Here is a 54637-nt window from a genome sequence, read left to right on the forward strand (position 1 = left end):
GCGCCACGACGCCCGCGGCGACCACGAGGAACAGTACGGTCACCACGGACGCGGCCACAGCGGGAGGCCACCCGCGCCGGCGGAGGTAGGCGACCAGGGGCCACGTCAGTGTGGTGAGCAGCAGGGCCACGACCAGCGGCCAGAGCACCGACCACATCCGCCCCAGGAGCCACAACGTCACGGCAGCCATGACGAAGACCAGCAGCAACTCGGCGCAGACCCGTGCGGACGCCCGCAGCGCGGACGCGGTCCTTCTCGAACTCAGGGTGTCAGACATGGGCTCACCCTATGGAACGCCCCCACGCCTACTTTCCCGGCCCCGGGGGTGCGGCTCGCGCCGGTGAGGCACCGGCGGACCAAGCAACTCCCGCGCCGCTCCTGCGGCTTCGGTCATCCCCACGAGCAAGGGTGCGGGGTGCCGGCAGCCCCGGACCGCACACCCGTGCCCGTGGCCCACCGGGCCGGGCATGGTACGGGGAATGCCGGGTATTCGCGGGGCATGACGGTTGACGGAGCGGTACGCGAGGGTGTGGAGACCGCATCGAGCGGCGGCAGGGCGCGGGGGGTGCTGGCCCGGTGTGGTCTGGCGACCCGGGGGCTGCTGTACGTGCTCATCGGTGTACTCGCGGTGCGCGTGGGCTTCGGTGTGAGCGACGGCGGGGAGGCGGACCGGACGGGCGCACTGCAGGAGCTCGCGGAGAAACCCTTCGGCGGTGTCCTCGTATGGGCCGTCGGCATCGGCCTGGTCTGCATGACGCTGTGGCGGCTTTCGGAGGCGGCGCTGGGTGCGGCCGGGCCCGGCGGGGACAAGCCCGGCAAGCGGCTGGCCGCGTTGGCCCGGGCCGTGTTCTACGGAGTCGTCGCGTTCTCCGTGCTCTCCTTCGCGGCCGGTACCGGCGGTGGCCGGTCCGGCGACGAGCAGTCGCGTGACGTGACGGCCCGGGCGCTCGATGTGCCCGGTGGTCCGTGGTGGGTGGCGGCCGTGGGGCTGGGGATAGCCATCGGTGGTGTCGTGATCGCCGTGCAGGCGGTGCGGCGTACCTTCCGCAAGCATTTGGCGATGGGCCGGCAGCCCGAGGGGGTCCGCAAGGCGGTCGAGTTCCTCGGGGTGGTGGGCGGTGTGGCGCGAGGCGCCGTCTTCGCCGCGGCCGGCTCCTTCGCCGTGCACGCCGCCCTGAGCTACGACCCGGCGAAGGCGAAGGGGGTCGACGACACTCTCCGTACGTTCGCCCAAACCCCCGCGGGCCCCTGGCTCCTCGTGCTGGTCGCCGTCGGGCTCGTGCTGTTCGGGTTGTTCTCCTGGGCCATGGCCTGTTGGCGCCGGGTCTGAGCACGCCGGCGGGGGAGCGGAGCCGGGTGGCTGCCGCCACCGCCGGGACGAGACGACAGCCCCCGTCCTGCGATCTCAGGACCTGGTGCCGACCGCTTCCACCAGCGTGACCATGACGTGGACCGCCTCGCCGTCCGTGAGCCGGGAGGAGAGCGCCGCGGCATGTCCGATCGCCGCGATGGTCGTCCACGCGGGGCCCGCGGTGCCGTGCAGATGCACCGCGGAGTACACCAAGCCGCGCGGGGACCTTCACGCGATGGACGATGGTGCCGCCCGGTGCTCTGGCGCTGCCGCCCCGCGTCCGGGCGATCTGACGGACGCGGGGCCGGGCCGGGAAGGGTTAGCCCTGGGCCAGGGTCCACTTCGTGAGGCGATCCACGATGTCGAGGAGGGAGCGGCGCGGTCCGTCCGCGATGAAGGCGAACACGAAGAAGGAGGGGATGAGGGCGATCACGACGAACAGGGCGGGGATGATGCGCACGACGATCGTCAGGAAGTCGACGACGGCGCGGAGCGTCTTGGCCTGGGCGAGTACGTCAACAAGGCGGTCGAACAAGGTGTCTCCTCAGCTGCGAGTCGGGGCGAGCAACCTGGCTTCCGCTCCGAGGGCAGAGTTCTCCCTCGGTTCGGGGTTCCGCCGTCTCCGGCAAAACGTCCAAGTTCACAACCGCCCCGCTGACCCGAACTGCGTGAGTCAGCGGCGGGGTAGGTATCGCCGCACCTGTTCCGCCTTTCCGGCCAACGAAGGCCCGAGGTCTGTTCGTTCACCAGACATGCGTCTGGCGGCCCCGGAATTTTATCGGGCCGCCAACCGGCCACACAAGAGGTCGATCAAGCCACTGGCTGGACGGGGCCTGCCGAGTCACTGGAAGGTGCGCTGCGGAGCTGCCTCCCGTCTGGCATGGGCGCGGGACCCCGAACTCCGGCCGCCTTCCGACAACCAGGAGCCCGCATGACGATCGAACTCGACTTCCCGGAATTTCCCTTCGAGGAGCCCCCCGGCTGGATCAAATGCGCGCAGAAGCCCTGGAACGGCGTCCTCGTCGTGGTGGACCACATACGGTTCACGGCCGGCGACACAGTCACCTTCGACGTCACGGTCCGCAGCGACCCCGACGGGCAGACCTTGGCCGCGCAGACCCAGGGCGTCGTGACCGTCACCGCTGACACCACCTCCGTCAGCTGCACCATCCCCTGGGACGGAGTCCTGGACGCCGTCACCGAAGGCTCGATCATCGTCTTCTACACCCGCACCCCCGCCGACGGCAGCGCGCCATCGACCTCGCAGGAAGCCATCGCCCAGTACTCCCGCCGGCAGCCCGGTGGGACCGTCGACGCGTCCACGAGCAGACTGTTCGGCCACCCGCATCCGGGCACCCTCAGCTTCCTGGCCACCGAGGACGGGCAACCCGTCATCTCCGCTTGGAACGTCCCGTAGGGCAAAAGGCCGCCGCGTCACATCCGACGGTGCGGACGCGGAGCCATCGTCCCCGGCGACCGAGGGAGCCGGACGTCAACACCCGTCAGCCGCGCGCCCGCCCGCGGCGCAGGAGGATGCCGACGGCAGCACCGGTCAAGGCCGTTGCCGCCACTCCCGCCGTTGTCCACCAGACGGCGGGTCCCCGGCCGGGTTCCGCCTGGGTCTTGGAGGCCGTCGCAGATGTCGGTGTCGGTGTAGGCGTCGGCGTCAGGGGCTGCGTCGTGGCCGGTGCGTGTGACGGGGTGCCGGTGGACGGGGCCGGATCCACCACCGGTACGCCGACTTCGAGCGCGCCGTGCCCGAGGGCGGGGAAGCCCACGTCCACGCTGACCTTCCAGGTACCGGGCGGCAGGGACTCGGCCGTGGTCCAGCCGGCCGGCGTCGCGGCTGGATCGCGCACCAGCCGCCAGGGCCCCTGCGTGCGGGCACCGTCGGGGCTGACCGCGTTCACGGTGGCGGCGACCGCCTCTTCGACGGCGTCGCCGTCGTTCTCCCAGGTGACGTCCGCGGTGACGTGGCCCTCCCGCTGCCCGGTGACCACCACCTTCACGGTGTCGCCGTGGGCGTGCGCCACGGCAGGGGACAGCAGGATCAGGCCGACGGCGGTCAGGACGGCCTGGAAAGCGATTCGTATGCGCATCGTGGCGTGCTCCGGGGGGCGTGAGGGCCGGCGGCCGGCCGCGCGACGCGGCCGGCCGCCGGAGGGGACTCAGGGGCTGTCGGGGGTCAGCCGACCTTCTGCACGGTCCATACCTGCGGGGCCCGGCCGGCCGCGGGCTGGAGGTCGAGCAGCCAGTTCCCGTAGTAGGGGCGGCTGCTCACGGTCAGCGCGAAGCGGCCGCTCGGGTCGGTGACGCTCACCGCGCCACCGCGGGTGGTCAGCTTCCAGCTCTGCGCACCGGCGCGGCCGCAGGGCTGTTGGGCGATCCACATGCCCGCGGCGGGAGTACCGCCCGGCTGCAGGCATTTGCCGGATACCGCGGAGCGGATGCGGACCAGTCCGCTGCCGGCGTCGTCGAAGTACCACTGCTGCTGCGCGTACCCGTTGGAGCGCGCCCCGACGAGCACGGTGCCGTCGGCGCCGCGCCCGCCCCACACCTCGGCGGCCATGCCGGTGCTGCCGTTCCCGAGCAGGTAGCGGGTCCCGGGGGTCGTCGTCCCGCCGCCCGTGCCCTTCGTCCGGAAGGACGCGGCCTTGCCGGCTCCGCTGTCCCGGCCGGCGCCGTCGCGGACGGAGACGGCGACCGTATAGGAGGTGTCGGGGCGCAGGTTGTAGACGCGCAGCACCGGGGACTGGACCCAGCCCAGGTGCTTGCCGTTCAGCAGGACCTGGTACCAGAGCGCTCCCTCGACCTTGGGCCAGCTCGCGACCGCGGAGTCCGACTGGATCTGGCCCACGGTCACGGGCGGTCCGCCCGTGGGCTTCTTGGTCGGGCCGGGCGTCGGCTTCTTGGTCGGCGAGGGGCTCGGGTTCGGGCCGGGGTCGGTGCCCCCGCCCTTGTTCTTCATCAGGAACTGGTTGTCGGCGATGTTCCAGTGCGTGGCCAGGTAGCTGCCGGCTCTGGGGCTGGTGTGGAAGTAGTCGTCGTGGTTGCAGTCCAGGATGTTCTCGGCGGCCTGGTTGGTGCAGATGTTGCGCATCTGCGGGTAGTACGGGGTGTCCGAGTAGCACATGACGTCGAACTCGTCGGTGCAGTGCGCGCCGCGGCTGGTGTTCGGTGCGCTGTTGTTGACCGCGCCCAGGTTGTGGCCGAGTTCGTGCGCCGCGGTGTGGCCGCCCCAGCAGCCGGAGTCCGTACGCCCGTAGGAGGGGCCGAAGTTGCTCAGGTTGGCCTGGCCGGGCCGCTCGTCGCCGTTGAACGTTCCTATGCCGCAGTAGACCTTGGCGTCCGCGAAGATCATGTACTTGCGGTCGCGGCGGTCGAGTCCCTTTCCGGCGAGGGCGGCGTTGGCCGCGCTGAATTCCGCGAGCGCGGAGTCGGGGAGCTCGATGTCGAGCACGGTCGGGGTGCAGTCGGCGGCCGTCACGTAGCGGATGTGCCGGACGCCTCCGGTCTCCTGGGCGCTGGCGGAGTAGATGAGGTCGGCGTCGGCCGCCCATTTGCGGAACGAGGCCACGTACTCGGAGTAGCGGTCACGGCCGGGGCCGTGGACGTACACGACCTGGACACGGTTGCCCGTGCTGCCGTCTCCGTCGCACTGGACGGTCTGGCCCGCGGGACCGGCGGCGACGGCGGTGACGCTCTGGCCGGCGGCGGAGGGCGCGGGCGCGGCGGACTTGTCGGCCGTGCGCTCGGCGTCGGCCGCGGGCGCGTCCTGAGGGCGCCCGCCGCCTTCGCCGGCCGCCGGGTCGCCGGCGGGGCGGGCCGGGTCGGCCGCCGGCGCCGAGGCCTTGACGGCGGGCGCGATGTCCTTCGTGATGTCGACGCCCTTGGGCGGGGCGTCGGGGCCGTGGGTACACAGGCCCGCGCCGGTCCGGTAGACGCCGGCGCACCGGTCGCCCTTCGGGGCGGGGGCGAGGCCGTCGTAGACCATGCCGCGCGCGCTCTCGTTGGCGGGCTTGGCCGCGAGGGGTTCGGGCTCCTGGTCCCGGGCGGGGGCGGCGGCCGGTGCGGCGGCCTCCGTACCGGCTCGTACGGACACGGCCTGGGCATTTTCGCCCAGTCCGGAGTAGGCGATGCCGGCGGCGATCACCGCCGCCGAAGCCGTGGCGGCGGTGAGGAGCATCAACCGCCGCGGCTTGCGGCGGTGTTCAGGCCGTCTGCTCGTCCTGTCATGGGCACCTCAAGTGAACATCGGATGAGTGGGTGCGCGGAAGCCTGCCAGACGAATGCGGCGGAGAATTCGGGCATAGAGGAGTACGGTCCGAGAAATCGTTCCGTTACCTGTCCGTCAAATCTGATGAACACTCAACATGCAGTAAAACAAGGGGAGTTACGCGCGTCACGCGCTATTGGTCCAGGCCTTATCGGGGGTAGTCGTTATCGAATCGAGATAACAAGTGGAGTCCTATTGACGAGAATTCAGTCAAGGATTCACCTAATTACTACCTGTCGAATTCCCTTGGTCACGACCCGTGAGGAAGGCGCCGCCCGGTCGGCCGGGCGGAACACACGTGGGCCCGTTCCGCGGCCCCCTGACGGAACGTCCGGGCTCGCGACAGCCCGAGCCGGGTCGGGGGCGGGCCCGGAGAGGCCGCGGGGAGCGCTCCCCGCCGGCCCTCTCCAGCGGCCCCCTCCGGCGGACCCCGTCAGCCGGAGGCGGAGTCGGGGAGTTGCTGTGCCGCGGCGAAGGCCCCGTCGTGGTGGACCAGCGCGGTCTCGTCCCGGTCGACCGACCCGGACTCCACCTCGCCGACGACCAGCAGGTGGTCGCCGATGTGCTGGCGCAGGGTGATGCGGGCCGTCAGCCAGGCGGGAACACCCTCCAGCAGCGGAAGGCCGTCCTCGGTCCGGGTCCACGCCACGCCGTCGAAGCGGTCTATGCCGCTGCGCGCGAACTGCCGTGCCAGATCGGTGTTTCCGGTGCCGAGCAGATGGACGGCGAACCGGTCCGCGGCGTGCACGGCGGGTGCGGTGGAGGCGCCCTCGCCCAAGTAGAACGCCACCAGGGGCGGCCGGAGGGACACGGAGGTGAAGGAGGTGGCGGTGAAGCCCGCCGGCCCGGGGACGGTGATGACGGTGACCCCGGCCGCGTGACGGCGCAGGGTGCGGCGGAGCACCTCGTCGGCGGAGAGTGCGGCGGGCTGGGGTACGGATGCGGTGGAGATGGTCATGCCGGTTCCCTTCGGCTGGTGGTGCGGAGTGTGCGGGGGCAGGTGGTGAACGGCGTCACCAGGCGCTCGACTCCACGGTGATCAGCGGTACCAGGCCGTCCCGCAGGGTTTCCAGGAAGGCGACGACCTCGGCCGCCACGGAGCGGTGCTGCAGGTCGTTGAGGACGTCGTGGTGGGCGCCGCGGACCACCGACAACCGGGCCCGGGGCAGTGACTTGGCGGTCCGTGCGAGACCCTCGCGGTCGGCGAGCGGGTCGGCGTCACCGACGAGGAGCAGGGCCGGGACGCCCGAGGCGCTCTCGTACGCGGCGTCCAGGACCGCGTCCGGCACCGGGTCGCTCAGTGAACCCCGCCGGACCTCGGCGTCGTTGGTGAGGACGCCCCGGTGGGTGGGGCAGGAGGTGCGTGCGTCGAGCTCCTCGTCCCAGGTCTCCACCGCCCCGGCGGCGGTCCCGGGAAGCCCCGCGAGGACGACGCCGTCCGGTCGTACGGGGTCGTCCTGTTCCCGGGCGAGGAGCGCCGCGACCGCGGCGGCGCCGGCGTCGGACCCCACCACTACGAGCGGCCGGGCCACGCCGTCCGGGCCCGAGGTACCCTCGACCGCCTCCTCCAGCCGGGCGGCGAAGGCGTCCAGCGAGGCGGCGGAGCCGGCTTCGGCTTCGTCACCGCTCCGCGGCAGGTCCACGACCCGGACGCGGTAGGCGTCGGCGGCGAGCCGCCTGCCGAAGCGGGCGTAGGTCGCCGGCGTCTCGCCCCGCCCGGGCACCACGATGACCGTGCCGCGCGTGAGCAGGCCCTCCGGGGCGAAGTGGTCGGCGTGGTCCGGGTGGAGGGTGGTTGTGGTCATCTCATACTCCTGCGGTCGTGGTGTGCTCGAGGGAACGGAGCCCGGAATCCCGGGCGCCGTGACCCAGTACGCGGTCCAGGACGGCGGCGGCGCCGCCTTCGGGAAGGGACTCCGCGCGCCAGGCGACGTGCTGGTCGGGCCGTACGAGGACGTGGGCGGTGCCGTACACGGCGCGAACCCCGGGGTCGGTCAGGTGGATCACCGTGAAGGGCAGCGCCCGGGCCGCGGCCTCCGCGACGAAGGCGTGCTCGACGGTGCGGTCCGCGGTGAGGACGAGCAGGGCGAAGGAGTTGCCGACGCGGTCGTGCAGCGTGCTGCCGTACGGGTCGATGGCTCCGTCGGGCGCGCGGTGGCCCGGCCGCGGGTCGTCCTCGTAGACGTCCGCGCGCCAGCGGGGCTCCGAGTCGAGCTGGTCCGTCTCGTACCAGATCACCGACGAGGCGTCGTAGCGCTCGTCGAAGGCCACGCCCGCCGCGTCGAGGTGGTCCCGGCGCAGCCGTTCGCCGATCTCCGCGCGCCGCCGGTCGGCTTCGGTGCCGTGGTCCGCGTCCTCGGGGATGCCGCCCCGGCGGATCTCGGCGAGCGCGCTCTGCGAGCGCCTCGAGCGCTCCAGGGCGTGGTCGGCCACGCGCCAGTTGTGCGGGCGCCGCTCCTCGTCATAGGAGTCCAGGAGGGACTCCGGGGCGTGCCCGGCCAGTACCGCGGCCAGCTTCCAGCCGAGGTTGGCCACGTCCCCGACGCCCTCGCCGAGGTTGCCGCCGGGCGTGCGGACGTGCGCGGCGTCACCGGCGAGCAGGATCCGGCCGCGGCGGAACGATGCGGCGATCCGGGTGGCGTGGTAGAAGGTCGTCGCGGAGACGAGTTCGAGCTCGAGGTCGAACCCGAAGGCGGCCCGGCCGATCTCCAGGAGTTCTTCCTCCCCGGGCTCGTACGCGAGCGGGTACGGCCCGGCGTACACCCGCCACTCGCGGGTGCTCACCGCGGCCAGGAACCCGGACGCCTTCTGGTTGACCACGATGCTGCTGCCGTTGGGCGCGGCACCGACCCGCTCGGATATGTCGCCGGTGCGCACGATCAGGCGCAGCCGCTTCTCGGTGGCGTGCTCCCCCTCGCGTCCGATGCCGGCCAGTCGGCGGGTGGTGCTGGAGCCCCCGTCGGCGCCCAGGGCGTACGCCGCCCGGACGGTGCGGTGCTCGCCCGAGTCGACGTCGGCGACCTCGGCGCGGACTCCGTCGCCGTCCTCGTGCAGTGCCCGCAGTTCCCAGCCGCCGCAGACGCCCACCCCGCGCTCCCCGAGGTGGTCGAGGAAGACCTGCTGGAGCACCGTCTGGGGCCGGCGCAGCGCCTCCTGCGTCCTCGGCCGGGAGCCGCCGGGACCGGTGGAGGCCCCCGTGAACGACGGGCCCGGCGCGGGCAGCAGCTCGTGGCCGGCGAGCGAGGTGACCAGCCTGGTGCCCCGGTTCCACTCCGGGGGATAGGTCCAGGCGTCCCGGATGCGCCGGAGCAGGCCCCAGCGCCGGAAGTGCTCCACCGTGCGCGCGGTGTGGCCCATGGCCCCGGCCCGGACCAGGGTCGCGGTGCGGGCGCGGTCGACGACGGCGACCCGGATGCCGCGCGCCGTCAGTTCCACGGCCGCGGCGAGGCCGACGGGGCCCGCGCCGACGATCAGTACGTCCGCCTCCGCCGGCGGGGTGGCGACGGGGAACCGGACGGTGTGGACGTCGCGCCCGCCCGTCACCGGAAAATCGCTCATGACCCCGCCCTCAGCCGTTGAGGAGCTGCGGTACGCGGGTGTGGCGGTTGGCCGGGACCGGCAGGCCGAGGTTCCCGCGCAGGGTGTCGGCCTCGTACTCGGTGCGGAACAGCCCGCGCTTCCGCAGCAGGGGGACGACTCCGTCGACGAAGAGGTTCAGGTCGTCAGCGGTGCGGAAGGCGAGGTTGATGCCGTCGAAGGTGCCGGCGCGGAACCAGGTCTCGATGGTGTCGGCGACGGTGTCCGGCGCGCCGACGAACGGGGACCGGTGGAACTCGTTGACCAGCTCGCCGACCTGGCGGAGCGTCAGGTTCTCGGTCCGGGCCCGCTCGATGAGTTTGGCCGCACCCGTCCGGCCGCCCTTCTCGGCGAGATGGGCGACGTCGGGGAAGGGCGCGTCCAGGTCGTGCACGCTGAAGTCGTACGCACCGAAGGCGCGCCCGAGGAGTGCCAGGTTGCGGTCGAAGTCGTTGTCCTCCTCGAAGATCTCCCGCTCGCGGCGGCGGGCGGCGTCATCGGTGGCACCGACGACGGGGCTGCCGTGGATGAAGATCTTGATGTGCTCGGGGTCGCGGCCGTACGCGGCGGTGCGCGTCTTGATGTCGGCGTAGTAGTCCTGCGCCTGCTGGAGCGAACCGCCCGGCGCGTAGATGCCCTCGGCCACCTGGGCGGCGAGGTCGCGGCCCTCCTCCGAGACCCCGGCCTGGAAGATCACCGGCTGGCCCTGCGGGGAACGGGAGAGGTTCAGCGGTCCGGCCACCTTGAAGTGCTCGCCCTGGTGGTCCAGCGCGTGCAGCCTGGCCGGGTCGAGGAAGACGCCCCGCTCCACGTCGGCGGGGAACGCGTCGTCCTCGTAGGAGTCCCACAGCCCCCGGGCGACCTTGACGAACTCCAGGGCGCGGCCGTAGCGGGTCGTGTAGTCGAGGTGCTCGTCGAGCCCGAAGTTCTTGGACGTGCCGGTGTCGAAGCTGGTGACGACGTTCCAGCCGGCCCGCCCCCCGCTGATGTGGTCGAGGGAGGCGAAGCGTCGGGCGAGGTTGAACGGCGAGTTGTACGTCGAACTAGCCGTGCCGACCAGCCCGATGTGCCGCGTGTGGGTGGCGACCGCCGACAACAGGGTGAGCGGCTCGAGGCGGTTGAGGTAGTGCGCCGGGTAGGTGGCGTTGATGAACTGGCTGTCCACGATGAACAGGGCGTCGAAGAGGGCGTGTTCGGCTGCCTGGGCCTGATGGATGTAGTAGTTGATGTCGATGCTCGCGTTCTTCGCGACGCGCGGGTCCTTCCACAGGCCGTGCTGGCCCGGACCTCCGACGCCGTACGGGTGCAGTGCGAGGTGGATCGTGCGGGACATCTTTGTTCCTGTCTGTAGCGATGGGGGAGGAGGGATGCGGGAGGAGGGATGGGGGAGGAGCGGTGAGCGGTGACCGGTGAGGCAGAAGACTCAGGCGTGCAGGAGACCGCGCAGGGCCTCCCGTTCGGCCCGGTCGGCCGGCGCGGTGTGCAGGGTGGGCGCGGAGCCCAGGAGGAGGCGGGTGTAGGGGTGGCGCGGGTGGCCGACGAGGTCGCGGGTGGCGCCGGTTTCGACGAGCTCGCCCCGGTAGAGCACCGCGATGCGGTCGGCGGTCCCGGCGACGGAGCCGAGGTCGTGGGAGATGAGTACGAGGGCGACCCCCGAGGCGCGGAGCTCCTTGAGGATCTCCAGGACCTGGACCCGGTTGGCGGAGTCCAGGGCGCTGACCGGTTCGTCGAGGATGACCAACCGCGGTTCGGTGACCAGGGCGCGGGCCACCGCCACGCGCTGGCGCTGTCCGCCGGACAGCTCCCCGGGCAGTCGGTCGAGCAGTTCCTCGTCGAGGTGGACGCGGGCGAGGAACGAGCGGACGCGCTCGGCGGCCTCCTCGGGCGCGACGCCCTGGATCAGGAGCGGTTCGGCCAGGGACCGTGCGACGGTGAGGTCCGGGTCGAGGCTGCGCAGCGGATCCTGGAAGACGTACTGGACGATGCCGCGGCGGCGCAGCGCGCGCCACTGGCGTCGGTTGTACGCGGTCACCTCCTCGCCGCCGACCAGGATCGAGCCCGCGGAGGCGCGGACCAGGCCCAGCACGGCGCGGGCCAGGGTGGATTTGCCCGAGCCCGTCTCGCCGATGATGCCGAGGGTCTCGCCGGGGGCGACGCTGAGCGACACCCCGCGCAGGGCGCCGCGGCGTCGGCGGCGCGAGCCGTAGTGGACGTCGAGGCCGGTGACCTCGAGGACCGGTCCGGGCGCCGGCGCGGAGCCGGTGTCCGTGGCCGTCTCCCGTACGGGACGAGCGGTGGTCACGATGCCTCCTGCGGTACGAGGAACTTGTCGAGGCCGTACTGCTCGTGCTCGGCGATGAGCAGCCGGGTGTATTCGTGCCGCGGCCGGCGCAGGACCGTGCGCGTCGGACCCTGCTCGACCACCTCGCCCTGCCGCATCACCAGGACCTCGTCGCACAACTGGGCGACCACGGCCAGGTCGTGGGAGACGATCAGCAGGGCCAGGCCCGCGCGCACGCGCAGGTCGGCGAGCAGGTCGAGGATCTCGGCCTGGACGGTGACGTCGAGGGCGGTGGTGGCCTCGTCCGCGATGAGGATCCGCGGATCGGCGCAGATCGCCGCGGCGATCAGCACCCGCTGGAGCATCCCGCCGGACAGCTCGTGGGTGTACTGGCGGTAGACCAGCTCGGGGTCCCGCAGGTGCACGGCCCGCAGCAGCTCGAGGGCCCGGTGGCGTGCTTCGCGACGCTTCAGCCCCTTCTTGACCCGCAGGACCTCCGCGATCTGCGGGCCCACGCGGATCGAGGGGTTGAGGTAGGAGGCGGGGTCCTGGAAGACCGCGCTGATCGTGGTGGCGCGCAGGGCGGTCCACTGGCCGGGCGTCAGGCCGGCTATGTCGGTCCCCGCGATCTCGACCGAACCGCCGGTGATCTCGAAGTGGGCGGGGAGGATGCCCAGCGCGGCGCGGCAGGTGAGGGTCTTGCCGCTGCCGGACTCGCCGACGATGCCCACCGTCCTGCCGGGGGTGAGCTCGAAGCTCACCCCGTGGACGATCTCGCGCCCGGTGACGTGGTCGCTGACGCGTACGTCGCGGACCGACAGGACCGGCGGGCTCGTCGGCGCGGCCGGGGCGGCGGGCGGCTCATTGTCGCGGCCGGTGCTCCGGAGGTGTCCGGGAGCGGTCTGTGGGGACAGGGTCGTCATCGCTTGCCTCCGGCGGAGAGGGGGTCGGGCCGCGCGCTCCGGTTGGCGCGCGCCCTGCGGGCGTTGACCAGGGCGCGGCCCGCCTCACCGGAGACGTCGCGGATCGCGTCGGCGAGCAGGTTGCTCGCCCAGACGGTGACCATGATCAGCAGCGCGGGTGCGAGGGGTGCCCAGGGCCGTTGGCCGAGGTAGCTCAGGTCCGAGGCGAGCAGGCCGCCCCAGGTGGGCGCGGGCGGCTGGATGCCGATGCCGAGGAAGGTCAGGCTGGAGACGATGATGAAGCCGACGCCGATGGTCTGCGCGAGCGCCACCGCGACCGGCGGGAGCACCTTGGCCCACACGTGGCGGCGTACGACCCAGCCGGTTGAGGCGCCGGAGACGATCGCGGCCTCCACGTACGGCGAGCGGGCCACGGCGAGCGTGGCGGCGCGGGCCACCCGGTAGAAGAGGGGCGAGACGAGCGTCCCGGTGACGAGCATGGCCTGAGTGAGGCCGTTGCCGAGCAGGGCGATCACGGCGACGGCGAACAGCAGGAACGGCAGCGCGACGAGGGTGTCGGTCAGCCGGAGCGTGATCCACTCGAAGCCCCGGCCGAGGTGCACGGACAGGATCCCGGGGACGGTGCCGACGGCCAGTGCGGTCAGCGCCACTTCGAGCGAGCCCAGGACGCTGACCCGTGAGCCGTCGAGGAGACGGCTGAGCACGTCCCGGCCGAGGTAGTCCGTGCCCAGCCAGTGGCTGCCCGAGGCCGCCGCGAGCAGGTGCTCGCTGGTGGCCAGCGGATCCTGCGGGGCGATCAGCGGGCCGAGGAGCGCGAGCAGGCCGATCAGGGCGAGTACGGCGACGGAGATCCGTCCGGACGGCAGTGCGAGAACGCGGCGCACCATGGTCACACCCCCCGCTGGGAGGCCGGCGTCACGCGTGCCAGCACCAGGTTGACGATCAGGTTGAAGGAGACGACCAGGGCGATCGACACCACGAGGACCCCTTGGACGGCCGGTACGTCGCCGGCCTGGGCGGCGTCGTTGGCGAACCGGCCGAAGCCCTGCAGACCGAAGATCCACTCCGTCACCACGGAGGCCCCGACCAGGGCCGGGAACTTCAGGCCCAGGGTGGCGAGCGCCGGTCCGAGGCCGTTGCGGAGCACGTGCCCGAAGAAGATCCGGCGCGGGCTCAGCCCCCGGACCAGTGCGCCCGTCACGTAGTTCTCCCGGTAGGCGGCGACGAGGCTGCCGCGCAGCTGGCGGGCGACGTCCGCGATGACGTCGAAGCTCAGGGCCACCGCGGGGAGGGTGATGTGGGAGAGCCAGGGACCGAATCCCTGCTCCGCGGGCACGTACCCGGCGGAGGGGAACAGGTGCAGTCCGACCGCGAAGACCGCGACCAGCACGATGCCGACGACGAAGGCGGGCATCACCGAGATCAGGGTGACGAAGCCCGTGATCGCGCGGTCGATCCACGTGGTGCGGCGCAGCGCCGCCACGGTGCCGAGCAGGAAGCCGGCGGTGACGCCGATCAGGAGCGCGAACGTCGCGATGGACAGGCTCACCCCCAGGCCCAGACCGATGAGCGTGGAGATGTCCGCGCCGTTGCTCCAGCTGGTGCCGAGCCGGCCGTGCAGGACTCCGCTGAACCAGTCCCAGTACTGGACCAGGAAGGGCTTGTCGAGGCCCCATTGGACTTCCACCCGATGGATGGCCTCGGGTGTGGCGTCCTCGCCCAGCTGGATCCGTGCCGGGCTCAGCCCGCTCATCGAGCGCAGCGAGAACGTCACGAAGGTCGCCACCAGGAAGACGGGCACGAAGATCGCGACCGACCGGGCGAGGGTGGCCAGGACGTGGCCCACCGTGTGCCGGACCCTGGTCGCGGCGACCCCGGGACGGCGGGCAGCCGCGGTGGGGAGCGCGGTCGTTGCCATGGGGTTGCCCCCTCTCTGTGGTGGGCGGGTGTCAGCTGCCGGAGATGGTGACGCCGGTCCAGTCGATGTGGGCCGGGTTCTTGGGCAGGCCGGAGATGGACTTGTTCTTGGCGATGAGGTTCGGCGAGGAGTACGTGAAGACCAGGGCCTTGCTCTCCAGGCCGGCCCGGGTCGCCGCCTGGAGGACCTTGGCGTAGTCGGGGGAGTCCAGCGGGGTCTGGCGGACCTTGGCGATGGCCGCCTCGAAGCCGGCGGGCTGGGACGGGGAGCTGAGGTTGAGCGGGCCGTTGGGGCCGAAGTGGGCGGTGAGGGTCTGCGCCGCGGAGTCCCGGCCGGTGGTCCCGTACAGCGAGAAGGCCAGGTCCTTGGCGAAGAAGGGGGTGGACCAGTTCTTGTCGATCTTGATGGTGACGGTGATGCCGACCTTGGCCAGCTGCGACTGGACGATCTCGGACTGCGGGTCCTCGGCGGGGATGACCAGGTTGAGCTTCAGGTCCCCCGCCTTGTAGCCCGCTTCGGCGAGGAGCTGCTGCGACTTGGCCGGGTCGTAGGGGTAGTTGTCCTCCGACTCCGGGTCGAAGGCCACGTACCCCTTGGGGAAGGGCTGGTTGGTCACCGAACCGAAGCCGAAGGTCAGCTTGTCGACGAACTCCTGGCGGTTGACCGCGTGCCGGACGGCGTCGACGACCTTGTCGTTGTCGAAGGGGGCCTTGTTGGTGTTCAGGCTGATGTTGGCGGCGTTGAACCCCGGCTGTACGAAGACGTCCAGGCCGGCCTTCTTGGCGGCCTCCGCCTGACTGGGCTTGATGTCCGCGAAGTTGTAGACGCCGGTCTGCAGGCCGGAGACCACCGTGGAGGAGTCGGGGGCCGAGGTCAGCTCCACGTTGTCGATGTGGATGTTCTTCGCGTCCCAGTAGGCGGGGTTCTTCTTCAGGACCGCCTTGGTGCCCGGCACCAGCTGCGTGATGGTGAACGGCCCGGCGCCCACCGGGTTCTGGTCCAGCTTCTCGGGGGCGGCGGCCGCCTTGGGGCTGGCGATCTGGAGGACCCGCTGACCGAGGAGCTGCGGGATCTGGTAGTCGACCTGGGTGAGGTGGACGACCGCGTCCAGACCGTTGGCGTCCACCGAAGCGATGGAGGTCAGGTCCCCGAAGAGCGCGGAGTTCTTCTGCTTCTTGGCCCGCTCGACGGCCGCCTTGACGGCCGCGGCGTCGAGCGGCTCGCCGTCGCTGAACTTCAGGCCGGAGCGCAGGTGGAAGGTGACCTGGTCGCCCTTGTCGTTGTACTCCCAGCTCTCGGCGAGATCCGGCACGGCCTTGCCGCTCTCGTCGGTACGGGTCAACGATGCGTAGACCAGGGCGAGTTCGCGGAACTGGGCGCCACTGCCGGAGACGACCGGGTCCCAGTGGGCCGGGAAGTACGAAGAGGTCCACTTCAGGGTGGAGTTGCCGCCGGCGCCGACGGAGGAGGCATCACCGGCGCAGGCGCCGAGGGCGGGCGTCAGTACGGCGATGAGGGCGGCGGCGAGCGCGGCGGGGCGCGGGCGTCCGGAGCGGCGCGTCTGCGGAAGGTCCGTACCGGGTCTACGGGTCACGAGGCGTGCGGACATGTCTGATTTTCCTTGGACTTGGTCCAGGCCCGTCAGGGCAGGAGGGGCGGGGGCGCGGAGCGGTCCGGTGCCGCGCACGACCGCAGGCGGGTATGCCGACGGGCGGGGGCAGCGGACGGGCGCAGCAGATGGGGGGTGAAGGCTCCGGGACGCGGCCGGGCCGCCTCGCGCTGGCGGCGCGGATCGCCGGCAGGGTCACGGAGGGCGGGCCGGGATCGGACCCGGGAAACGCGGGGGAGAGGGAGGGAGGGGAGGGGTGCGACGGAGCGCGGAGCCGGATCGCCCGGGCGGTGCGGCGCGGGCGCCTCGGCTCAGTGGGAGCGCAGCCGGCCGGAACCACCGCAGGTGGTACGGCTATTGGCGGGCTCGGGCCGGCGCCTGTGGGCCGGGGTCGGCTGGTAGGTCAGCGACAGAGAGCGCTGGACGTGCGCCGCAGGTCCACGTAGCGGCACACCACACCGGGGTGCGTCGTAAGCATGTGCCACATCCTGGGGGTAGTGGCCGGAGGCTGTCAATGGACACCAATTGGTGTCTCATTCGGCGGGACGGTACGAGCCGCTGGTCAGGGGCCCGACAGTGGCCAATCGGAGCCTCGTCAGGAGGCTGTGGGAATCCCGCGTCCGACAGCCGGATGCGCCGCGGCCTCCTCGGGATGCAGCCACAGCGGGCCGTTCCCGGTCTCCACCCGTACCGCGTGCGGCGGCGGCCACGGGCCCTCCGCGAGCATCGGCCGGTCCGGCTCGCTCAGGCTCCGGTAGCGCTCCAGCGCCCGCGCCGGGGACGGCCCGGCGCCGGTCACCGGCAGATCCGGGACCAACTCCCGCACCGCTGCCGCACATTCCTCGAACGTGCGCCAGCCGGGCACCGCACGGTGGCCCGCGGAGGTGCGCAGCAGCAGCGTCGGCAGGGCGTACCGGTGCCCCTCGCCGGTCTCCTTGGCGGTACCGGGATGCGGCGAACCGCCCCGCGCGGACAGTACGTCGGCCACCGGTCGGCGCGCCTCCGCGCGGTCCGCGCGCACCAGCCCCAGGACCGCGGCGCCGCCCGCGTCCGCGGCCAGCCGCTCCGGATCCAGGCCGGGCACGCCCCGGACCGCGGACAGGGCCAGAGCGGCCGTGTCCGCCGGCTCGCCGAGCACGAAGACGCTCTCGCGCAGCCGGCGCAGCACCCGCTCGGCCACCTCGGGGCCCTGCGCTTCCGCGGCCTTGGCGACGAGCGAGGCGGGCCACGAACTGGCCGCCACGCGGCTGAGCCGCACCGCGCGGGGCGCCAGGGTGTGTGCGGTGATGCCCTCGACGTAGCGCGCGTACCAGGCGGTCTCCGCCGCCGGGTCGGGGGCCGGGTCCTCGTCCTCGTCGAAGAGGATGCAGAACACCCGGCGCCAGCGGACCCGGCCGTCCAGCGCGGCCCGCAGACGCCGGAACACCGGCTCCGACCCCCAGGCCCAGGGGCACAACGGGTCGGTGTACTCGACGACTTCGAGTGCCGGCGGCTCCGTCCCGGGCGGCGGAGCGGCGTCGGCCCCGGGCCCAGCCCCGGCCCCGGCCCCGGCTCCGGCCCCGGCTCCAGCCCCGGCCCCGGCCCCGGCTCCAGCTCCGGCCCCAGCCCCGGCCCGCGAGCCCGTCACGCGGCACCGTCGCGGGGCGGCCGGCCGGCCGCTCCCGCGAGGGCGTCGGCGGGCAGCAGCGAGGCCAGCGTCGCCCCGCCCAGGACCGCCGCCGCCTCCGCCTCGATCCGCTGCCACACCCCGGGCAGTCCGACCGCGGCGCCGGGATAGCCCAGCCCGGCCAGCGGCTCGCCGCGCAGCGAGATCAGCTCGCCGTCCACGGCGCGCGCCACGTCCAGCAGGGTGATCTCCTCGGCGGGCCGGCCGAGCCAGTACCCCCCCTCGCAGCCGCGCTGGCTGCGCACCAGACCGGCTTTCCGCAATTCGCCCACCACGGACTTCAGGAAGCGGAACGGGATCTGCTGCGAGGAGGCGATGGCCTCGCAGGTCAGGGGGCGGGAGGGCTCACAGGCGAGCTCCAGGAGGGCGCGCGCGGCGTAGTCCGCCTTCGCGGAGATATGCATGCGCCCATCATGCCCGACACCCCGCCCCCAGGAGGGGGCCGAGAGGCTTCCCGGTCCGCGTTGCGGGAACATTGCCGCAGGTGAACGGCAAAGGACACCTCTTGACATCCTTTCTGGCGCCCCTCTAGCGTCCCCGCCATGAGCGAGCCGCTGACTGCCCCCGGTGAGGGCTTCCACCCGCACCTCCACGACGCCCCGGCCCGTCCGACGGCCCCCCTGCGCACCCGCCTGCACCACGTCCGTGCCGACTCCCTGGACGGCGACACGGCCCAGAGCGGCGGCATGCGCAGGTTCGCCGCCGTCAGCGGGAAGAACGTGGGCTCCGAGAAGCTCTGGATGGGGCAGACCCACGTGGCACCCTCGACGGCCTCCTCCGACCACCACCACGGAGAGTCCGAGACCGCCATCTACGTCGTGAGCGGACACCCCGAGTTCGTCTTCCTCGACGGCTCGGGCGAACACCCCGAGGAAGTACGGCTGGTCACGTCCCCCGGCGACTACATCTTCGTCCCCCCGTTCGTACCCCACCGCGAGGAGAACCCGGACCCCGCCGAGGAGGCCGTGGTCGTGATCGCCCGCAGCACCCAGGAGGCGATCGTCGTCAACCTCCCCCAGCTGTACGCCATCCCGGCGGCTGACGGCTGAGCGACCCCGAGCCCCGAAGCGGACCCTTGTGACGCGTGAGTACTGCACACCCGACCGGTGACAGCCGTGACTGTCGGCGCCCGCGCCGCACGTGACACGGTCAGTCCTGCAACCGACCGAGGGAGCAGGCGTGAACAAGGGGTACGCAGCCTTCTGCGACGCGGACCGATGGTTCTACGACGCGCCGTACCGGCGGGCCGGGGAGAGCTATCGGGCCGCCCTCGCCCCCGTCCCCCGGGGATGGCGCTCGCATCGGAGCGGCGACTGGCTCGCGCTGCGCCCCACGGATGCCCAACTGCCCGCCCAGGGCTGGAAGATCCACGTCTCGGCCACCCTCGACAACGCCGAATCACTGCTGACGACGGTGTACGAGTACTGCACGGCGCGCGGCATAGCCTTCAAGTTCGTACCGAGCCGCTACCTGCTGCACCTGCGCAACGCCAAGTACGCCGACCGCGCCGCGAGCGGGAAGTTCATCACCGTGTACCCCGCGGACGAACGGCAGTGCCACAGGATCGCGGAGGACCTCGACGCCGCCCTGGCGGGGGCGGCCGGCCCGTACATCCTCAGCGATCTGCGCTGGGGCGCCGGACCGGTCCACCTGCGCTACGGCAGCTTCACCCTGCGGCACTGCTACGACGAGCACGGCGCGCTGGTCCCGGCGATCGAGAACCCGGAAGGGCGGCTCGTACCGGACCGCCGCGGCCCGGTCTTCCAGCCGCCCGAGTGGCTCGAGCTGCCCGGCTTCCTGAAGCCGCACCTGGAAGCGCGCTCCGCGCTCACCCTGGCCGGGGTTCCCTTCACGGTGGAGCGGGCGCTGCACTTCTCCAACGGCGGCGGCGTGTACGTCGGCAAGGACACCCGCACCGGAGGGTCCGTGGTCCTCAAGGAGGCCCGGCCGTACGCGGGCCTCGCCGCCGACGGAGCCGACGCCGTGACCCGGCTGCACCGCGAACGGGCCGCGCTGGAGCGGCTGTCGGGCCTGGACTGCGTCCCGTCGGTCCTCGGCACGTTCACGGTCGGCGACCACCACTTCCTGGTGCTGGAGCACCTCGCGGGCAAGCCGCTCAACACCTACTTCGCCCGCCGCCACCCGCTGATCGAGGCGGACCCCGAACCCGCGGAGCTCGCCGCGTACACCGCGTGGGCCCTCACCATCCACCGGAAGGTCACGGAGGCCGTCGACGCCGTGCACGCCCGCGGCGTGGTCTTCAACGACCTCCACCTCTTCAACATCATGGTGGCCGAAGACGAGTCGACGGGCGAACTCGCCGTCTCACTCCTGGACTTCGAAGCCGCCGCGCACGTCGATGAGGGCCTGCGGCAGACCGTGGCCAACCCCGCCTTCGTCGCCCCGGCCGAGCGGCGCGGATTCTCCGTAGACCGCTACGCCCTCGCCTGCCTGCGGCTCGCCCTCTTCCTCCCGTTGACCAGCCTGCTCGTCCTCGACCGGGCCAAGGCCGCGCACCTGGCCGCCGTGATCGCCGAACAGTTCCCCGTGCCGCGGCAGTTCCTCGACGAGGCCGTCGAGGAGATCCTCTCCGGGGCTCCGCAGGGCGCTCCGCAGGGCGCATCGAACGACAGCCGGCCCGCACCGGCCCGACCGTACCTGCCGGTCGAGCCGCGGGACTGGCCCGCCGCCCGTACGTCGATGAGCGCGGCGGTGCGGGCGAGCGCCACCCCGGACCGCGAGGACCGCCTCGTCCCGGGAGACATCGCCCAGTTCGCCGACCCCGGTGGAGGCATCGGCTTCGGCCACGGGATCGCGGGCGTGCTACACGCCCTCGCCGAGACCGGCGCCGCACCCTGGCCCGAGGCCGAGGAATGGTTCCTCGACCGGACCCGGGAACCGCTCTCCGGCACCCCGCTCGGCTTCTACGACGGCCTGGCCGGAACGGCCTGGACCCTGCAGCGGCTCGGCCACCACGACCGGGCCCTCGCCCTCGCCGACCAGCTGCTGCACCAGCCCTGGGAGAGCGCGGGCCCGGACCTGCACGGCGGCCTCGCAGGCATCGGCCTCGCCCTGGACGCCCTCGCCGCGGCGACCGGCGAGAGCGAACTGCGCGCCGCGGCCCTGCGCTGCGCCGAGCTGGTCGCCCGGCCCGGGCAGCGCCCCGCCCGCGCGGGACTGCTGTACGGCAACTCCGGCCCCGCCCTGCTCCTCGTGCGGATGTACGAGCGCACCGGTGACAAGGAACTGCTGGTCCAGGCCGGCCAGGCGCTCCACCGCGACCTGGACCGCTGCGTCACCAGCGCGTTCGGCACCCTCCAGGTGAACGAGGGCTGGCGCACGATGCCGTACCTCGGCGAGGGCAGCGTAGGCATCGGCATGGTGCTCGACGACTGGCTGGAGCACGGCCCGGACGAGCGCTTCGAGCAGGCCCGGCGCGAGATCGTACGGGCGGCCCAGGCGACCTTCTACGCCCAGCCCGGGCTGATGCGCGGCGCCGCCGGGATGATCCTCCACCTGGCCCGGACCACCACACCGGGCGCGGGCACGGGACAAGAGGCCATCGACCGCCAGATCGACGCACTGGCCCGGCACGCCGTGCCGTACCAGGGGCATCTGGCCTTCCCCGGCGAGCAGATGATGCGCCTGTCCATGGACCTCTCCACGGGCACGGCCGGCGCTCTCCTCGCCCTCGGCAGCGCGGCGCCCGGTGGGCGCGCGCACCTGCCGTTCCTCCCGCCGCTGCGCACGCGCGCGGCGGCCCCAGAGCCGGTCCCGTCCGGGACCGTGACCCATCGCACCACTCGAGAGAAGAAGAGGAACCGACATGACCCTTCTTGACCTGCAGTCGATGGAGACCCCGAAGGAAGAGACCACCGAGATGACCGGTGGCGGCAGCCGCGCCAGCCTCCTGCTCTGCGGCGACAGCAGCCTGAGCATCACGACCTGTAACTGACCAGGTCACTCCGGGCCCGGGCGGTTCACCGCCCGGGCCCGCACCACGTCTTTGGAGGCGTCCGACGATGAGCCCACCCGACGCGGCGGCCGCCCCGGAGCGGGCGACGGACGAGGCGCGCGACGCCGACCGGGCCCTCGTGGCGGCGGCCCGGCACAGCGCCGGACGCACCGCCGCCGTCCTCGGATGCGCGGTGGCGGCCGCCGCGGCGGCGCTCGCCGAACCGGCGGTCCTCGGCCACACCCTCGACCTGCTGCTCCGCCGGGACCCCTCGGGCCCCGCCTGGACCCTGCTGTGCGCCGCGGTCATCGCCGCCGAGGTGGTACTGGACGCAGCGGCCGCACGGCTGACCGGCGAGGTCGACGGCCGCTCCACCGCCCGGCTGCGCAGGCTCGGGACCGCCCGGCTGCTCGGGACCGCCCCGCACCACGCGGCCCGCCACGCACCCGGAGACACCGCCGCGCGACTGACCGCGCACGCCACCGAGGCCGGGAAGGTCCCGGCCGCCGTCGCGCACGCCGTCGCCTCACTGCTGCCACCGATCGGCGCGGTGGCCGCGCTCTTCCTCATCGACGTGTGGACGGCGCTCGCCTTCCTCGCGGGCGTTCCGCTGCTCGCACTCCTGCTCCGGACCTTCGCCCGCTCCACCCTCACCAGTGTCGCCCGCTACCAGCAGGTGCAGCTCGCGACCGCCGGCCTGCTCGTGGAGGCGCTGGCCGGGGCGCGCACGATCGCCGCCGCGGGTACCGCGGAACGCGAACGCGCCCGGATCCTCGCCCGGTTGCCCGAACTCGCCGCGGAGGGCAGGCGGATGTGGCAGGTCTACGGGGGCACGACGGCCCGGTCCGCGGCCCTCGTGCCGCTGCTCCTGTACGCGGTCCTCGCCGTCGGCGGCATCCGCCTGTCGGCCGGGGCCCTCGGGGTCGGCGAACTCCTGGCCGTCATGCGGTACGCGGGCCTCGCGGCCGGTGTCGGCGGGGTGACCGGCTCGCTGGCGGCCGTCGTCCGCGGCCGGGCCGCCGCCCGGCGGACCACCGCCCTCCTGGCCCTGCCGGTGTTCGAGCACGGCCGGGCCGAACTGCCGGAGGGCGGCCCGGGCACCCTGGAACTGCGCGGCGTCCGCGTCGCGCGCGCGGGCTCGGTGGTCCTGCACGACATCACCCTGGTGATCCCCGGCGGCGCCACGGTGGCGGTCGTGGGCCGGTCCGGCTCCGGCAAGACGCTGTTCGCCGCCGTGGCCGGCCGGCTCACCGACCCGGACGCGGGCCGGGTGCTGCTGGACGGCGTACCCCTGCCGGAGCTGACCGCCGAAGCGCTCCGCCGCGAGGTCGGCTACGCCTTCGACCGCCCCGCGCTGTTCGGGGACACCGTCGCCGACGCGATCGGCTTCGGAGCGGGGCCGGACCCCGGCGGCGAAGCCGTCCGGGCGGCGGCGCGTGCCGCCGGCGCCGATGCGTTCGTACGGCGCCTGCCCCAGGGGTACGGCACGCCCCTCGCCGATGCTCCGATGTCCGGTGGCGAGATCCAACGCCTTGGGCTGGCACGGGCGTTCTGCCATGCGGGCCGCCTCCTCGTACTGGACGACGCCACCTCCAGCCTCGACACGGTCACGGCCCGCGAGGTCGAGCGGGCTCTCGCGCACGAGGTGCGGCCCGGCACGCGGATCGTGGTGGCGCACCGCCTCTCTTCGGCCGTCCGCGCCGACCTCGTCGTATGGCTGGAGGACGGGCGGGTGCGGGCGGCCGGCCTCCACGAGGAGCTGTGGGGGCAGGACCCCGACTACAGGGCGGTGTTCGCCGCCGGGCCGACGGAGGCAGCCGGAGCGCAGGCGACGCCGGACGCGGTCCCCGGAGCCCGCGCGGAAGCGGAGGGGCGCCGGACGGCGGCGGAGAAGCGGGAGGTCGCACCATGACCGAGAGGGAGACCTGGCGCCGGGTGGCACCCGAGGGCCGCCGCTTCCTGCGCGGACACCAGGGCGCCCTGGGGAGGCTGGCGGCCTGGTCGCTCCTCGAATCCGCGCAGACCTTCCTCGGCGGCTACGGCGTGGCCCGCGCCCTCGACGACGGCTTCCTCGCCGGCCGCACCACCATCGGCCTGGCCTGGCTGGCGGCGGCCGGAGCCGGAGCGCTGATCGGCGGTTTCGCCCTGCGCGGTGTGTTCGCCGGACTCTCGGACCTCGTGGAACCGCTGCGGGACGGTCTGGTGCGGCGGGCGGTGCGGCAGGCGCTGGCCCGCGCGGTGGCCGACCCGGCGCGCGCACCCGACGCCGGCGCGGTGTCCCGGCTGACCCAGCAGACGGAAATGGCCCGTGACTCCTTCGCCGGACTGGTGCTGACGGTCCGTTCCTTCGTCTTCACCGCCGTGGGCGCCTTCGCGGGCATGGCAGCCCTGGATCCGGTCCTGCTGCTCATCGTGCTGCCGCCCTTGCTGCTGGGCATGGCGGCCTTCCTGGCCACGCTCCGCCCCATGGCCTCCGTACAGCGCCGGTCCCTGGACACCGACGAGGCGCTCGCGGACCGGGTGGCCGCGCTGGGGGAGGGGCTGCGCGACATCGTGGCCTGCGGCGGGCAGACGCGGGCGGGAGCCCGGGTGGAACCGCTGATCGACGCCCAGGAGCGGCTGGCGCGCACGCTCGCGCGCTGGGCCGCCCTGCGCACCCTGGCCCTCGGTGCGGCGGGCCGGCTGCCGGTGATCGCGCTGCTCGCCGCGACGCCCTGGCTGCTCGGGCACGGGCTCACCGCCGGGGCGCTGGCCGGCGGCCTCACCTACGTGGTGCAGGCGCTGCTGCCCGCCCTCAACACGCTGATGGCCGCGGTGGGTTCGGCCGGCACCCGGCTCCTGGTGGTCCTCGAGCGCTTCTGCGAGCCGCCTCCGTCGCCTCCGGGCGCCCGCCGCACGGGCGAGTGGGCCGGGGCGGAGGAACCAGGGGAACCCGCGGCCCCCGGCCCGGCGGCCGAGTTCCGGGGCGTCACCTTCGCCTACGGCCCCGCGGCGGCGCCCGTCCTCGACGGCCTGGACCTGGAGGTGCGGGCGGGGGAGCACCTCGCGGTGGTCGGGCCGAGCGGCATCGGCAAGTCCACGCTCACCGCTCTGCTGGCCGGGATGCTGCCACCCGGTGCGGGGAGGGTCCTCGTCGCCGGCGCAGCCGCCCGCCGGGAGCCGGGCACCGCCGGCCCGGATCCGCGGCGGACCCTGCTGCCGCAGCAGGCCTACGTGTTCACCGGCAGCGTGCGGGACAACCTGACCCACCTGTCCGCGGGCCCCGACGGTACGGTGCCCGGGGACGCCGAACTGCAGTGCGCCATAGGCTCCCTGGGGCTCGAGGGCCTCGTGGAGCGGCTGGGCGGCCTGGAGGGCGAGGTGTCGCCCCGGCTGCTGTCCCGGGGGGAGTGCCAGCACCTCGCGCTCGCCGCCGCCTACCTCTCCCCGGCTCCGCTGCTGCTGCTCGACGAGGCCACCTGTCACTTGGATCCGCGGACGGAGGAGCGTGCCGAGCGGGCCCTCGCGGAGCGTCCCGGCACCCTGGTCGTCGTGGCCCACCGCGTCTCGTCCGCGGCCCGCGCCGACCGGGTCCTCGTCCTCGACGGGACCCGGGCCGTGTGCGGGACGCACGCGGAACTTCCGGCGCTCTCGCCGCTCTACCGCGATCTGGTGGGCGGCTGGCACGCCCCCGCGGACGGATGACGGGTCCGGCGACCTCCGGGGCCCGGGTCCCGCGACCGGCTGGATGCGGGCAGCCGCGGATCAGACCCAGCCCGCCCCCTGGGATATCCGGATCGCGTCGATGAGATTGCGCCCGCCGGTCTTCCGGGTCGCCGCGGCGATGTAGTTGCGTACCGTCCCGCTCGCCAGGTGCAGCGTACGGGCGATCTCGGCGATGGAATCGCCTTCCGCGGCCCGGGCCAGCACGCTGAGCTCGCGCGGGCTCAGCGGCACGGGGTCGGCCTCCATGAAGGCGGAGGCCAGCGAGGCGTCGATGAACCGCTCCCCGGACGCGATCTTGCGGACCGCCCGCACGAGCCGCCCCGGCGAGCCGTCCTTGTCGACGTAGCCGCGGGCCCCGGCCCCGAAGGCGCGGTGCAGGGAACCGGGGGCGCCGGTCGACGCGAGGACCAGTACCGCGGACGGTGACGCGAGGACCTGACCGTTCGCGCGTCCCCGGTCCGCCAGAGCGGCGGCCGTCCCCCGACAGTCGAGGTCGACGACCGTGACGTCTGGTCGTAAGGACTCGGCCTGGCGCACCGCGGTGCGCCAGCCCGCGGACGTGACGTCGAAGGGGCCTTCCGATCTCAGCAGCGCGGCCAGCGCCGACCGGACCAGGCTGACACTGTGCAGGACGAGGACCTTCGTCATGGTGGGTCTCCTCGGTAGACGAACCAGGGCACCACCCGGCTGCCCCCGTACGGCGGAGATGGAACGTCACTGCGGGGGGCGCGCGGGGGCGCGGGGGCAAGTTGGCCGAGACACCGTGGAATTCGTGCCTCCCTTAGGCGGGGAACCCCCTTGAAGACCGGCTCCTCCTGGAGTCGCCGTCCAGGAGTTCCCTTACCAGCACGCCGACTTGCTCCGTCTCCAGGAGGAACCCGTCGTGCCCGTACGCGGAGCGGATGACGCGGATCCCGTCCGCGGCCGGGATCCCGTCCGCCAGTTCCTCCTGCTGTACGAGGGGGTAGAGGCGATCGGAGTCCACCCCGGCCACCACCGTACGGGCCCGTACCCGGCCGAGGGCCGCCCGCCGGCCCGAGCGGTCCCGCCCGATGTCGTGGGTGTTCATGGCCTCGGCCAGGGTGACGTAGCTGGCCGCGTCGAACCGACGGGGGAGCTTGACGGCCTGGTGGTCGAGATAGGACTCGACGCGGTACCGGCCGCCGAGCCAGGGCTGCTCGCCCTCTTGCGCCTGGTGGCCGAAGCGGGTCTGTAGTTCCCCGGCCGACCGGTAGGTGATGTGCGCGATGCGGCGGGCGAGGCCCAGCCCCGTGTGCGGCCCCTGCCCGGGCCCGGCGTCGTGGTAGTCGCCGCCCTGCCAGTGGGGATCGGCCCGGATGGCATGGACCTGGGCGGTGGCCCACGCGATCTGGTCCGCGCTCGCCGCCGCGGGACAGGCGAGCAGCAACAGCGCGGCCACACGCCGGGGTTCGCCGACGGCCCACTCCAACGCCCGCATCCCGCCCATGGATCCACCGATCACCAGGGCCCAGCGTCCAATGCCGAGCGCGTCCGCGAGTCCGATCTCGGCCCGCACCTGGTCGCGTTGGGTCAGGCGCGGGAACGAGCCGCCCCAGGGGCGCCCGTCGGGGCCCGTGGACGCGGGCCCCGTACTTCCCTGGCAGCCGCCCAGGACATTGGGCGCCACCACGAACCACCGGTCGGTGTCGAGTGCCCGGCCCGGGCCGACGAGCGCGTCCCACCAGCCGGAGGTCGGGTGACCCGGCCCGGCGGCGCCCGCGACGTGGCTGTCGCCGGTCAGCGCGTGCAGGACGAGCACCGCGTTCGAACGGTCGGGTGCCGGCCGCCCCCAGGTCTCGAACGCCAGCCGCACCCCCGGCAGCACCCCGCCCGCCTCCAGCGCCAGCGGGTGCGTGCGCCGGTGCCACCGGCGGCGGCCCGGCGGGTCCCCCTCCCGCCACGCGCCGGTGGCGGGAGGGAGGGCCGAGGTGTCCGGAGCCGTGGTGGCGGGGTTCAGGACGCTTCCTTCGAGGCGCGGAAGCCGGCCTCCAGGTCGGCCTTCAGGTCGGCGAGGTTCTCGATGCCGACGGACAGGCGCACCAGCCCCGGGGTGGTGCCGGTGGCGGCGAGCTGTGCCTCGTCGAGCTGGCTGTGGGTGGTGGAGGCGGGGTGGATGACGAGGCTGCGCACGTCGCCGATGTTCGCGAGGTGGCTGAACAGTTCCAGCCCGTCCACGAACCGCCGGCCCGCCTCGACACCGCCCCGCAGTTCGAACGAGAGCACGGCCCCGGCGCCGCGCGGCAGGTAGCGGCGCGCCGCCTCGTACCAGCGGCTGGAGGGCAGGCCGGGGTAGTGCACCACCGAGACCTCGTCGCGCTGTTCGAGCCACCGCGCCAGCTCCTGGGCGTTCGTCGAGTGCCGCTCCAGCCGCAGGCTCAGCGTCTCCACGCCCTGCAGGAGCAGGAAGGCGGAGTGCGGCGCGATGGCGGGGCCGAGGTCGCGCAGCAACTGCACGCGCAGCTTGACCGCGTACGCGCCGGGTCCGAGGGCGGACCAGTAGCGCAGCCCGTGGTAGCTGGGGTCGGGCTCGGTGAAGTCGGGGAACCGCTCGGGGTGCGCGCCGAAGTCGAAGGTGCCCGCGTCGACGACCACGCCGCCGAGGGTGGTGCCGTGTCCGCCGAGGAACTTGGTGGCCGAGTGGACGACCACGTCCGCGCCGTGCTCGATGGGGCGCAGCAGGTACGGCGTGGGCACCGTGTTGTCGACGATGAGCGGCAGGCCCGCCGCGTGCGCGACGTCGGCCACGCCCCGGACGTCGAGGACGTTGCCGCGCGGATTGCCGAGGGTCTCCGCGAACAGGGCCTTGGTCTGCGGTCGTACGGCGGCCCGCCAGGCGTCGAGGTCGTCGGGGTCCTCGACGAACGACACCTCGATGCCGAACTTCGGCAGGGTGTGGCGGAACAGGTTGTACGTGCCGCCGTAGAGCGAGGCGCTGGAGACGATGTGGTCGCCGGCCGAAGCCAGGTTGAGGATCGCGAGGGTCTCCGCGGCCTGCCCGGAGGCGAGGGCGACGGCGGCGACGCCGCCTTCGAGGGCGGCGACGCGCTGCTCGAGGGCGTCCTGGGTGGGGTTGTGGATGCGGGTGTAGATGTTCCCGGGCTCGGCGAGGGAGAAGAGGTCGGAGGCGTGCTGGGTGTCGCGGAAGACGAACGAGGTGGTCTGGTAGATCGGGACCGCGCGGGCGCCGGTGGCGGGATCGGGAGCGGAGCCGGCGTGGAGCTGCTTGGTCTCGAAGGACCAGGCCGGCGTCGCGGACCCGGCGGGCTCGCTCTCGGGGGTGTGACCTGCGGTGACGGCGTCGATGGGCTGGCTCATGGGTCTCCTCGGAGGTACGGGCGAACGGTGGCGGGGCGGGGACGATGCTGCGCGGAGGGGAGGCGCGGCGGCCTGTGCCCGGGCGCGGGAGCCTTCGAGGGCGGCGCGTCGGGGATTCGCCGTGGAGCCGCGGCCCCGGCACCGGACGGCTCACGCCCGACGGCGGCCGAGTCCGGGCAGGACGGGACCGCGTACGACGGGACCGCGTACGACAGGTACGGGGAGGCGCGTGGTGCGTGCGGTGAGAGGGAACGCGGGTCTGTTGCCGCGCGGCGCAGGGTCAGCCGGTGACGGGACAGCCCGTGGTCGTGACACGCACGTAGTCGACGTGGCGACGGGTCACGAGTACGGTCATGGACCCAGCGAACCACAGGCGGGGCGGGCGCACGGGCCTTTCGGCCGAACCGGCGGGACGCACCGGCGCACTGGGCCGGGGACGAGGGCTTCGCGGCAGTGTCCGGAGCGGCCGGCCGGGCCCGACCGTTCACATTCCGGACGGTTGTCGCCGACGCTCCCGCGCGCTGCTACAGTCCCGTCCATGCAGCACACCACCACCCTCGCCATGATGCGAATGATGCCCCGTACTCCGGAGGCGCTTCGCTAGCGAAGCCGTGTGCGCACCAGCTGCGACGGACCCTCCGGAAACGGAGGGTCCGTTTTTTGTTGCCCCGGACCCGGTCCCGTCTCCAGATCCGGCCGCCGGCGCCACCCGACTCCCGCCCCCAGCACCCGCCCCCAGCACCCGCACCCCCCAGCACCCGCGCCCCTCACTCGACGCGCCCCTTTGTCGCCCGATCCGCCCGCCCCCCGACAGAAGGCGAAGCCCCCGCCATGACCCACCTTCCCGTCGTCGCCCTCACCGACTGCGCCGATCCCAACGCACTGGCCCGCCAGTCCGCCCGCATCGCCACCCTCTTCGGCGCCACGCCGACCGTCCTGCCGCTCGGCGGACCGGACCCGGAGGGCGCCGCCGCCCTCACCCTCCTCGACCTGCTGCGCTCCACCGACCTGACCGGCGGGCCGACACAGCCGGTCGTCGTTCTGGTCAACATCGCCCCGCGCGACGGGCATTGGCCCAACGGAGTGCCGTTCTGCTACTTCCGTCACGGGCAGCACCTGGTCATCAGCACGGTCAACCACCGGGTCCTCGCCCCGCTGGTGACCTACCTGGGCCTGGAGGAGGTCCAGGTCACCGATGTCCGCGAGGTGCTGGAAGCCGCCGCGGCAGGCTGGGCCGAGCTGGCGGACGCCGAGGTCGAGGAGATCGTACGGACCCAGTTCCGCAGCCTCTGGTACGTGCCCCTGCTGGCCCGCTGGCTGGCCGACGGCCGGTCGGTTCCCGCGCGGCCGCTGACGGTGCGCCCGCCCGTCGAGCAGGAGGTGCGGGTCGCGGTCGTGGACAACTTCGGCAATTGCAAGCTGGACCGGCCGGCCGTCGAACTGCCCGGCTACGACGGCGCGGGGAGCCTTTCCGTCCACAATCGGCGCGACGGCCGCAGTGTCCCGGTGCGCTGTTACGACCGACTGCCCGACGTGCCGCTCGGCGAGCCCGGAATCACCATCGGAAGCTCCGGCATCGGCTTCGCCGAGCTGGTGGTCCGCGGCGGGTCGGCAGCCGAACTGTTCGGTCTGCGCCAGGGTGACCAGGTATTTCGTCTCACCAGCTGACATGTTATCGCCGCGTTACCCAATGACGTCCGTCGAGATTGACACCGCGCTCCACCAGCCGGAATGCTGAATCGCATGTCCGGAACCATCCCGCTGGTACGCCGCCGCCACGTGGACAACGTGCGCTGCGCCGCCGATCTGTGTCGCTGAGCGCACGGCAACGGCCCTTTTCCGTACCCCCCTTTTTTCGGACCCCTTCTAAGGACCTTTCATGTCCCGCACCCGTATAGCCATCGCGGCATCCGCCGTCGCAGTCGTCCTGACCGCCGCCGCCTGCGCGCCCCAGCCGGTGAGTCCCGCGGGAGCTGCCGGATCCGGCAGCCCCAACTGCACGACCGGCAGTTCGAGCCTCCACAAGAGCGGGCAGTTGACCGTCGCGACCGATTCCCCGGCCTACGCGCCCTGGTTCGACAGCAACACCCCTTCCAACGGCAAGGGCTTCGAGAGCGCGGTCGCCTATGCGGTCGCGGGCAAACTCGGCTTCAGCCGGGACAAGGTGAAGTGGGTCGTCGAACCGTTCGCCCATTCCTACGCCCCCGGGCCGAAGAACTTCGACTTCGACATCAACCAGATCTCCATCACCCCGCAGCGCGCACAGGCGGTGGACTTCTCCACCAGTTACTACACGGCGGACCAGGCCATCCTCACCCTGAACAACTCCGCTTTCGCGAAAGCCACTTCGCTCGGAGAACTGAAGGACGCCAAGATCGGTGTCCAGGTGGCCACCACCAGCTACCAGGCAGTGCTCGACCAGCTCAAGCCCTCGCGCACGCCGAGCGTCTTCAACACCACCAACGACGAGGTCAACGCGCTGAAGAACGGCCAGATCGACGCGATCGTCACCGACCTGCCGACCGTGTTCTTCCTGGCCGGGTCGGAGCTCGACAACGCCAAGATCGTCGGCCAGTTCGGCTACGCGGGCGGCACCCCCGAGGAGTTCGGCCTGCTCCTGCCCAAGGGCAGCGGCTACACCTCCTGCGTGAACGAGGCCCTGAGCGCGCTCAAGGCCGACGGCACGCTCGCCAAGCTCACCGCGGAGTGGCTGTCCGCCTCGGCGAACGTCCCCGAGCTGAAGCCGTAGCGCGGCGACCGTGAACCTCGAGAAGACGGCAGTGCCGCACGAGCCGGCCACCCCGCCGGCCGACACCTACCGACCGAGCGAGCGCGAGCGGGAGCGGGAGCGTTTCCGCCGCTCCCGCAAGCGGCGCCACACCTGGACCGCCGCCCTGTGCACCCTGCTCGGCCTGGCGGCCATCGCGGCCGCCGCGGTGTCCTCGCCGGGCTGGGAGCGCGTCCACAGCCTGTTCCTGGACGGCACCGAATTCCGGGAGTCGTTCCCCGAACTCCTGCGGGCCTTCTGGCTCAACATCCAGATGTTCCTCATCGCCGAGGTGCTGATCCTGGTCCTGGGGCTGCTGATCGCCCTGGTACGGGTGACCCGCGCTCCCGGCCTGCAGCCGCTCCGGCTGGCCGCGACCGTCTACGTGGACGTCTTCCGCGGCGTTCCCACCCTGCTGCTGGTCTTCCTCGTCGGATTCGGCCTGCCGGCTCTGCGGTTGCAGGGCACGCCCTCCGAACCCTGGGTGCTCGGCGTGATCGCGCTGGTCCTCTCCTACAGTGCCTACGTCGGCGAAGTACTGCGCGCGGGACTGAACTCGGTGCACCCCGCGCAGCGCAACGCCGCGCGGGCGCTGGGACTGAACGAACGCAAGACCCTGCGGTACGTGGTGCTGCCACAGGCGGTGCGCAACGTGCTCCCGCCCCTGCTCAACGATTTCATCGCACTGCAGAAGGACACCGCGCTGGTCGCCGTGCTCGGTCCGCTGGAGGCACTGCGGGCCGCGCAGATCAAGGCGGACTACGACTTCAACTACACCCCGTACCTGGGAGCTGCTCTCTTGTTCATCGCGGTCACCATTCCGTTGACCCGCTTCGCCGACCGGCTCCAGCGCCGGGCGGCGCAGCGTACCTGGGCGGAGACGGGCCGATGAGCCGACCACTGCTGCGGATCCGCGGCGTGCGCAAGCAGTACGGGTCGCGCCTGGTCCTGCGCTCGATCGACCTGGACGTCGCCGAGCACCAGGTCGTCTGCCTCATCGGCGGCTCGGGCTCGGGCAAGTCGACCCTGCTGCGCTGCGTGGACCTGCTGGACGTCGTCGACGACGGCACCGTCCACCTGGGCGACAGCGAACTGACGGACCCCGCACTGGACCCCCATGAGGCCCGGAAGCGGATCGGCATCGTCTTCCAGGCCTACAACCTGTTCCCGCACCTGAGCGTGCTGGACAACATCACGCTCGCCCCGCGCCAGGTCCACGGCGTCCCGCGTAAGCAGGCCGAGGAGTCGGCCCGCGAACTGCTGGCCCGGCTCGGCCTCGCGGACAAGGCGCACGAACACCCCGACCGGCTCTCCGGGGGACAGCAGCAGCGCGCCGCGATCGCCCGCGCCCTGGCCACCGAGCCGGAGCTGCTCCTCTTCGACGAGATCACCTCGGCCCTCGACCCCGAGCTGGTGGGCGAGGTTCTGGACGTGGTGGCGGACCTCAAACAGCGCGGCCTGACCATCCTGATGGCCACGCACGAGATGGGCTTCGCCCGGCACGTCGCGGACCGGGTCTGCTTCCTGGAGGACGGCGTGATCGTGGAACAGGGCACCGCGGAGCAAGTACTCACCGCTCCCAAGGAGCAGGCGACCCAGCGCTTCCTGGCCCGGGTCCTGGACCGCACCTGAAGGCCACCGCGGACCCCTCCGGCCCCGGCCCCGAAGCGCTCCAACCGGCCTGCTCGTTGGCGCTCTCCCCGCCAACTGTCGGCCAGGCACCGACGAGTTCGAGCCGTTGACCTCGCGGCGCGGGCCCGGCGGGGGAGAGGCGCCCGATCAGGGGCAGGCGAGTACACCGACAGCTTCGACGTCCGAAGGAGAACGGCCATGCTGATCACTGTCAGTCGCTCCGGAGGGTTCACCGGTGTGGACAAGATGCGGAAGATCGACACCTCCGTCCGGCGGGACGCCGCGGAATGGGAGGGCCTCGCGCGGCGCGCCGTACGGCCGGTCGCGGACGGCTTCCACTATCGGATCACGATCGACGGCCGAGCGGTCGAACTCGACGAGGCGGGCTTGACCGACGACCAGCGCGAACTGATCCGTGCGGTCCTCGGCGAAGAGGCCTGACCGCTCCACCGGCCGGGCTCCCGCAGACCCGCCGATGGGACACGGGAGCCCGCGGCGGGGAGCGGCGAGGGCGCCCCACCGGGACCGGGCGGCGCACCGGGGCCCTTCGACGTTCGTCGGGCGAGCCTTGCCGTCCCTCAGCGCCCAGCACCGCATCCCCGGCCCGGTGAGCGGGTCACGGTGCCGTGCAAGGAGGAAGGCCCAGGTCGTTCCGCGTCACCCGGGCGCGATGTGCCAGTCTGCGGGCGGCGTGCACACTGCGTCGCGCCAGGCAGAGCTCCCCCGCCGAGACATGGCAGGTCGGGCACGGCTCGGCGAACGCGCCGTGCCGGAACCGGCGGTGTGTCTCGTAGGCGGCGTCCAGCATCGCGTCGAGCGCCGAATGCGGGAGACCAACGGCTGTACGGGCGACTGCGTGCACCGACCGCGGCTGGGTGACTTCCAGGGTCGGGGTGGTCCTCATGAACGTATCTCCTTGGGCGGTGGGGGAGTACGCGAGCACTCACGCTGCTGGGGCTACCGGCACCGATGCGGCGGTGAGCGCGGCGGCGGCCAGAGGGCGGGTCGGGTGGACGGCCAGGCCTCGGCCCGCGATGTCCAGATCGGCCCGCGGTCGGATGACGAGCACACCGCTCTCGGTCATGTTGAAGGGCGGCACGGACACTCCTCGTCCTCGCGATGACCTCGGCCGGGTACCGCGCGGATGCCCGGGTCTCGGACCGGTATGCGTGACCTTCACGGTCGGGCGTGCGGGCCGGAGGGTGCGCGAGTGTCCGCGTGAGCGTCTTCGGCCGGCTGAAAGGGGCTTGGCGCCCTGGGTCGGCCGTGGGCGCATGGAACGGGCGGCGCCGGATACACGCGTGTCAACTGGCCCGAACGAAACGGTAGTCGGGCCGCCGTCGCTACGTACGCCAAGGAGCGAGACGTCATGCCACTGACATTCCGCAAGAGCATCAGGATCCTGCCGGGTGTCCGGCTCAACATCAACCGCAAGTCGTGGTCGATCACGACCGGTGGCAAGCACGGCCCCCGCCGTACGCACAGCAGCACGGGACGCCGGACCACGTCGTGGGATCTGCCCGGTCCCTTCGGCTGGCGCAAGGCCAAGACCCGCCGCGGTTGATCGGCGAGGTGCGCCCCCAGTCTCCGCCGAGGACCGGATCTCACGGGAAACGATCAAGGGTGCGGGGCGTTTGGGAATCTCCGCACGGTGCAGACGCTCGCTAACACCAACTTTATTCACCGAGGTAGGAGACGCGTCATGGGCATTCTGGCTTGGATTCTCATAGGGTTGCTCGCGGGCATCATCGCCAAGGCGCTCATGCCGGGCAGGGACCCGGGCGGCATCATCATCACCATGCTCATCGGCATCGCGGGCGGTCTGCTCGGCGGCTGGCTCGGCAAGGTCATCTTCGGTGTCGACTCGATCGAGGGGTTCTTCGACCTCTCCACCTGGATCGCCGCCATCGTCGGCTCCCTCATCCTCCTGGTGGTCTACCGGATGGTCACGGGAAACAGGCGCCACGCCTGACCGGCGCGTCCCGTTCGTACGGAAACGGCTCCCCCTCTCCCGAGGGCGGAGCCGTTCCGCGTCTCCCCGGGGGCTGATGTCGGGCACGATCGGCGCCATCGGTCCGGCGGGGGGAGGATGAGACGGAAGGACTCATTGCGGCTGTCCCGCGCCGGCACCGGCGCAGAGGGGAGAGGGTGATGGGACGAGACGGTGTACGGAGTGTGTACGAGTTGGTGTTCCCCGGCATGGCCGAGGGTGGACCGGACATCGTGCGGGTGACCGTCACGGACCGGACGGGACCGGGAGGCAACCCGGTCTACGAGGACGCCACGGGCATCATCCAGGCGGAGATCAGCGAGCGCTCGGAAGTACGCGTGCTGGCCACAGGGGCCGGTCAGGAACCGGTTCAGGGGGTCACGGCCCGGCTCCTGTCCGGGTGAGTCCGTCGCCCCTCCCGGCGCGGGGCCTCACAGACCGGGGACGCGCACCGCGAACAGGACGGTGTCGTCCTGTGCCTCCTGGGGCCCGATGGTGTCCAGGAGCGAGCGCAGCAGCGCGTGCAGCCGGATCCCCGACGGGGCCGTGGCGAGCTCTCGGGCGAGCCGTTCGACGTTCTCGTCGATGTCCGTGCCGCGTTCCTCGACCAGCCCGTCGGTGTACAGAAGCAGTGTGCTGCCCGGCGCCAGCGAACGGGTTCCGCAGGTGCGGGGCCCGGGCGGCAGGGCGTGGTGCAGCAGGACGTCGTGCTCGGCGAGGCTTTCCACGCTGCCGTCCGGGCTGAGCAGGAGCGGGGCGGGATGGCCGGCGTTGCTCCACCTCAGGTGCCAGTGACCGTCCGCCTCCGGACGGACGTGGGCATGGACGGCCGTGCCGCTGGCCGGCAGGTTCAGGCGTCGGCAGGCCCGTTCGAGGGCGCCGAGGGCCTGTTCCGGCCCCTGGCCGGGGTGGTCGTGGTCCGCCTGGCGCAGCATGCTGCGGACCTGTCCCATGAGGGCGGCGGCCCGCATGTCGTGTCCGGTGATGTCGCCGACCGTGAGGGCCAGCGCCCCTGCGACGCCGCTGCCCGGTACGCGGGGCAACGGGTAGGCGTCGTACCAGTCCCCGCCGACCATGTCGTCGCGTGCGGCGGGCCGGTACAAGGCGGCCAGTTCCAGACCGGGTGTGTCGGGAAGGTCGGTGAGCATGGCCCGCTGGAGCTGGCTGGCCGCCGTGACACGGTCATCGAGGTGCAGTGCGCGTTCGACCGCCTGGGCGGTGTATCCGGCGAGCGTGGTCAGCACCGCCCGTTCGTCCAAGCCGATCTCGTGCGGGGTGTCCCACGCCAGCACGAGGGCGCCGAGTATGCCGTGCGTGCCGCGCAGGGGCAGGCAGGCGGCGGTGTGGAGGCTCAGGGCGTCGAATCCCGGGCTCGCCAGGGTGCCGGAGAGGGCGTCGGGGTCCGTGTGCGACCCCGTGACCACCACCATCCGGTTCTCGCGCACCGCTCGCGAGGCCGGCCAGTGCGAGGCGAGCGCGAACCGCTCGGGAACGCCTCCGGGGCGGGCGTCACCGTCGACGGGACTCGGCACGCGGTCGAGCATCCCCCGCCGGAGCAGGAGCAGGTCCACCCGAGCGGGCTTGAGATCCCCGCTGACCAGGTCTCCGACCCGTTGGCGTACGTCGTCCAGGCCGCGGGTGTCGGCGAGGTCCTCGGAAGCCCGCAGGAGCAGCTCCGAACGGCTGAGCAGCTCGTGCGCCCGGGTGGCCTCCTCCTCGGCCGCTTCGCGGGCCTGACGCCCGATCTCGGTGCGCACCCGCATCCGGGCCTGGGCGCTGCACGCGGCGGCCAGGTCCGAGAGGTCCCGTACCTCGTCCTCGCTCCAGACCCGGAGGTCGGTGTCCACGACGGAGAGGACGCCCAGGAGCTCGCCGGAACTCCCGACCAGCGGGACACCGGCGAACGAGAAGGACGCGGAGCCGTCACCGGCCCTGGACAGGAACAGGGGCCGCCCGTCCTCCGCGACGCGACGGCAGCACTCCAGTACTGCCCCGTCGGGTCTCGTTTCGGGCGGCCAGCACTCGGGGAGCACACCGGCGGCCTCGCCGGCCGGCTCCAGCCGTACGAGTCCCAGGGGGACCGCGAGCACGCGGGTGGCGAGCCGGGCGAACCGATTCAACCGTCTTCCTTCCCACGCGTCCCCGGGGGCCGGGCCCGCCTCCCTGACCTGCACCCCGCAGCCCAGGGCACCATCGTAGGCCCGAGCAGCCGGGGTCGCGTCCAGCCGTGCGGCCCCTTCCCGGCCGGGGCCTCACAGACCGGGTTCCACCGGAGGCGGCCGGCGCGGCAGCTCGTCGTGGAGGAGCCGGCCGACGAGTGCGCCGCCGAACACGACCACGCCGATGCCGACGAGCCAGGTCTGGATGACGAGGACGGTTCCGAAGGGGCCGTAGGTGACGGCGCCGGACGCGATCAGCGGCGAGAAGACGAGCCGGGAGAAGACCCGCAGCCCGAGCAGCCCGAGCATGGTGGCCACCGCCCCGGGGAGCAGGGCGGTCCATGACACCCGGCCGCCGAGGAGCAGGCGCTGGGACCACCAGAAGAAGAGGGTGCCGATCGCCACCGTGACGAAGCCGCGGGCCGGGGACTCGCGCCACGGCGGGGCGATCGCCGAGAGGAAGAGCGCCCCCACCAGAGCGACGAGCCACAGCACGTGGCGCCACCGGGCCCACCAGCGGGCTGGAGGCAGGTCCCACACCCGTTCGTAGCCGCTCTGCAGCATCGTGCCGAAGGACAGGCCGAATACGGCGAGCAGCGCGAGGCCGAAGGCGGTCGTGGTCCGCCAGGCCTGGCCGGGCAGGGCGAAGAGCCGCTCGATCTCGGCCCTGGCGGCCGGCGATACGCCGAGCCCGTCTCCCAGCCACTGCGCGAACCCCTGCCCGCTACGGGTGTCCGCCGCGGACACGACGATGAGGAGCGGGACCAGGGTGAGGAACCCGAGCGCCGCGAATCCGAGCGAGCGTTGCCAGAGGCCGACGTCCCGGACGTGGACCCAGCGGGCTCCGGCCCGCGCGCGGCGGCCGACGCTGCGCATCCGCCCGAAGGGCGACAGCCGACGGGCCCTACCGGACCCGGTCATCTCGCCGGCGCACGCCCGGATCCGCCGCCACCGCTGAACCGGCCGGATCCGGGACATCCCCAGAGGGACGTCGGCGGCGGGTGCGGTGACCGGGACGGGTGGGCCGGGCGTGAGGTGTCGGGCATGGCCGCTCCAAGTGCTGCTTTCACGGTAGAACCCTCCCGACCGGGAATCCACCGCGGGGACGGCATACGGCATCCACGTGTCCGGGCGATCAGGCCGGGCATACGCGGACCGGGGACGACAGGCGCGTGCGGCCGGTCCGGCCGGACCACGGACGGGGCGACCGCGCCGCACGAACGCAGTGAGCCGATGGTCAGGGTGAGGCGGAAGTGAAGATGACGGGAGAGGCCGAGGGTGATCCTCGGTGCGTGGGCGTGGGCGTGCGTGGCCCGGTCATGCGCCAGCGGCGCCGGCTAGCCCTGGGCGGTGTGCGGGGTGCGGTCGGCAAGGGCCGTGACTTCACCCGCCGGACCCTGCGGGACTGGGGCTGGGACGGACGGGAGAGCGCCGAGGACGCGCTGCTCCTCGTCTCCGAGCTGGTCACCAACGCCGCCCTGCACGCGCACGGCTGCGAAGAGCTCGTACTGACCTCCGGCGAGACCCTGCGGATCGAGGTGCTCGACGGAGTGGCGGAGCTGCCGCGTCCCGGGGCCGTGCGCCGCCCGGGCGTCCCCGGCGGCCACGGCCTGCACCTGGTGCGGCGGCTCTCGGACCGGTGGGGCTGCCACCCCGCCGGCGCGGGCAAGGTCGTCTGGGCGGAGATCGAGTCCTGCCGACTGTCGGACGGGCTTCGGGACCCGAGCGCACCGACCTCCGGGCCTCCGCTCGGGCAGGGGATCGCCACCGGGGCGCCGGCCGACGGCCTCACCTAGGTGGTGCGGGGGCCCGCGCACGCACGAGGGTGGGCGCCGGAGCCGGTCATCTACCGGTCGGCCTACCCGATGTGAGCCGGGATGCCTCGATCTCCGCCCAGACGGCCTTGCCGTGCTCGTGGGCGTGCGAGCCCCAGCGGTCGGACAGGCGCTCCACGATGTGCAGGCCGTGACCGCCCGGGACGCCGCGCTGTGGGGCCGGGTTGCGGCTGGGCAGCGTGGTCGAGCCGTCGTAGACCTCGATGCGCAGGTTTTCCCCGGCCGTGAGCACGAGCTCGTGACAACCGTCCGCGTGGAGGGAGGCGTTGGTCAGCAGCTCGGAGACGAGGAGCAGGGCGTCCTCGGAGGTCTCGGTTCCGTCCCAGCCCCAGTCCCGCAGGGCCTCGCGCGTGAACTCGCGGCTCCTGGCCACGGCGCCGCGGACGCCGGTCAGGGCGAGCCTGCGGCGCTGTCCTGCGGTGGGAAGGCCCGCACTCGACGGATCACCCGTTTCAGGTTCGATGATCTCCACCGAGGTCTTCCACCCCCACGTTGGCACTGGTCTGTTCTCCCTGGCCCCGCACCCCGACAGTCTAGGCGACCGCCGTTCTCACGGCGTTGCCACGTGGAGCCGCAGGGTGAGGCCCGTGTTCGCGGCGCGCACCTCGAGCAAATCTCCGTGGCCGTAGCGGAGGCGGGGTACGTCGCCCTCGGGCTCGGGCTCGGGCAGGGGGAGGTCGCGGTCCGCGGGCACCCCCTGCGCGTCGGCGTACGCAGGGCTCGGCAGGTCGGCGAGGGCGAGGTGCGTGCGCCGGGCGTCGGCCAGCACGGCGGGCGCCAGTCCGGGTACCTCGTAGGGGCACAGGACGGTGGCCGGCCGGCTAAGGCCGTGTGACGAGGGCCTCGTGCCGGGTGGCCTCAAGGACCTCCGCGGGGGAGCGGCCGGGCCGGATCGGCTCTCCGACGATCCGGCCCGGCCGGCCCGCCTTCAGGTCGGCGAAGTCCCGCAGGGCGGCCAGGATGCGGTCCCGCAGTGGGTGGGCGGTCAGTGGCATCGCGGGCGCCGGGTCCATTCCCTACTCCGTGAGCATGCCGGTGCGCAGCCGGGCCAGCGTGCGGGACAGGATGCGCGACACCTGCATCTGGGAGATGCCCAGCTCGGCACCGATCTCGGCCTGGGTCAGTTCCTGGCCGAAGCGCATCCGCAGGATGAGCCGGTCGCGTTCGTCCAGCTGCCCCAGCAGGGGCGCGAGGGTGTGGAACTCCTCGAAGAGTTCCATGCCGGGATCGAGGGCGCCGTGGCGTTCCGCCGCCGGCCGGGCGCCGCGGCCCGCCGAGGACGTCTCGTCGCTGTCGGCGGAGGCGTCGAGGGAGCTGCTCGTGTAGCCGTTCGCGGCCATCAGCCCGTCGATGACCTCGTCCTCGGACAACTTCAGGTGCTGGGCCAGCTCCTTGACCGTCGGCGCCCTGCCGAGGACGTCGCTCAGGGCCTCTTGGGCCTTGGCGAGTTCCGTACGCAGCTCCTGCAGGCGGCGCGGTACGTGCACGGCCCAGGTGGTGTCGCGGAAGTACCGCTTGATCTCACCGATGATGTAGGGGAGGGCGAGGGTGGAGAACTCGACCTCCCGGTCGAGGTCGTAGCGGTCGATCGCCTTGATCAGGCCGATCGTTCCGACCTGGATGACGTCCTCCATGTCGAGACCCCCGCCGACCACGCGGGCCCGGAAACGCCGTGCCGCGAACTGCACGAGCGAGAGGTTCATCTCGATCAGGGTGTTGCGCGTGTACTGGTATTCGCGCGTCCCCTCCTCGAGCGTGCGCAGTCTCGCGAAGAAGTGCCGCGACAGCTCACGCGCGTCGGTCGGCGCCATCTCGCGGGCGTTCTCGACTTCGATGTGGTCCATGTCCGGCGTTGGCGTTCCCACGGTGCCCCGGTCACCAGCCGGAGCCTGTACGGCGGTGGCACGAATGGGTCCTGCGACGGTGGCCGCACGCGACATGGTGGCCACTCCCTCCCGGTTGACTGAACAGCTGCCCGGGCTCGTGTGCCCCGGATCATCGGTCCTACACCCTTCGCACGGCAACCTTTTCGATTCCCGGACCACGCCGTGCGTCCGGGGGCCGTCCGCATCCGCGGAGACCTTGCCGATCGAACGACCAGGCATACTCCCTTGACGACGAGGTTACAGGTGGCGAGCGGGGAGGCGGGCATGACCGGAGCAGGGGACGAGTTTCAGTCAGGTGTGGTCGGAGAGAGCTACCCGGCGGGGACCGGGTGCGTGGTGGAGGCCCGCGGAGAGCTGGACCAGGACACGCTGGCCCCGCTGGAAGAGGCTCTCAGCTCCGCTGCGGACCGGTACCCGCTGGTGGTCCTGGACGCCGGTGGCATCACATTCGGGGACTCCTCCTTCCTGAACCTGCTCCTGCGGCTGCACCACCTCACGACCCTGCGCATCGCCGCCCCCGGCGAGCAGTTGCGCCGGCTCTTCGCCGTGACCGGCGCGGATACGGTCCTTTCCGTCCACACGAGCGTCGAGGACGCCGTAGGGGCGTGAGCGCGCACGTCCCCGGGCCACCGGTCCGGGCTTCCGTCGGCGCTACCGGCCGTCGCGCCCCCGACGGGCCCGCTCGAACTCGGCGACGTCCGACATCCAGGGGCCGTGCTGTGCGAGTGCGGCGCAGCCGCCGCGGAGGAAGGCGCTCACCAGGTTCCGGTAGCCGCCCATCCCGTCGACCAGGCCGTACTCGACCCGGTACTCCGGCTCCGCACCGCCTTCCGCCTCGCGGAGCGTCGTGATGCGGGCGACGGAGTCCGCGTAGAAGTGGAGCTGGATCCCTTCGCCCATCTCCTCGTCCTCGATGGTGAACACCTCGTTGTCGGCGGCGGAGCGGTCTGCGACGAACTCCCAGAACTCCGCGGCGGCCGTGCGGGGGCCGGCCCGTCGCCACTTCTTCTCGACGCCCTTGTCGTCGGTGAACGACAGGGCCGTCTTGCTCGCGCTCCCGTCGGAGCCGGAGCCGGAGCCGGAGCCGGCGCGGTGTCCGGTGGCCTCCTCGTCGTCCTCCATGGGGGTGTTCCGGGAGCGGTCCGCGGCCTCCGAGCACATCAGGAAGCTCACGGTGCGCACCGCGTCATCGACGAGCTCGGGGTGTGCACGGCGCACGGCCGCTTCGACCGCCGTCTCCATCCGATTCCAGTCGCGCTTGTCCGTGGCGCGCTTTCCCCGTCGCGGATGGCGGCCGATCCGCAGCGCGGCGCACGCCTGTTCCGCGGTGGCGATCACCCGCACGACCTCGGGCAGCAGCGCGGGTTCGACGGCATTGGGCATCCGCCCCGGAACCGTCGAGCCGTGCAGGTACTGGCCCGTGTACCTCAGGATCGCGGCGTCGAGCGGCCCGAGTACCGTGCCGCGCTGGGCGCGACGGCGGTCCGCGTGGTGCTCCTGGGCTCGTTTCCCGTTCGGCGTCTGCGTCGCCGCGCGCATCGCCGCGCACACCCGACCGCGCTCGAGCAGACCGATGTCGGCCCCGTGGGCGATGAGCCGGCTCCTGTCCCACGGGATGTGCCGGAAGAGCGCGTCGACGTCCGCGGGCGCGGCGAGGAGGATCGGGTCCAGGAGCGCGACGGCGGCGTTCTCGTCGAGCCGGCCCCTGGTTCCGGCGGCGTCGCACAGCGGAAGGACGGCACTCCACAACAGGAGGTGTCGGGCCAGGTCCTCCCGGATCACCGCGAGATGGGCTTCGCCGATCGAGAACGTGAACGTGCGGGGATCGTGGTTGGCGTCGGCCCCGGCACCGAGCATCAGCTTCAGCTCGCCGTCCTCGCGGATCACGTTCGGTATCCAGCCGCTCCGGCGCGTGAAAACGATGTCGCTCATGTACTCACTCTTCCCGGGAACGGCACCGGTCGGCGGCACGGCTATGTCGCGGATCCACCCCGTACCAGCTGTTCACGACCACCGTGCGCATTCGACGTCGAGGCGCGGATCGGTGCGCACCCAGACCTCGCCCCCGGCGGCCCCGTCCGGGGCGTCGACTCGTTCGATGCCGAGGAACCCGATCAACTCGAGGAGTTCGGCTCGTTCGGCCCGGTCCTCGTCGACACCGTGCGAGTCGAAGAAGACGTAGTACTGGTCGCTCGGGTCCACGTAGCCCGAATTCGCCCAGATCCGGGCGAATTCCCCGATCGCCGCCGCCTCCGTCGTGATGGTGGCGGCGCGGGCGGCACCGCGGGTCTCCGGTGACGCGTCGAGGTCGGCGAGGTCGGGGAACCACTGGCCGAAGTGGTCGAGTCCCGCATATCCGTTCTCGAAGAACAGCATCGCGCTCGGAAGGTAGCGATTGCCCCTGTCGACCTGGAGGTATTCCGACAGGGGCTGGCCCGCATCCCTGATCCGCGAGATCACACCTTGCCCGGGCATGAGGAGCAAACTCTGCGCCGACGCTTCGTCGTTGATGGTGTAGGTGTCGGAATTCCGGCCACGGAAGAACGCGGAGAACGCCACGTAGGCTTCCTGAGGGTCGTTCACGGAGACCTGCTGGTCGTTGCCGTCACCGACGGCGAAGACGAACTGCTTCGGTCCGGGCTTGTAGGGGCGAGCCATGAGCGTCCTTCGTTCACGTGTGTGACAGCTCCGACAGCGTAGTCGAATCGGAAACAGACGGACCCGGCGTTCATCGAGCGCGCTCTGGGGCGCGTCGACTCCGGCGAGTGGCAGTGGGCGCCGGTACCGCTGGCGGACACCCCGGTGTAGGTGCGGTCGTGGCGTCGTGAACACGGCCCGGATCCGGATCCAGGCGTGTGGCGGAAAGAAAGCGGGGCATGGGCGGTTCAGGCGGAAAGCGAAAAGGCCGCCCCGCACGCTGAGGAAACCACGCGGGAACCGCCGGGAATTGACTTCCCTTTCCGGTTCCCGATTGATCGGAGGAGTTGTTTCGCGTGACTGAGAATGTGTGGAGTTACAAGTCGACCTCGGGCCACCTCGCCGGCGCTGATCTGACCGGCTACAAGGTCGAGGCGGCCGACGGCGGCATCGGCAAGGTCGACAAGCACTCCGACGAGGTCGGTGACGCCTACCTGGTCGTGGACACCGGGGTCTGGATCTTCGGCAAGGAAGTGCTCCTGCCGGCGAGCACGGTGACCCGCGTCGACCCGCAGGAGAAGAAGGTCTACGTCGACCGGACCAAGGAGCAGATCAAGAGCGCTCCCGAGTTCCACCGCGACCGGCACCTCGGCAACGCCGGCTACCACGAAGAGCTCGGCTCCTACTACGGCAGCGGCGTCCCCTTCGGCGGCCGCCCCTTCTGACCCGAGCCCATGCCGGCGGGCCCGCCCCCACACGGGGGGGCGGGCCCGCCGGCATGACGGGGCCCGGGTCACAGCGCTACGGAGCGTCCCAGTCGAGGCGCAGGACGGCGAGGTCGTCGGTGTGCCGGCCGGCGTTGAGGGTCTGGGCCTCTTCGATGAGACGGTCGAGGAAAGTGGCGGGATCGGCCGGAGGCAGGCTTTCGATGAGGGTGAGCAGCCCGTCGACTTCGAGTCTGCCCGGAGCGGCGCCGTTGTGGCCTTCGGTGAGCCCATCGGTGTAGAGGGTGAGCGAGCCGGAGCGCGGCAGCGGGATGACGGTGGGTTGCCAGTTGCCGACCTCCGGGGCGACGCCCAGGGCGATGCCGTGGGTGGCGCGGAGCTCGTGGGTGCCCCGGCTGGTCGTGAGGAGGGGCCCGTGGTGGCCGGCGAGGTGGAGGGTGGCGGTGCGGGCGTTCTGGTCGAGGGTGAGGAGGGCGCAGGTCGCGAACAGCGGGAGGCTGCCGCGTTCGGCGACGAGGAGGCGCTCCATGAGGTGGAGCAGTTCGGTGCCGCGGTGGCCGCCGAGGACCAGGGAGCGCCAGGCGATGCGCAGGCACACGCCGAGGGCCGCCGCGTCGGGGCCGTGTCCGCTGACGTCGCCGACCACGGCGTGCAGCAGCCCGTCCTCCTCCACCACGTCGAGGAAATCGCCTCCGAGGAGAGCGCTCTTGGCGCCGGGCAGATAGCGGGTGGTGACGGCTATGGCGGACGTGCCCAGAATCGGCTGTGGCAGCAGGCCGCGTTCGAGGCGGGCGTTCTCCTCCGCGTGGAGGCGCACGGCCTGGGCCTCGGCGCTGACGCGTTCGGTTTCGCTGCGGTAGACGGCGTAGCGGACGGTGCGGCGCAGCAGGTCCGCGTCGACCTTGCCCTTCACGAGGTAGTCCTGGGCTCCGGCGGCCATGGCGTCGGTGCCCGCCTGCGCTTCGGACAGTCCCGTCAGGACGATGACCGCCGTGTGCGGGGCCAGGTCCCGCACGGTGGTGACCGCCTTGGTTCCGGAGATGTCCGGCAGGTGCAGGTCGAGGAGGATGCAGTCGACGGGTCCGCGGGTGAGCTCGGTGCGGGCTTCGTCCAGACTCGTCCGCGTGATCAGCTCGAACCGGAGCCCGGTGTCCTCGAGGAGTTCCTCGACGATGAGGGCGTCACCTTCGTCATCCTCGACGAGGAGGATGCGGTACGCCGTCTCGACGGAGCCGGTACGCGTTTCGGTCATGGCTGCGGCTCCGTGCCGGCGCGAGTGGCCTCCGGCATGCCGGACGGGCCGGGGTTCCGCGGGGGTTGGGGTGCGAGGGTGAAGGTGACGCGGGTGCCGTCGTGGTGCTCGGGGTCGACGGCGATGGTGCCGCCCTGGAACTCGACGATCTTCTTGCACATGGCCAGGCCGATGCCGCTGCCGCTGTAGACGTCTTTGGTGTGGAGCCGCTGGAAGATCACGAAGACCTTCTCGGCGTACTCGGGGGCGATGCCGATGCCGTTGTCGGTCACCGTGAACCGCCACAGGTCGTCCTCCCGGGCGGCGGTGACGTGGATCTCGGGGGCATGTCCGGGGCGGCGGAACTTGACGGCGTTGCCGATCAGGTTCTGCCAGAGCATGCCCATCTGGGTGGGGTTGGCGGCGATCGTCGGCAGGGAGTCCGAGGTGATCGTGGCACCGGACTCCTCGATGCTCACCTCCAGCGACGACAACGTCCGTGCGAGCACCTTGTCCAGGTCGACGTCCTGGTGGTCGTGGTGGACCCGGCCGACGCGGGAGAAGTCGAGGAGGTCGTTGATCAGGGTCTGCATGCGGTTCGCACCGTCGACGGCGTACTCGATGTACTGGTCGGCCTTGGCGTCGAGCTGCCCGCCGTAGCGTCGTTGGAGGAGCTGGGTGAAACTGGAGACCTTCCGGAGGGGTTCCTGCAGGTCGTGGGAGGCGACGTAGGCGAACTGTTCCAGCTCGGCGTTGGACCGCTGGAGGTCGACGGCTTGGGCGTCGAGACGTTGGCGGGACTCCTCGGTGAAGGCGAGCTCGCGGACGAGACGCCGGCGCATGAAGTCGATCTCCGCGCTGAGGCGCCGCAGGTCCGCGGGACCCGTCGGGGTGATGGGGTGGTCGAAATCACCGGCGGCGATGGCCCGGGCGTCCGACCCGAGCTGTTCCAGCGGTGTCGTGATTCCCCTGCGCAGCCCCTCGAAGACGAGGATCGCCAGAAGGGTGATCACTCCGGCGATCGTGAGGAACAGCCAGTTCCGCAGGGCCATCGTGGCCATCAGGTCTTCCCTCGCCTTGGCCCGCGAGGCCCGCAGTTGCTCCTGCTGGGCGAACATGGACGCGCGCACGGCGTCGAAGGTGGTCTTGCCCTCCGCGGCGCGTTCCGCGACCAGTGGGGAGGCCGAGCCGGCCGGCGAGGCGGCGATCGGCCGGGCGATCCGCTCCTGCCACGTCTCCACCGCGCTCTGGACGGCATCCAGGTCTTCGAGGCCGGCCCGGTCACCGCGCAGCAGCTCCCGCAGCCGTGCGGAGTGCTCCTGCTCCTCGGAGATCCCCTGGCGGTACGGCTCGAGGAAGTCGGGGGCGCCGGTGAGGCCGTAGCCGCGGACTCCGGTCTCCTGGTTGAGCAGGGCGGATTCGAGTCGGAAGGAGATCGTCAGCGCGGGGGAGCGGGTGTCCACGAGATCCTCGCTCAGCGAGGCCGTACGTCCCAGCACCCACGCTCCGGTCACCCCGAGCAGGATCAGTACCGACGAGGCGGCCGCCACTCCCGAGCGCAGCCAGCGCCGGGTCGTCCACGTGGCGAACTTCCGTGCGCGCGGAAGTTCCGGATCGCCGGTCATGCTGTGAATCCCTCCATGAAGAGCCGCCCAGGAAGGAGCGCGGCCCGCACACTCTAGAGGGAGGCTGACAACTCATGTTGTCGCGGGTAGATCTTGGGCCTAAGGTGCCCGGTATGCCTGGCAAGAACTTCGTTTTGCGGACCGACCCGCAGGAGACGGCCGCGGTCGTGGACGCGGCGGTCGGCGACCTTGCCGGACGTCTCGCCCTCCAACTGCTCCAACCCCCCGACGGTCCGGTACCGCGCGGGCCGTCCCCCCAGGAGTCTTCGCCGCAGGGGCCGGCGAGGGCGCTGGCCCTGCTCCACCTGCTGGATCACCTCCAGAAGGCAACGGAACGCCTCCAACAGGAGGTGGCCGGCGCGGCCGCCCGCGCGGGAGCCGGATACCCGCAACTGGGCTCCGCATGCGGGATGACCCGACAGGGTGCACGGCGCCGCTGGCCGGGACTCTTCCACCACACCGACGAAGCACCCATGGAGCATCCGATGATGACCACCCCCGCCCGGCCCTTCGACGTTCTCCTGGTCGAGGACGACATGGCCGACGCCCTGCTCATCGAGGAAGCCCTCTCCGAGCGCGGAGCCCGCAACCTGGTCCAGGTCACCGACGGCGTCGCCGCTCTGGAACACCTGCGTGCTCCCGGCAGCGTTCGCCCCGATCTCATCGTCCTCGACCTCAACATGCCCCGCATGAACGGCCGGGACCTGCTCCGCATCCTGAAGAACGACGAGGCCTTGCAGACCATCCCCGTGGTCGTCCTCACCACCTCCTCCGCACCCGACGACGTCGTCGGCGCCTACAGCGGGCACGCCAACGCGTACGTCACCAAGCCGGTCAACCTGGACGAGTTCGAGAAGGCGGTCCAGAGCATCGACGCCTTCTACCTCGATACCGCGACGCGTCCCCGCAGCTGACGCGCGAACCGGCCCTCGCGGTGGGATTCCGGGCGCCGCCGGGGTAGGCGCGAGGGCGAAGACAGGAGGGAGAGGAGCTGTGATGCCAGGACCATCGGGTCCCGTGCCGGGCCTCAGATCCGCGGAGGCCCGGCGGGCCGCCCGGGAGGTTCTTTCCGCCCAGGGCGTGGCGGAGCGGGTCCTGGACGACGTACTCACGGTGGTGGCCGAGCTGGTGACCAACGCGATCCGTCACGCGGGCGGCGTCACCGGCTTCCGCGTCCTGCGCCTCCCGGACGCCGTTGCGGTCGAGGTCTCGGACGCGTCCCCGCTCCTGCCCTGTTCGCCGGGTACACCGGTGTCGGTGCCGGGCGGGTTCGGCTGGCTCCTGGTCAACAAGCTCGCGGACCGTACGGAGATCCGGTCCGGCCGTGACGGAAAGACGATCACCGCCTACCTCCCCCTCGGCGCCCCGGCCGCGTAGCGAGCTCGACCCCGTGCGCGCGACCGCTGCTACAGGTAGCGGCGAATGGGGAGCACCGCGGTCTCCCGGGCGCGCTGCAGTACCGAGCGGCGCTTCCAGCGGTCCGGACGGATCAGCTCGCTGGACTTGAGGTCTTCGTCGTAGTGCGCGTCGAGGACGGCGGTGAACCCGGCGTCCATGACGGCCAGCATGACCTCCTCGTCGTGATCGAGGGAGCGGCGGTTGAAGTTCGTGGAGCCGACCAGTGACACCACGCCGTCCATGGTCATGACCTTCGCGTGCATCATCGTCGGCTGGTACTGGAAGATGCGCACCCCACAGGCGGTCAGCGCCTCGTAGTGGTGCTGGCCCGCGAGCTGGCACACCCTTTTGTCCGTATGGGGCCCGGGGAGGAGGATCTCGACTTCCACGCCGCGGCGGGCCGTGGCGCAGAGCAGTTCGACGAAGTAGGTGTCGGGGGCGAAGTACGCGGTGGCCAGACGCACCCGCACTTCGGCCGACTCCAAGATGACGCGCATCAGTGTCTGCATGTCCTGCCAGCCGAAACTGGCCGAGCCGCGAACCACCTGCACGATGGCGTCCCCACTGGGCTCGTGGCTGACGAACCGGTCGTGCTCGTCGAAGAGTTCCGTGTGACATTCGGCCCAGTTCTGGGCGAAGGCGGCCGCGATGCCGTCGACGGCGGGCCCCTGGACTTCGACGTGCGTGTCCCGCCACTCGTTGGGGTTGCGGGCGTCGCCGCACCATTCCTCGGCGATGCCGACGCCTCCGGTGAAGGCTGTCCGCTCGTCGACCACGAGGACCTTGCGGTGGCAGCGGTGGTTCTGCTTGAGCGGCGAGAGGAGGAGCGGCTTGCGGAACCAGGCGACCTCCACTCCGGCCCCGCTCATCCGGTCCAGGAGATCCTGCTCTATGAGGCGGCTGCCGAATCCGTCCAGCAGCAGCCTCACCCGCACGCCCGCACGGGCCCGGTCGGTCAGCGCTTCCGCGAACCGCCGTGCGATGTCGCCCCGCCAGTAGACGAAGGTCATCATGTCGACGGTGTGCCGGGCACTGCCGATCGCGTCCAGCATCGCGGTGAAGATCGCGTCCCCGTTGCGCAGGGGCCGCACGCTGTTGCCCTCGGTCGCGGCGATGCCGATGAGCCGTTCCAGACGCCGGCGTATGCGGCGGATCCGTACGTCCGCGAGACCGCTGTCGCCGGTCGCGGCCGTCGGAGCGCCGAGTCGTTGCGCACTGTCAGTCATACCGGCACTCCTCGATCGGACCATTGGCGCTCAGGACCCTAGCCGACGGCCCCGAAGGTTCCGATGCCGAACCCCGGAGACAGGTCCGCCCCGCGCCCCGCGCATCATCCGGCCCTGACGGGCCACAAGCGGCTCATGAAAAGAAGTCGCGGTCCTTCGCTGCGCGGTGCGTGGCCGTTGCTCCTCCTCCCCGCCCAGGCCGCCCTCATGGTGGGCCTGGGGCGGCTGGTCACCGGGCCCGCGGCCCGGCGCACGCCGCTGGCGGACGAGGGGTCGGCCGGCCGTGACCTGGTGGAACGCCGCGGCGAGGTCGCCAACGGCGTATCGGAGTTCTTCTCCCTGCTGGCCAGCACGCAGGTGGTCGTCGGAGTGACACTGGTCTGCGTCGTCGGCCTGCTCGTGCTTCCCCGTCTCCCGCTGCGGACCGAAGCGCTCTTCCTCGGCGCCTCGGTCGCCGTGCAGTCGGCGGTGTTCCTGCTGGTGACGTCCCTCGTCGACCGCCCCCGCCCCGACGTACCGCACCTGGACGCGGCGCCTCCGACGTCGAGCTTTCCCTCCGGACACGTGGGGGCGTCCGTCGCTCTCTACGGGGGCCTCGCCGTCATCGCGGTGCTGCGCATGCGCGGCACCTGGCGCCACGCCGTGGCGGGGTCCCTGCTCCTGATCCCGGCGGCCGTCGCGCTGGCGCGGATGTACCGGGGCATGCACTACCCCAGTGACGTCGTCGGCGGCCTGCTCAACGGAGCGGCGACCCTGCTGATCGTCGGGTTCGCGCTGCTGCACGGGCGCGAGTCCCTTCCGGAACGGGCCCGCGCACAGCGGCCCGGGCCGGGGCCGGGCCCCCGCACCGACGGTCCGGTCATCGTGGTGCGCCACCCGCACGGCTGCCCCGACGAACTCGCCGACCGGCTGGGCGCCGTGCTGCGCGGCCACGGCCACCGGAACGTGCGCTGGATCCTGACCTCCGCCGAACGTGCCTGCGGCAGCCTGGCCGAGGACCTCACCGCCGTCCGGCCCGTCCTCGTGGTGGTCTGCGGGGGCGACGGCACCCTGCGCGCCTGCGCCGACGTCCTGGCGGGCACCGGAATCCCGCTGGCCCTGGTGCCCTGCGGTACGGGGAACCTCCTCGCGCGGAACCTCGGTCTCCCGATGGACCCGGTCGCCGCCCTCGACGGGTCCCTGGCCGGCGACAGCCACGGGATCGACGTCGGCCGGGTCCGGGGCGACGGTCTCGCGCCGACGCGGTTCACCGTCATGGCCGGCGCCGGGTTCGACGCCGCCATGGTCCGGGACGCCTCCCCGCGGCTCAAGTCGCGGATGGGCTGGGCCGCGTACGTCCTGTCGGCCGTGCGGCACCTGAACGATCCCGGTGTACGGCTGACGGTGCGCATCGACGGCGGCCGCAGGCGGCGGCGCCGCGCGCGCATGGTCGTCATCGGGAACGTCGGCACCCTCCAAGGCGGCCTGCCGCTCCTGCCGGAGGCCCGGCCGGACAGCGGACGCCTGGAGGTGGTGCTGTTCGACCCGCGGGGCGCGGCCGGATGGTTCACCGCGGCCGGCCACCTCGCGGCGCGCCTCCTGGGCCGCGGCGTGCCGGCACCCACCGGAGCGGGGGGCGTCAACGGGACCGGGCCGCGGACCGGGCGCAGCGAAGCCGGGGGAGCGCTGGAGTACTTCTCCGCCGCCCGGATCGACATCCGCTGCGCCGCACCGCAACCGCGCGAACTCGACGGCGATGCCGTGCCCGACGGCGTCCGCCTCACCGTGGAGGTAGAACCGGGCGCCCTGCGGGTGTACCTGCCCCGCGTGCCCGGGGCTCCGGCCGCCGCGGAGGAGGCAGGTGCGCCCGCCGATCGGTCCGCGCCCCTTCCGGCGGCCCCGGGCCCGACGCCTTGAGGCGCGGCCGCACGTCAGGGCGGGCCCGGGAAGCATCCGCGGGTTCCGCAGGCTCTTCGAGAAGGCAGGAACGCGATGGGTACGGCGCGACGGGTACCGCAGCAGCACGACGTGAGCGGTGAGGAACTGTCCGCCGACGAGGCGTGGACGGCTCTACGGCGCTACGGTGGCTGGCCGCTCGCCCGCGACTCCTTCGTGCGGTTCCGCTACGCGGACGGCTTCAGCCACGCCCGCGCGCTCGCTCTGCAAACGGTCCTGTCCATCGTCCCGCTGGCCATCGCCGCCGTCGGGCTGTCCGGCGTCCTGCACACCGAGGACGCCGGCCGCGTGGTCGAGCTCACCATCCGCGGGCTCACCAGCGGCCCAGGTCAGGCCGTCGTGGACGATGCGCTGAGCGAGAGCAGACGTCATGCGGGCGACGGCGGCCAGGCCGCGCTGTGGCTGGGCCTGCTGTTCTCGCTCGTCAACGTGACCACGAGCCTCTGCCAGGTCGAACGGGGCGCCAATCGCATATACGGGAACGAGCGGGACCGGCCCTTCCTCCAGAAGTACACCCGCGGCCTGGTGATGTCGGCGCTCGCGGGACTTCCGCTGGGACTCAGTTTCATCCTCACCGTGCTCGGCACCCACCTCACCCGCGCACTGGGCGAGGTCTACCGGCTCTCTCCCGCCACGGTGCAGGCCTGGGAGTGGCTGCGCTGGCCCGTCGGCGTCCTGCTCGCCGTCCTCGCGACCAGCGCGATCTTCCGCCTCTCCCCGCGCCGCCGTCAGCCCGGATACACCTGGCTGGCCTTCGGGGCCGTCGTCTACCTGGTGCTGTGGAACCTGGCGACCTGGGCCCTGAGCCTGTACATCGGCGAAAGCAGCTCATTCACCAGCGTCTACGGGCCGCTCAGCGCGATCGTGTCGCTGCTGCTCTGGTCCTACCTCACCTCGGTGGCGCTCTTCCTCGGCCTCTCCTTCGCGGCCCAACTGGAAGCGGTGAGGGCGGGGACGCGGGAGCCGGTCACGGCCGACCCCGGAGTCTGACCTCGTCCCGGTCGCCCTCCTCCCGCACCGATTTCACCCCCTCCGTCATCCCGTTTCCCCAGCCCGTTCGTCGGCGGCCGGAGGCCCGCCACCGGCCCACGAGAGGAACCCGCAACCATGGCACGGCGCACCGACAGTTCTCGACGACGGAGCCCACGGAGCCTGCTGACCCGGCACGCCGGGCCGGACGCCACCTTCGGCGCCAGGCTCGTGCTCGCCGCGGCCGCGACCGCGCTGGCCTCCGTGCCCTTCGCGCTCGCCCTGGTCCTGGTGGAGTCCCAGTGGCCCCCGCTGCACCGGCTGGACCGGGCGACCGCCGAGCGCCTGCACGCCGCCGCCCTCGCCCACCCGGACGGAGTGCTCTTCCTGCGCGTCCTCTCGGACTTCGTGTGGGATCCGGTGACGATGCGCCTGCTGGTGGCCGTGCTCGTGGCATGGCTCGTGAGCCGGCGGGCCTGGCGGCTCGCGGCCTGGGCCAGTGTCACGGCGGTCGCCGGCGGCCTGATCGGGCTCCTGGCCAAGACCGCCGTCGAGCGGGCCCGTCCGCACCTGGCGGATCCCGTCGCCCACGCGCCCGGCTTCTCCTTTCCTTCCGGACACGCGATGACGGCCACCACCTCGTGCGCCGTCCTGCTGCTGGTCCTGCTGCCCCTGGTGCCGCCCAGGTGGCGCCCACTGCCCTGGGTGCTCGCGCCCGCCATCGTGGTGGGCGTCGGCTACACGCGGGTCGCCCTGGGGGTCCACTGGGTCAGCGACGTCGTCGGCGGCTGGCTCCTGGGGCTCGCCGTGGTCACCGCGACGACCTTGGCCTTCGAAGCCTGGCGGGCCGACACCGGACGCCCTCGCACGATGGTGACCGAGGGCCTTGAACCGGAACTCACGGATCCCGAGCCCGAAGGGCACCCGGCAGGTCCGCGGCGGTAGGGGCCCGTCCGGGGTCAGGCCCCCGCCGTGGGGGCCTCCCTCGCCCGCTCGGCGTTGAACTGGGCTCCCGCGAGCAGGGCCAGGTTCGCGAACCAGAGCCAGATCACGAAGACCACGATGCCGGCGAGCGACCCGTACACCCGGCCGTACGTGTCCAGCTCCGTGTAGAGGGTGAAGAGTGCCGAGGCGGCCAGCCAGAGCAGGGCCGCCAGTACGCCTCCGGGCAGGCCCCGGCGGGTGCCCCGGCTCTGGGCCGGTCCGGTCCGGAAGAGCATCAGGACCAGCAGGGTGACGACGGACAGGAGGACGGGCCAGCGCAGGAGCGCGATCCCCTCGGCGCTGGCCCCGCCCGTGGTGTGGGCGAGCCAGCGGGCCAGCGGTCCGGACACCACCAGCCCCACGGCGCCGACGAGGAGCAGGACGAGCAGCAGCACGGCATTCATGATCAGGGTGTGGGCGGCCCGGAGCGCGGGCCGCGTGTCCGGCACCTTGTGCATCGCGTGCAGGGCGCGGCGGAACACCGCGAGGTAACTGCACGCCGACCAGAGGGCGCTCACTCCGCCGCTGATGACCAGGGCCCAGATCGAAGAGTGCTCGGCGCCGAGGCCGCCGAGCGCGTCGCGCAGCACCTGCGCGGACTGGGGCGGTGCGTACGAGGTGAGGTCGGTGATCAACCGGTCCCGCGTCGCTCCGCCCAGCAACCCCACCAGGGACACCGCGATGACGAGCGCGGGCAGGAGCGCCAGTACGGAGTAATAGGTGAGGGCGGCCGCGTGATCGGCGAGGTTGTCGGTCCAGACGCGGACGGCGGTACGTCGCAGCTCGGAGCGGGTGCGCATCCCTAGGGCCGCGGTGGGATGGCGCTCTGGGCGCGCTGCGCTGCGGGGGATGTCGGTCATGCCCCGCGAGTGCCCTGCGGGACCCTCGGCATGCGCCCGCGGGGCCTTAAGGTGCCGGTGCCTGCGGGGCCGGGGCGCTGCGCGGGGGCCGCGGGTGGCACGCCGGGTGGGGGCCGCCTTCCTCGGTGCGCGGCCAGGGTCGTCCTTCGAGGGCCTCGGCGCTGCGGTTGAGGCGGACGAGG

At 72.4% G+C, this 54637-nt stretch carries 57 protein-coding genes (2 of these 57 cut by a window edge); 23 read left to right on the top strand and 34 right to left on the bottom strand.

Annotated elements, in window-relative coordinates; all coding sequences use genetic code 11:
- Nucleotides 1–277, bottom strand: partial view of an AI-2E family transporter gene (locus OG730_RS37725; RefSeq protein WP_327308493.1) — the 5' end (the start) only. 827 nt of this gene lie to the left of the window's left edge; only the first 277 of its 1104 coding nucleotides appear in the window; its start codon is at nt 275–277; the stop codon falls past the left edge of the window.
- A 222-nt stretch (nt 278–499) separates the two neighbouring features.
- Here OG730_RS37725 and OG730_RS37730 point away from each other — a divergent pair, with 222 nt between their 5' ends.
- Nucleotides 500–1330, top strand: a complete 831-nt coding sequence (locus OG730_RS37730; protein ID WP_327308494.1) for a DUF1206 domain-containing protein — start codon at nt 500–502, stop codon at nt 1328–1330.
- Between the two features lie 75 nt (nt 1331–1405).
- Here the strand turns inward: OG730_RS37730 and OG730_RS37735 are convergent, their stop codons facing one another.
- Both OG730_RS37735 and OG730_RS37740 read right to left on the bottom strand, forming a co-directional pair.
- Nucleotides 1406–1564, bottom strand: a complete 159-nt coding sequence (locus tag OG730_RS37735) for a hypothetical protein (protein WP_327308495.1) — start codon at nt 1562–1564, stop codon at nt 1406–1408.
- Between the two features lie 106 nt (nt 1565–1670).
- Entirely contained in the window at nt 1671–1886 is a 216-nt protein-coding gene (locus OG730_RS37740) for a hypothetical protein (RefSeq protein ID WP_327308496.1), read from the bottom strand.
- Between the two features lie 396 nt (nt 1887–2282).
- On the opposite strand from OG730_RS37740, the gene OG730_RS37745 reads away from it, so the two are divergent.
- A complete protein-coding gene (locus tag OG730_RS37745) occupies nt 2283–2768 on the top strand; it encodes a hypothetical protein (protein ID WP_327308497.1) in 486 nt (161 codons plus the stop codon).
- A gap of 85 nt (nt 2769–2853) precedes the next feature.
- Here OG730_RS37745 and OG730_RS37750 read toward each other — a convergent pair whose 3' ends face one another.
- The 13 genes from OG730_RS37750 to OG730_RS37810 all read right to left on the bottom strand — a co-directional run bounded on the left by OG730_RS37750 (nt 2854) and on the right by OG730_RS37810 (nt 18004).
- Nucleotides 2854–3450: a hypothetical protein gene (locus tag OG730_RS37750; RefSeq protein ID WP_327308498.1), complete on the bottom strand. Its 597-nt coding sequence runs from the start codon at nt 3448–3450 to the stop codon at nt 2854–2856.
- 86 nt (nt 3451–3536) lie between these two features.
- Entirely contained in the window at nt 3537–5537 is a 2001-nt protein-coding gene (locus tag OG730_RS37755) for an RICIN domain-containing protein (protein ID WP_327308499.1), read from the bottom strand.
- Between the two features lie 523 nt (nt 5538–6060).
- Nucleotides 6061–6585, bottom strand: a complete 525-nt coding sequence (locus tag OG730_RS37760; protein WP_327308500.1) for a flavin reductase family protein — start codon at nt 6583–6585, stop codon at nt 6061–6063.
- 55 nt (nt 6586–6640) lie between these two features.
- Nucleotides 6641–7432 carry an alpha/beta hydrolase gene (locus OG730_RS37765; protein ID WP_327308501.1) on the bottom strand — a complete coding sequence of 264 codons (792 nt, stop codon included), beginning with the start codon at nt 7430–7432 and terminating at the stop codon, nt 6641–6643.
- A 1-nt stretch (nt 7433) separates the two neighbouring features.
- Nucleotides 7434–9185 (bottom strand): FAD-dependent oxidoreductase, encoded by a 1752-nt coding sequence (locus OG730_RS37770; RefSeq protein WP_327308502.1) that lies wholly within the window; start codon nt 9183–9185, stop codon nt 7434–7436.
- A 10-nt stretch (nt 9186–9195) separates the two neighbouring features.
- A complete protein-coding gene (locus OG730_RS37775; RefSeq protein WP_327308503.1) occupies nt 9196–10536 on the bottom strand; it encodes an NtaA/DmoA family FMN-dependent monooxygenase in 1341 nt (446 codons plus the stop codon).
- Nucleotides 10537–10626: 90 nt separating this feature from the next.
- On the bottom strand, nt 10627–11505 hold the full coding sequence (locus tag OG730_RS37780) for an ABC transporter ATP-binding protein (protein WP_327308504.1): 879 nt from the start codon (nt 11503–11505) through the stop codon (nt 10627–10629).
- Entirely contained in the window at nt 11502–12407 is a 906-nt protein-coding gene (locus tag OG730_RS37785) for an ABC transporter ATP-binding protein (RefSeq protein WP_327308505.1), read from the bottom strand. Before OG730_RS37785 ends, OG730_RS37780 begins: the two co-directional genes overlap by 4 nt.
- Nucleotides 12404–13294, bottom strand: a complete 891-nt coding sequence (locus tag OG730_RS37790; protein ID WP_327308506.1) for an ABC transporter permease — start codon at nt 13292–13294, stop codon at nt 12404–12406. The genes OG730_RS37785 and OG730_RS37790 overlap by 4 nt, the downstream gene beginning before the upstream one ends.
- A gap of 2 nt (nt 13295–13296) precedes the next feature.
- Nucleotides 13297–14325 carry an ABC transporter permease gene (locus tag OG730_RS37795; protein ID WP_327308508.1) on the bottom strand — a complete coding sequence of 343 codons (1029 nt, stop codon included), beginning with the start codon at nt 14323–14325 and terminating at the stop codon, nt 13297–13299.
- A gap of 31 nt (nt 14326–14356) precedes the next feature.
- Nucleotides 14357–15934, bottom strand: coding sequence for an ABC transporter substrate-binding protein (locus OG730_RS37800; protein WP_327308509.1), 1578 nt, complete (start codon nt 15932–15934; stop codon nt 14357–14359).
- A gap of 595 nt (nt 15935–16529) precedes the next feature.
- Entirely contained in the window at nt 16530–17390 is an 861-nt protein-coding gene (locus OG730_RS37805; RefSeq protein WP_327308510.1) for a DsbA family oxidoreductase, read from the bottom strand.
- A gap of 167 nt (nt 17391–17557) precedes the next feature.
- On the bottom strand, nt 17558–18004 hold the full coding sequence (locus OG730_RS37810) for an RrF2 family transcriptional regulator (RefSeq protein ID WP_327308511.1): 447 nt from the start codon (nt 18002–18004) through the stop codon (nt 17558–17560).
- A 138-nt stretch (nt 18005–18142) separates the two neighbouring features.
- Between OG730_RS37810 and OG730_RS37815 the strand changes: the two genes are divergently transcribed.
- The 5 genes from OG730_RS37815 (at nt 18143) to OG730_RS37835 (ending at nt 25239) form a co-directional block, all read left to right on the top strand.
- Complete coding sequence (locus tag OG730_RS37815; protein WP_327308512.1) at nt 18143–18649, top strand: cupin domain-containing protein; 507 nt, start codon at nt 18143–18145, stop codon at nt 18647–18649.
- 130 nt (nt 18650–18779) lie between these two features.
- Nucleotides 18780–21440: a class III lanthionine synthetase LanKC gene (lanKC, locus tag OG730_RS37820; RefSeq protein ID WP_327308513.1), complete on the top strand. Its 2661-nt coding sequence runs from the start codon at nt 18780–18782 to the stop codon at nt 21438–21440.
- On the top strand, nt 21427–21555 hold the full coding sequence (locus tag OG730_RS37825; RefSeq protein ID WP_327308514.1) for a SapB/AmfS family lanthipeptide: 129 nt from the start codon (nt 21427–21429) through the stop codon (nt 21553–21555). Before lanKC ends, OG730_RS37825 begins: the two co-directional genes overlap by 14 nt.
- Nucleotides 21556–21622: 67 nt before the next feature.
- Nucleotides 21623–23467, top strand: a complete 1845-nt coding sequence (locus OG730_RS37830) for an ABC transporter ATP-binding protein (RefSeq protein WP_327308515.1) — start codon at nt 21623–21625, stop codon at nt 23465–23467.
- Complete coding sequence (locus OG730_RS37835) at nt 23464–25239, top strand: ATP-binding cassette domain-containing protein (protein ID WP_327308516.1); 1776 nt, start codon at nt 23464–23466, stop codon at nt 25237–25239. The genes OG730_RS37830 and OG730_RS37835 overlap by 4 nt, the downstream gene beginning before the upstream one ends.
- Nucleotides 25240–25299: 60 nt before the next feature.
- On the opposite strand, the gene OG730_RS37840 is transcribed toward OG730_RS37835, so the two are convergent.
- From OG730_RS37840 to OG730_RS37850, 3 genes are all read right to left on the bottom strand, one after another.
- A complete protein-coding gene (locus OG730_RS37840) occupies nt 25300–25908 on the bottom strand; it encodes a response regulator transcription factor (RefSeq protein WP_327308517.1) in 609 nt (202 codons plus the stop codon).
- 133 nt (nt 25909–26041) lie between these two features.
- Nucleotides 26042–27238, bottom strand: coding sequence for a homoserine O-acetyltransferase MetX (metX, locus tag OG730_RS37845; RefSeq protein WP_327309579.1), 1197 nt, complete (start codon nt 27236–27238; stop codon nt 26042–26044).
- Nucleotides 27235–28596, bottom strand: coding sequence for a bifunctional o-acetylhomoserine/o-acetylserine sulfhydrylase (locus tag OG730_RS37850; protein WP_327308518.1), 1362 nt, complete (start codon nt 28594–28596; stop codon nt 27235–27237). The genes metX and OG730_RS37850 overlap by 4 nt, the downstream gene beginning before the upstream one ends.
- A gap of 831 nt (nt 28597–29427) precedes the next feature.
- On the opposite strand from OG730_RS37850, the gene OG730_RS37855 reads away from it, so the two are divergent.
- The 5 genes from OG730_RS37855 (at nt 29428) to OG730_RS37875 (ending at nt 33436) form a co-directional block, all read left to right on the top strand.
- A complete protein-coding gene (locus tag OG730_RS37855) occupies nt 29428–30264 on the top strand; it encodes an SAM hydroxide adenosyltransferase (RefSeq protein WP_327308519.1) in 837 nt (278 codons plus the stop codon).
- Nucleotides 30265–30475: 211 nt separating this feature from the next.
- Entirely contained in the window at nt 30476–31345 is an 870-nt protein-coding gene (locus tag OG730_RS37860; protein WP_327308520.1) for an ABC transporter substrate-binding protein, read from the top strand.
- Nucleotides 31346–31355: 10 nt separating this feature from the next.
- The gene (locus OG730_RS37865) at nt 31356–32255 is read left to right on the top strand and encodes an amino acid ABC transporter permease (RefSeq protein ID WP_327308521.1); all 900 of its coding nucleotides are present in this window, start codon (nt 31356–31358) and stop codon (nt 32253–32255) included.
- Nucleotides 32252–32995, top strand: a complete 744-nt coding sequence (locus OG730_RS37870; protein ID WP_327308522.1) for an amino acid ABC transporter ATP-binding protein — start codon at nt 32252–32254, stop codon at nt 32993–32995. Before OG730_RS37865 ends, OG730_RS37870 begins: the two co-directional genes overlap by 4 nt.
- Nucleotides 32996–33193: 198 nt before the next feature.
- On the top strand, nt 33194–33436 hold the full coding sequence (locus tag OG730_RS37875) for a protealysin inhibitor emfourin (RefSeq protein ID WP_327308523.1): 243 nt from the start codon (nt 33194–33196) through the stop codon (nt 33434–33436).
- Nucleotides 33437–33611: 175 nt separating this feature from the next.
- Here the strand turns inward: OG730_RS37875 and OG730_RS37880 are convergent, their stop codons facing one another.
- Nucleotides 33612–33899: a hypothetical protein gene (locus OG730_RS37880; RefSeq protein WP_327308524.1), complete on the bottom strand. Its 288-nt coding sequence runs from the start codon at nt 33897–33899 to the stop codon at nt 33612–33614.
- Nucleotides 33900–33938: 39 nt separating this feature from the next.
- On the bottom strand, nt 33939–34094 hold the full coding sequence (locus tag OG730_RS37885) for a hypothetical protein (protein ID WP_327308525.1): 156 nt from the start codon (nt 34092–34094) through the stop codon (nt 33939–33941).
- A 270-nt stretch (nt 34095–34364) separates the two neighbouring features.
- On the opposite strand from OG730_RS37885, the gene OG730_RS37890 reads away from it, so the two are divergent.
- The 3 genes from OG730_RS37890 (at nt 34365) to OG730_RS37900 (ending at nt 35389) form a co-directional block, all read left to right on the top strand.
- Nucleotides 34365–34559: a DUF4236 domain-containing protein gene (locus tag OG730_RS37890; protein WP_327308526.1), complete on the top strand. Its 195-nt coding sequence runs from the start codon at nt 34365–34367 to the stop codon at nt 34557–34559.
- A 138-nt stretch (nt 34560–34697) separates the two neighbouring features.
- Nucleotides 34698–34967 carry a GlsB/YeaQ/YmgE family stress response membrane protein gene (locus tag OG730_RS37895; RefSeq protein ID WP_327308527.1) on the top strand — a complete coding sequence of 90 codons (270 nt, stop codon included), beginning with the start codon at nt 34698–34700 and terminating at the stop codon, nt 34965–34967.
- Between the two features lie 179 nt (nt 34968–35146).
- The gene (locus OG730_RS37900; protein ID WP_327308528.1) at nt 35147–35389 is read left to right on the top strand and encodes a DUF6296 family protein; all 243 of its coding nucleotides are present in this window, start codon (nt 35147–35149) and stop codon (nt 35387–35389) included.
- 27 nt (nt 35390–35416) lie between these two features.
- Here OG730_RS37900 and OG730_RS37905 read toward each other — a convergent pair whose 3' ends face one another.
- Both OG730_RS37905 and OG730_RS37910 read right to left on the bottom strand, forming a co-directional pair.
- Nucleotides 35417–37105 (bottom strand): SpoIIE family protein phosphatase, encoded by a 1689-nt coding sequence (locus tag OG730_RS37905; protein WP_327308529.1) that lies wholly within the window; start codon nt 37103–37105, stop codon nt 35417–35419.
- Between the two features lie 132 nt (nt 37106–37237).
- On the bottom strand, nt 37238–38020 hold the full coding sequence (locus OG730_RS37910) for a YhjD/YihY/BrkB family envelope integrity protein (protein ID WP_327308530.1): 783 nt from the start codon (nt 38018–38020) through the stop codon (nt 37238–37240).
- A 416-nt stretch (nt 38021–38436) separates the two neighbouring features.
- Here OG730_RS37910 and OG730_RS37915 point away from each other — a divergent pair, with 416 nt between their 5' ends.
- Nucleotides 38437–38940, top strand: coding sequence for an ATP-binding protein (locus tag OG730_RS37915; protein WP_327308531.1), 504 nt, complete (start codon nt 38437–38439; stop codon nt 38938–38940).
- 46 nt (nt 38941–38986) lie between these two features.
- On the opposite strand, the gene OG730_RS37920 is transcribed toward OG730_RS37915, so the two are convergent.
- The 4 genes from OG730_RS37920 to OG730_RS37935 form a co-directional block, all read right to left on the bottom strand.
- Nucleotides 38987–39451 carry an ATP-binding protein gene (locus tag OG730_RS37920; protein WP_327308532.1) on the bottom strand — a complete coding sequence of 155 codons (465 nt, stop codon included), beginning with the start codon at nt 39449–39451 and terminating at the stop codon, nt 38987–38989.
- Between the two features lie 78 nt (nt 39452–39529).
- Nucleotides 39530–39748: a hypothetical protein gene (locus OG730_RS37925; protein WP_327308533.1), complete on the bottom strand. Its 219-nt coding sequence runs from the start codon at nt 39746–39748 to the stop codon at nt 39530–39532.
- Nucleotides 39749–39800: 52 nt separating this feature from the next.
- Complete coding sequence (locus tag OG730_RS37930) at nt 39801–39992, bottom strand: hypothetical protein (RefSeq protein ID WP_327308534.1); 192 nt, start codon at nt 39990–39992, stop codon at nt 39801–39803.
- Nucleotides 39993–39995: 3 nt separating this feature from the next.
- Entirely contained in the window at nt 39996–40823 is an 828-nt protein-coding gene (locus tag OG730_RS37935; RefSeq protein WP_327308535.1) for a SigB/SigF/SigG family RNA polymerase sigma factor, read from the bottom strand.
- A 306-nt stretch (nt 40824–41129) separates the two neighbouring features.
- Between OG730_RS37935 and OG730_RS37940 the strand changes: the two genes are divergently transcribed.
- A complete protein-coding gene (locus tag OG730_RS37940; protein WP_327308536.1) occupies nt 41130–41474 on the top strand; it encodes an STAS domain-containing protein in 345 nt (114 codons plus the stop codon).
- 42 nt (nt 41475–41516) lie between these two features.
- On the opposite strand, the gene OG730_RS37945 is transcribed toward OG730_RS37940, so the two are convergent.
- Both OG730_RS37945 and OG730_RS37950 read right to left on the bottom strand, forming a co-directional pair.
- A complete protein-coding gene (locus tag OG730_RS37945) occupies nt 41517–42797 on the bottom strand; it encodes a DUF6357 family protein (protein WP_327308537.1) in 1281 nt (426 codons plus the stop codon).
- 72 nt (nt 42798–42869) lie between these two features.
- Entirely contained in the window at nt 42870–43523 is a 654-nt protein-coding gene (locus OG730_RS37950) for a hypothetical protein (RefSeq protein WP_327308538.1), read from the bottom strand.
- A 335-nt stretch (nt 43524–43858) separates the two neighbouring features.
- Here OG730_RS37950 and OG730_RS37955 point away from each other — a divergent pair, with 335 nt between their 5' ends.
- Entirely contained in the window at nt 43859–44227 is a 369-nt protein-coding gene (locus tag OG730_RS37955) for a PRC-barrel domain-containing protein (RefSeq protein ID WP_327308539.1), read from the top strand.
- 76 nt (nt 44228–44303) lie between these two features.
- Here OG730_RS37955 and OG730_RS37960 read toward each other — a convergent pair whose 3' ends face one another.
- Nucleotides 44304–45479, bottom strand: a complete 1176-nt coding sequence (locus OG730_RS37960; RefSeq protein WP_327308540.1) for a PP2C family protein-serine/threonine phosphatase — start codon at nt 45477–45479, stop codon at nt 44304–44306.
- Entirely contained in the window at nt 45476–47083 is a 1608-nt protein-coding gene (locus OG730_RS37965) for a sensor histidine kinase (protein ID WP_327308541.1), read from the bottom strand. The genes OG730_RS37960 and OG730_RS37965 overlap by 4 nt, the downstream gene beginning before the upstream one ends.
- Nucleotides 47084–47196: 113 nt before the next feature.
- On the opposite strand from OG730_RS37965, the gene OG730_RS37970 reads away from it, so the two are divergent.
- A complete protein-coding gene (locus OG730_RS37970) occupies nt 47197–47997 on the top strand; it encodes a response regulator (RefSeq protein WP_327308542.1) in 801 nt (266 codons plus the stop codon).
- A 103-nt stretch (nt 47998–48100) separates the two neighbouring features.
- A complete protein-coding gene (locus OG730_RS37975; RefSeq protein ID WP_327308543.1) occupies nt 48101–48460 on the top strand; it encodes an ATP-binding protein in 360 nt (119 codons plus the stop codon).
- 29 nt (nt 48461–48489) lie between these two features.
- Here the strand turns inward: OG730_RS37975 and OG730_RS37980 are convergent, their stop codons facing one another.
- Nucleotides 48490–49707 carry a phospholipase D-like domain-containing protein gene (locus OG730_RS37980; protein WP_327308544.1) on the bottom strand — a complete coding sequence of 406 codons (1218 nt, stop codon included), beginning with the start codon at nt 49705–49707 and terminating at the stop codon, nt 48490–48492.
- A 135-nt stretch (nt 49708–49842) separates the two neighbouring features.
- Between OG730_RS37980 and OG730_RS37985 the strand changes: the two genes are divergently transcribed.
- The 3 genes from OG730_RS37985 (at nt 49843) to OG730_RS37995 (ending at nt 53556) form a co-directional block, all read left to right on the top strand.
- The gene (locus OG730_RS37985) at nt 49843–51603 is read left to right on the top strand and encodes a bifunctional phosphatase PAP2/diacylglycerol kinase family protein (protein WP_327308545.1); all 1761 of its coding nucleotides are present in this window, start codon (nt 49843–49845) and stop codon (nt 51601–51603) included.
- Nucleotides 51604–51678: 75 nt separating this feature from the next.
- Nucleotides 51679–52632, top strand: coding sequence for a YihY/virulence factor BrkB family protein (locus OG730_RS37990; protein WP_327308546.1), 954 nt, complete (start codon nt 51679–51681; stop codon nt 52630–52632).
- A 117-nt stretch (nt 52633–52749) separates the two neighbouring features.
- Complete coding sequence (locus OG730_RS37995; RefSeq protein ID WP_327308547.1) at nt 52750–53556, top strand: phosphatase PAP2 family protein; 807 nt, start codon at nt 52750–52752, stop codon at nt 53554–53556.
- A gap of 14 nt (nt 53557–53570) precedes the next feature.
- Here OG730_RS37995 and OG730_RS38000 read toward each other — a convergent pair whose 3' ends face one another.
- On the bottom strand, nt 53571–54455 hold the full coding sequence (locus OG730_RS38000; RefSeq protein WP_327308548.1) for a YihY/virulence factor BrkB family protein: 885 nt from the start codon (nt 54453–54455) through the stop codon (nt 53571–53573).
- Nucleotides 54456–54501: 46 nt separating this feature from the next.
- Nucleotides 54502–54637, bottom strand: partial view of a MarR family winged helix-turn-helix transcriptional regulator gene (locus tag OG730_RS38005; RefSeq protein ID WP_327308549.1) — the final stretch only. Its footprint extends 410 nt past the window's final position; 136 of the gene's 546 nt are visible here — the last part of the coding sequence; the start codon falls outside the window, past its right edge; its stop codon occupies nt 54502–54504.

It is taken from the genome of Streptomyces sp. NBC_01298, assembly GCF_035978755.1.
In the GTDB taxonomy this organism is placed as follows: domain Bacteria; phylum Actinomycetota; class Actinomycetes; order Streptomycetales; family Streptomycetaceae; genus Streptomyces.

Excerpts from the sequence above, each read along its gene's own strand:
- OG730_RS37840 (WP_327308517.1), bottom strand. The coding sequence starts at position 25,908 with ATGACGAAGGTCCTCGTCCTGCACAGTGTCAGCCTGGTCCGGTCGGCG.
- OG730_RS37730 (WP_327308494.1), top strand. The coding sequence starts at position 500 with ATGACGGTTGACGGAGCGGTACGCGAGGGTGTGGAGACCGCATCGAGC.
- OG730_RS37935 (WP_327308535.1), bottom strand. The coding sequence starts at position 40,823 with ATGGACCACATCGAAGTCGAGAACGCCCGCGAGATGGCGCCGACCGAC.
- OG730_RS37965 (WP_327308541.1), bottom strand. The coding sequence starts at position 47,083 with ATGACCGGCGATCCGGAACTTCCGCGCGCACGGAAGTTCGCCACGTGG.
- OG730_RS37950 (WP_327308538.1), bottom strand. The coding sequence starts at position 43,523 with ATGGCTCGCCCCTACAAGCCCGGACCGAAGCAGTTCGTCTTCGCCGTC.
- OG730_RS37775 (WP_327308503.1), bottom strand. The coding sequence starts at position 10,536 with ATGTCCCGCACGATCCACCTCGCACTGCACCCGTACGGCGTCGGAGGT.
- OG730_RS37855 (WP_327308519.1), top strand. The coding sequence starts at position 29,428 with ATGACCCACCTTCCCGTCGTCGCCCTCACCGACTGCGCCGATCCCAAC.
- OG730_RS37770 (WP_327308502.1), bottom strand. The coding sequence starts at position 9,185 with ATGAGCGATTTTCCGGTGACGGGCGGGCGCGACGTCCACACCGTCCGG.
- OG730_RS37895 (WP_327308527.1), top strand. The coding sequence starts at position 34,698 with ATGGGCATTCTGGCTTGGATTCTCATAGGGTTGCTCGCGGGCATCATC.
- OG730_RS37800 (WP_327308509.1), bottom strand. The coding sequence starts at position 15,934 with ATGTCCGCACGCCTCGTGACCCGTAGACCCGGTACGGACCTTCCGCAG.
- OG730_RS37910 (WP_327308530.1), bottom strand. The coding sequence starts at position 38,020 with ATGCGCAGCGTCGGCCGCCGCGCGCGGGCCGGAGCCCGCTGGGTCCAC.
- OG730_RS37960 (WP_327308540.1), bottom strand. The coding sequence starts at position 45,479 with ATGACCGAAACGCGTACCGGCTCCGTCGAGACGGCGTACCGCATCCTC.
- OG730_RS37745 (WP_327308497.1), top strand. The coding sequence starts at position 2,283 with ATGACGATCGAACTCGACTTCCCGGAATTTCCCTTCGAGGAGCCCCCC.
- OG730_RS37835 (WP_327308516.1), top strand. The coding sequence starts at position 23,464 with ATGACCGAGAGGGAGACCTGGCGCCGGGTGGCACCCGAGGGCCGCCGC.
- OG730_RS37930 (WP_327308534.1), bottom strand. The coding sequence starts at position 39,992 with ATGGACCCGGCGCCCGCGATGCCACTGACCGCCCACCCACTGCGGGAC.
- OG730_RS37785 (WP_327308505.1), bottom strand. The coding sequence starts at position 12,407 with ATGACGACCCTGTCCCCACAGACCGCTCCCGGACACCTCCGGAGCACC.
- OG730_RS37830 (WP_327308515.1), top strand. The coding sequence starts at position 21,623 with ATGAGCCCACCCGACGCGGCGGCCGCCCCGGAGCGGGCGACGGACGAG.
- OG730_RS37985 (WP_327308545.1), top strand. The coding sequence starts at position 49,843 with ATGAAAAGAAGTCGCGGTCCTTCGCTGCGCGGTGCGTGGCCGTTGCTC.
- OG730_RS37750 (WP_327308498.1), bottom strand. The coding sequence starts at position 3,450 with ATGCGCATACGAATCGCTTTCCAGGCCGTCCTGACCGCCGTCGGCCTG.
- OG730_RS37825 (WP_327308514.1), top strand. The coding sequence starts at position 21,427 with ATGACCCTTCTTGACCTGCAGTCGATGGAGACCCCGAAGGAAGAGACC.
- OG730_RS37815 (WP_327308512.1), top strand. The coding sequence starts at position 18,143 with ATGAGCGAGCCGCTGACTGCCCCCGGTGAGGGCTTCCACCCGCACCTC.
- OG730_RS37880 (WP_327308524.1), bottom strand. The coding sequence starts at position 33,899 with ATGAGGACCACCCCGACCCTGGAAGTCACCCAGCCGCGGTCGGTGCAC.
- OG730_RS37795 (WP_327308508.1), bottom strand. The coding sequence starts at position 14,325 with ATGGCAACGACCGCGCTCCCCACCGCGGCTGCCCGCCGTCCCGGGGTC.
- OG730_RS37890 (WP_327308526.1), top strand. The coding sequence starts at position 34,365 with ATGCCACTGACATTCCGCAAGAGCATCAGGATCCTGCCGGGTGTCCGG.
- OG730_RS37900 (WP_327308528.1), top strand. The coding sequence starts at position 35,147 with ATGGGACGAGACGGTGTACGGAGTGTGTACGAGTTGGTGTTCCCCGGC.
- OG730_RS37875 (WP_327308523.1), top strand. The coding sequence starts at position 33,194 with ATGCTGATCACTGTCAGTCGCTCCGGAGGGTTCACCGGTGTGGACAAG.
- OG730_RS37860 (WP_327308520.1), top strand. The coding sequence starts at position 30,476 with ATGTCCCGCACCCGTATAGCCATCGCGGCATCCGCCGTCGCAGTCGTC.
- OG730_RS37980 (WP_327308544.1), bottom strand. The coding sequence starts at position 49,707 with ATGACTGACAGTGCGCAACGACTCGGCGCTCCGACGGCCGCGACCGGC.
- OG730_RS37970 (WP_327308542.1), top strand. The coding sequence starts at position 47,197 with ATGCCTGGCAAGAACTTCGTTTTGCGGACCGACCCGCAGGAGACGGCC.
- OG730_RS37790 (WP_327308506.1), bottom strand. The coding sequence starts at position 13,294 with ATGGTGCGCCGCGTTCTCGCACTGCCGTCCGGACGGATCTCCGTCGCC.
- OG730_RS37810 (WP_327308511.1), bottom strand. The coding sequence starts at position 18,004 with ATGCATATCTCCGCGAAGGCGGACTACGCCGCGCGCGCCCTCCTGGAG.
- OG730_RS37940 (WP_327308536.1), top strand. The coding sequence starts at position 41,130 with ATGACCGGAGCAGGGGACGAGTTTCAGTCAGGTGTGGTCGGAGAGAGC.
- OG730_RS37990 (WP_327308546.1), top strand. The coding sequence starts at position 51,679 with ATGGGTACGGCGCGACGGGTACCGCAGCAGCACGACGTGAGCGGTGAG.
- OG730_RS37850 (WP_327308518.1), bottom strand. The coding sequence starts at position 28,596 with ATGAGCCAGCCCATCGACGCCGTCACCGCAGGTCACACCCCCGAGAGC.
- OG730_RS37755 (WP_327308499.1), bottom strand. The coding sequence starts at position 5,537 with ATGCTCCTCACCGCCGCCACGGCTTCGGCGGCGGTGATCGCCGCCGGC.
- OG730_RS37870 (WP_327308522.1), top strand. The coding sequence starts at position 32,252 with ATGAGCCGACCACTGCTGCGGATCCGCGGCGTGCGCAAGCAGTACGGG.
- OG730_RS38000 (WP_327308548.1), bottom strand. The coding sequence starts at position 54,455 with ATGACCGACATCCCCCGCAGCGCAGCGCGCCCAGAGCGCCATCCCACC.
- OG730_RS37760 (WP_327308500.1), bottom strand. The coding sequence starts at position 6,585 with ATGACCATCTCCACCGCATCCGTACCCCAGCCCGCCGCACTCTCCGCC.
- OG730_RS37995 (WP_327308547.1), top strand. The coding sequence starts at position 52,750 with ATGGCACGGCGCACCGACAGTTCTCGACGACGGAGCCCACGGAGCCTG.
- OG730_RS37945 (WP_327308537.1), bottom strand. The coding sequence starts at position 42,797 with ATGAGCGACATCGTTTTCACGCGCCGGAGCGGCTGGATACCGAACGTG.
- OG730_RS37765 (WP_327308501.1), bottom strand. The coding sequence starts at position 7,432 with ATGACCACAACCACCCTCCACCCGGACCACGCCGACCACTTCGCCCCG.